The following is a 55,206-nucleotide window of genomic DNA, read 5'->3' on the forward strand; positions in this document are numbered from 1 at the left end:
GATCCGCAGCGGCGTCGTCAAGGTGCGGATAGGGGCGCGCTTCCCGCTGCGCGACGCCGCGGAGGCGCATCGGGCGATCGAGAGCCGGGCAACCACCGGCTCGACGGTGCTGATGCCGTGAAGAAAATCCTCCCCGAACTGGCTTCAGGGAGGATCAGAATATCGTGCAGCGTTTAATCGCGTGCCGGAATCGTTGCCCTTACGAGTTCATCGAGGCGAAGAAATCCTCGTTCGACTTGGCGTCCTTCATCTTGTCGAGGAGGAACTGCATCGCGTCGACGGTACCCATCTGCATGAGGATGCGGCGGAGGACCCACATCTTCGATAGCGTACCCTGGTCAACGAGCAATTCCTCCTTGCGCGTGCCCGAGCGGCCAACGTCCAGCGACGGGAAGATGCGCTTGTCCGAAACCTTGCGGTCCAAAACGATTTCCGAGTTGCCGGTGCCCTTGAACTCTTCGAAAATGACTTCGTCCATCTTGGAGCCGGTGTCGATCAGCGCGGTGGCGATGATCGAAAGCGAGCCGCCCTCCTCTATGTTGCGGGCCGCGCCGAAGAAGCGCTTGGGACGCTGCAGCGCGTTGGCGTCGACGCCGCCGGTCAGCACCTTGCCCGACGACGGCACCACCGTGTTGTAGGCGCGGCCGAGGCGGGTGATCGAATCGAGAAGAATGACAACGTCCTTCTTGTGCTCGACGAGCCGCTTGGCCTTTTCGATCACCATCTCGGCAACCTGGACGTGGCGTTGCGCCGGCTCGTCGAAGGTCGAGGAGACGACCTCGCCGCGCACCGAGCGCTGCATGTCGGTCACTTCCTCCGGACGCTCGTCGATCAGCAGGACGATCAGAAAGACTTCCGGATGGTTGTCGGTGATCGCCTTGGCGATGTTCTGGAGAAGCACGGTCTTGCCGGTGCGCGGTGGCGCGACGATCAGCGCGCGCTGACCCTTGCCCTGCGGCGAGATGATGTCGATCACCCGCGCCGACTTGTCCTTCACCGTCGGATCGAGCGTGTCGAGCGTCAGCTTCTGGTTGGGGTAAAGCGGCGTCAGATTGTCGAAATTGACCCGGTGACGCACGGCATCGGGATCGTCGTAATTGATCTGGCTGACACGAACCAGGCTGAAATAGCGTTCGCCTTCCTTGGGCCCGCGAATCTCGCCTTCGACCGTATCGCCGGTGCGCAGGCCGAATTTGCGGACCTGGTTCGGCGCCACATAGATGTCGTCGGGGCCGGCCAGGTAATTGGCTTCCGGCGAGCGCAGGAAACCGAAGCCGTCGGGGAGCACTTCGATCGTTCCCATGCCCATGATCTCCTGGCCGTTCTCGGCCTGGACCTTGAGGATGGAAAACATCAGCTCTTGCTTGCGGAGCGTCGATGCGCCCTCGATTCCGATCGCCTCGGCCATCGCGACGAGGTCGGCGGGGGATTTCAGTTTCAGGTCCTTGAGGTGCATCTGAGAACTCGGCGCAGGTGGATTGGGGGTGTCGTGCGGGTCGCGAGACAAGATCACGATGTGAGGTGATTGCCCACGCGGACGGCGGGCCAACGACTCTTGCGGAGTTAGGCGCGCCCCCGATTCAAGTCAAGCGACGGAGCATCCGCGATGGAGGAAAAGGAAAGCCCGTCTTTTCCGCGCGCCCATCACCCAGCCGAAGCTGCGCGCACCTTCGGCGCATGCGCCTCAGAACGGCTTCACGATTACCAGGATGACGATCAGCACGGTTGCGAGGCCGGGAATCTCGTTCATGATGCGCAGAGACTTGCCGCTGAGCGGCCGCTGGCCCGCGGCGAGCTTGCGGCCATAGCCGACCAGCCAGCCGTGATAGCCGGACAGAGCGACCACGATGGCGAACTTGGCGTGGAACCATCCCTCCTGCCAGGCGCCGGTCGTCCAAGCGAGCGACAGGCCGAGCACCCAGACGAGGATCATCGCCGGGGTGATGATGATCTTGCGAAGCTTGGTCTCGCGATCGATCCAGCGTTTCTCCTCGTCGGAGCCAGGCGCCGATTCCTGATGATAGACGTAGTAGCGCGGCAACATGAACATGCCCGCGATCCAGAAGATCACGAAAATGACATGGCCGGCCTTGAGCCAGGCGTACGTCAAGCTGAGGGCGCTCTCGATACCATCGATCACCGACGCACCAAGGCGATGAGCTGCTCGACGTGCTGGATCGGCGTGTCCGGCAAAATTCCGTGCCCCAGATTGAAGACGTGCGGTCGGTCCGCGAAGCTAGATAGGATGCGCTCCACCGCGCTGGCAAGCGTCTCGCCCCCGGCAATCAGCGCGAGCGGATCCAGATTGCCCTGTACGGGCAGATTTTCGGGCAGCGCGGCCGCAGCCCAGACCGGATCCACCGTTTCGTCGATGCCGATCGCATCGACCCCGGTCTCGCGTGCATAAGCCGGCAGCTTGCCGCCGGCGCCCTTGGGAAAGCCGATGATCGGCACGTCCGGATGCCGTGCCTTCAGACCCTGTACGATCTGGACGGTCGGGGCGATCACCCAACGCTCGAACTGGGCGGGGGACAACGACCCAGACCAACTGTCGAACAGCTGGACGGCTTCGACGCCTGCTTCGATCTGTGCGGAAAGATAATCGACGGTCATGGCCGCAATCGCAGCGATGATCTCGGCGAACGCGGCGTCGTCCGTATAGGCCTTGCGCCGGGTTTCGCCCTGATCCTTGCTCCCCCTGCCCGCCACCATATAGGTCGAAACGGTCCAGGGACTGCCCGCGAAGCCCAGGAAGGTGGTCTCCGGGGGCAACGACGCCGCCACTTTCTCCACAGTCTTGTAGACCGGCTCCAGACGCTCCCTGGCGGGTTCAAGCGATGCGAGCGCCGCATCGACCAGCGGCGGTGACAGACGTGGTCCCTCACCCGCTTCGAACCGCAGCTCCTGGCCGATCGCGTACGGGATCATCAGGATGTCGGAGAACAGGATCGCACCGTCGAAGCCGAACCGGCGGATCGGCTGCAGCGTCACTTCGGCGGCGGCATCCGGATCGGTCGCGAGATCCAGGAAGCCGCCCTTCTCGGCCCGCAGAGCACGATATTCGGGTAGGTAGCGTCCCGCTTGGCGCATCAGCCAAAGCGGTGTTTTTACAGGCTTTTCTCCCTGCAGGACGCTGAGTAGCAATTTGTTCGAAAGGGCCATGAGGACGGCTGGGCTCCGCTCTACTCTCTCTCAAAGAGTCTTTAATAAGAGAGTCTGATGAAGGTTGTTGGTCGGCGGATGGTGGGGTTTATTCCCTCCACCCGATTTTGCAAACAGCTTGACTCTCGCGCGGCCGCGGAAGCCTGCGGATTCGCGGGAACCATCCCCGTTATCCACATCGAGCCGCATGGAACTATCCAGGCTTTGCGACTCTGTGGATCGAATCCGGATTGCGGGCGCGAATCCTGTGCTTGCAACCGTCCCGAGGGTTCCGCTAGCGATTTCAACACGCTTATCCACAGGGGTGATTTTCACGTGACGCTTCACCTGCATCTCCTGTCGGATTCGACCGGCGAAACCCTCGAACTGATCGCCAAGGCGTGTCTCGCGCAGTTCGACGAGGTCGATGTGGTGCGCCACCTGTGGCCGATGGTGCGCTCCGAAGGGCATCTCGATCGCGTTCTCGACGACATCGAACGGCGCCCGGGCCTCGTCCTCTACACGCTGGTGAACAGCAATATCCGCCGCGAGCTCGAGCAGAAGACCCGGCGGCGCGGCATCCATACCGTCTCCGCTCTGGATCCGGTCGTCGACGCCTTGTCCGCGGTGCTCAACCAGCAGGCGAAAGCCCGCCCCGGACGTCAGCATGCGCTGGACGCCGCCTATTTCGCCCGCGTCGACGCGATCCAGTTCAGCATCGCGCACGACGACGGCATCGGGTGGGAGAATTGGGAGGAAGCGGACATCGTGCTCGCGGGCGTTTCGCGCACGTCCAAGACGCCGACGTCCATCTATCTTGCCAATCGCGGCTACAAGGTCGCGAACATTCCGCTGGTGCCGGAATCACCGCCCCCGCCGAAGCTGTTTTCCCTGAAGCATCCGCTGGTGGTGGGGCTCACCACCAATCCCGACCGCCTGATCCAGATCCGGCGCAACCGCCTGCTCTCGCTCAACCAGGCGCCGGAAACCGACTATGTGGACACCGATGCGGTCGCAGCCGAGCTTGCCTTTTCACGAAGGATCTTCGCCGACAACGGATGGCCGGTCATCGATGTCACCCGCCGCTCGATCGAGGAGACCGCCTACGCGATCGTGAAATTGTGCAACGAGCGGATCGATACGGCGGCCGAGGCCGGCGCGCAGTGAGACTTCTTCTGGCTTCCAAGAGCGAAGCGCGCCGCGCGATGCTGGACGCCGCCGGTATCGCCTTCGAGCCCGTCGAGGCCGAGATCGACGAGGCCGCCGCGAAAGCCGGGCTGGAGGGCGCAGGCTTCGATCCCCGTGGGATCGCCGAGGAGCTCGCCCAATTGAAGGCTTTGTCCGTCGCGCAGGCCGAAGGCGCCCTCGTCCTCGGTTCGGACCAGACGCTCGAGGCTGCCGACGGGACGATGCTGAGCAAACCCACGTCACGCGCCGAGGCCCTGGAGCAGTTGCGCTTCCTGGCCGGACGAACGCATCATCTTCATTCCGCCGCCGTGATCGCGGAGGCCGGTGAAGCCGCCTGGTGGCATTGCGAGACGGTCGAGATGACGATGCGGCCGCTGAGCGATGCCTTTCTCGAGACCTATCTCGATGCCGAGTATGAAGCGATACGATGGAGCGTCGGCGGCTATCGGATCGAGGGACCGGGCATTCAATTGTTCGACCGGATCCAGGGAAGCCACTTCGCCATTCTGGGGATGCCGCTTCTTCCCCTCCTCTCTTATCTGCGCGAGCGCGGACTGATCGCCCGCTGATGACCATCCCCTATGCCGAGGTGATCGGAGATCCGATCGCCCATTCGAAATCGCCGTTGATCCATGGCCTGTGGCTGAAACAACTGGGGCTTCCGTTCGACTATCGCCGGACGCGCGTCGTGGCAGAGGATCTCGGCGCCTATTTCGATCGGCGGCGAGCGGACCCGGACTGGCGCGGGTGCAACATCACCATCCCGCACAAGATTGCCGCGATCGCGCATGTCGATAGCTGCGATTCCGGCGAGGTCGGCGCGATCAATTGCGTCGTACCGGAGGGCGCCGGCTTGCGCGGCCTCAACAGCGATGTCCTCGGGCTGGTCGAGGCGCTCCAGGCGTGCGACGCGAACGGCCCCGCGGTGCTGCTCGGCACCGGCGGTGCCGCGCGCGCGGCACTGGCCTGGATGGCTGGCGCAGGCGTGTCGGAGATTCGCATCCTCGCCCGCGACCGCGCCAAGGCCGAGCAATTGCTGCAGGCGTTCGACGCTCCGGGACGCGTGTTCGGGCTGGATGCGGCCGACGACGCCCTGGCCGGCGCGGCGGGACTGCTCAACGCGACGCCGATGGGAATGGATGGCTTCGATCCGGTTCCGGAGGCGGTGCTCACCGCGCTCCAAGGTCTTCGCCCGAACGGGTTCGTTCTCGACATGGTCTATGTTCCCGTCGACACCCTCCTCCTCCAGCGCGCGCGCGCCGCGGGCCTCATCCCCGTGGATGGACTGGCGATGCTGATCGGGCAGGCGAAATCCGCCTTTCGGCTGTTTTTCGGAACCAACCCGCCCGCGGCCGGCGATGCGGAGCTTCGAGCGATCCTGACGTCATGATCGTACTCGGCCTCACCGGATCGATCGGCATGGGCAAATCCACCGTCGCCGCCATATTCGCCGAGGAAGGCGTCCCCGTTTTCGATGCGGACGCCGAAGTTCATCGTCTGCAGGGCCCCGACGGGGCGCTCCTCGCGGAGATCGAAGCCCACTTCCCGGGAACTACCGGCGCCGCCGGCGTCGATCGGACCGCGCTTGCCGAACGGGTGCTCGCGGCGCCGGACGCCCTTCGGCAGCTGGAGGCCCTGGTTCATCCCGCGGTCGCGCACGCGCGCGAAGCCTTCCTCGCGTCCAACGCCGCCGCGCCGCTCGTTCTCCTCGACATCCCGCTGCTGTTCGAAAAGGAGGGTTGGCGCGCGGTCGACAAGATCGCCGTCGTCTCCGCGCCCGAGGCCGTCCAGCGGACCCGAGTCCTGGCCCGCCCGGGGATGACCGCAGACAAGTTCGCGCGAATCCTCGGCCGGCAGATGCCCGATTCCGAGAAACGGGCTCGCGCCGATTTCGTCATCGATACAGGCGGTTCGCTCGAGCAGACTCGCGACTCCGTTCGGCGCATCGCGGCTTGTCTCCGGGAGTCGCCCAAAGCATAAGCCGGGACATGCGCGAGATCGTCTTCGACACGGAAACCACCGGCCTCAACCCGCTGACCGGAGACCGGATGGTCGAGATCGGTTGCGTCGAATTGTTCAATCGAGTTGAAACCGGGCGCACCTTCCACGCCTATTTCAACCCGCAGCGGTCGATGCCCGCCGGCGCCGAAGCGGTGCACGGCCTTTCGGAAGCCTTTCTGTCCGACAAGCCCTGCTTCCACGAACTCGTCGACGACCTCATCGACTTCCTCGGCGATTGCCCGCTGGTCGCCCACAATGCGAGCTTCGATTTCGGGTTCCTCAACCACGAGCTCAGCACCTGCGGCCGGCCGCTCATCTGCATGACGCGGATGGTCGACACGCTGGTTCTCGCGCGCACACGCCACCCGGGTGCCAAGCACAGTCTCGACGCATTGTGCACACGCTACGGCGTGGATCGCAGTCTGCGTATCAAGCACGGCGCGCTGATCGACGCCCAGCTTCTGGCGCAATGCTATGTCGAACTGACCGGGGGACGGCAGATCGGACTGTCGCTCGCCGACACGATCATCATCGAAGAGAAGGATTCGCGTCCGAGCGAGGCACTTGTCGGGGAACGGATCGTTGTTCAGGTGCGGCCACCCCGGCCTCATGCCCCCACAGAGGAAGAGCTTGCAGCACATTCCGCATTCCTGGCCACCATTTCCGATCCCATCTGGGCTCGACTGGATGGCCGCGGTTGACGCCAGCCGGGCACGAGGCCTAATCCGCCGCCAATTCCTCTGGTGGAGTGAAGAATGGACATTCGGGTCTCTGGCCATCAGGTCGACACGGGCGAGGCGCTTCGGAGCCGCGTCGAAGACCGGCTCAACGCGATCGCCGACAAATATTTCTCGCGCGCCATTTCGGCGCAGGTGACGTTCGGCAAGGGGCCGCACGACCACGGTTTCACCTGCGAGATCGTCTCCTACGTGCCGGCCGGCGTGGTGCTGAAAGCCAGCGACCGTGCTGCCGATGCGCACGCCGCCTTCGATGCGGCGGCGGACAAGGTGGAAAAGCAGCTTCGCCGCTATACGCGCCGGCTCAAGGATCGCCAGGCGCCGAGTCCGGCCCAGGCCCTGGAGGACCTCTCCAATGCCGAGTATCGCGTCTTCTCGGCCGCCGATGGCCAAGACGACGAGGATGTCGGCGAGCATCCGCTGATCGTAGCGGAAACGCGGGTCGATATTCCCGATGCAAGCGTGTCCGATGCGGTGATGATGCTCGATCTTCGCAACACCAATGCGCTGATGTTCCGCAACAGTGGCACGGGAAGCTTCAACATGGTCTATCGCCGCGAAGACGGGACGATCGGCTGGGTGGAGCCGAAGGCGCAATGAGCCGAAGGGCGTGCACGCGCATTACCGACTTTTCCTGACACGGGGGCTGGGGGCAGTCCCCCAGCAACCGGTGCCTCGATGAGCGATTTGTCTCACATGCTGACGGTGGACGGCATCGATGCCGGCCTCACCGCCTCGAACAAGAAAGCGCTTTTCCAGCAGCTCGGCACGGCGGCCAGCCGCCTCACCGGGATCTCGGCGCGCGACATCGTCAGCGCGCTGAGTGAGCGCGAGAAGCTCGGATCCACCGGCTTTGGCGGCGGGATCGCAATCCCGCACGGCAAGATCGAGGGCCTGGAGCGGGTCTTCGGCTATTTTGCTCGATTGACCGCGCCGATCGATTTCCAGTCCGTCGACACGCTTCCGGTCGACTTGGTCTTCCTGATCCTGTCGCCGCCGGATTCGGGTGCGGATCATCTCAAGGCGCTTGCCAGCGTCAGCCGCACCTTGCGCGACAAATCGACCCTGGCCAAGCTTCGGGGCGCGCGTTCCCGGGACGCGATCTTCGCCCTGCTCGCCGGCGTCGAGAGCCTCCATGCCGCCTGATGCCGTCGTCCGCCCGGCTGCGGTTGCCGGGGCGGACGCGCATTATCGAGCGCTGGAATCCCTCTACCGTCACGCGCCGATCAACCGCTTCTTCGAATCGGAGCTCGAGATCGTCGAGGAGGGCTTCGCCCGGATCCGCTTCGACGTCCGCGAAGAAGTGTTCCATGCGGCCGGTGCCGCCCACGGCACCACCTATTTCAAGATGCTCGACGACGCCGCTTTCTATGCCTGCAACAGCCTCGTGACCGATCGCTTTCTGCTGACCACCGCCTTCAACCTGCTATTCACCCGCCCCCTTCGCTCGGGCCCGATCGTGGCCGAGGGTCGCTGGGCGAGCGGCCGCCGCCGGGTGATGGTGGGTGAGGCGAGGTTGATCGATGCCGAGGGAGAGGAAGCCGCCCGCGGCACCGGCACCTTCATGCGTTCGCACATCCCCCTGTCGACCCTGCCCGGTTACGCGACCACAGGACGATGACTCCCCGGATCGCGTCCAGTGTGCTGGTCGGGGCGTTGATCCGCAAAGCGGAAGCATCGGGCGGCTTCGCCGCGGTGCTCAGCAAGGGCGACACCGTATCGGGTGCGATCCTGGTCCTTCTCACCGAACGGGGTGCGATCCCGCACCTGCTGGAGCGCATATTGCAGGCTGACGGCTGTTACGCATGGCACTCGCCCAAGGCCGAAGGTTTCCAGAATATTGCAGAGGTTGCTCAATTCGTCGAACGACGAAGGCGGTTCGACCCGGATTTGTGGGTTTTGGAACTGGATATCGCATCTGCCGAACGGTTCGCCGCCGATATGAACGCTTTCGATTGACCGCTCAGCGCCAAGCCGCCTAGGGCCGCCCGGTTCTATCGCGAGGAGCGGGGGCCGGCCACACCCGGGGTAAGGGAGGGAGCCGGTCACGCGAGACGGATGGTAGCCCCTGGGTGCAATCGTTCTTGCCGCACCCCGCGTTCGGGCGGAGCCAGCCGCATTGATCTGAGAGCAGATGAGTCGTTTCGTTCGTGCCGCGGGCTTTGCCGCGGCCATGGCTGTTGCCGCATTTGGTACCCTCTATGCCGGCCCCTCCCGCGCCTGGGAGTTCAATGCCCCGCCGGCGATCACCGCACAGATGATCATCCCGGCCGTTCCGGACCACGAGAACGGCCTGGACAAGCAGAACGGCGCGCCGGCCGAGCTGGTGCAAGATGCTTCTCCTCCTGTCACCCTCGGAACACCGAGCGCGGCGGAACCACAGCTCAGCCTTGCCGAGCTGGTCGGCGATTACGCCACCTCGCGCACGTCCGACAGCGAGCATGAATGCCTCGCCAACGCCGTCTATTTCGAAGCGAAGGGCGAGCCGCTCCAGGGTCAGCTCAGCGTCGCCGAGGTCGTCGTGAACCGCAGCCGCTCAGGGCGCTTCCCGGCGAGCGTGTGCGGCGTCGTCAAGCAACGCGGCCAATTCTCGTTCGTCCGCGGCGGTCGCCTTCCTTCTCCCCCGCGCGCGACAGCGGCTTGGCAGAAGGCGGTCGCGATCGCGCACATCGCCATGCGCGATCTTGCCGACGCGAGGACCCCTAAGGCGCTGTTCTTCCACGCCAAGCGCGTGAATCCCTCCTGGCGCGGCCTCCGCAAGGTCGGCGCGGTCGGCAACCACATCTTCTATCGCTGAACGCCTCCTCGTCGTCACGGACTCGCATTCGTTCTCGTTTCATTCTACTGTCGGGAGATGGCCGCGAGTCCCCGCCCCGATCCCTGTTTCCAGGATGCCCCGCTCGCCGCGCAGGACGTGGCGCGCGGGGTGACGCGCTTGTTCTTCAATCAGGACAGCTTCGCCTTGTGCGAGGTCCCTCTCCCCAATGGTCGTCGCGCCGACATGATGGCACTCGATTCAGGAGGATTGATCACGATCGTCGAGATCAAAGTCTCGCGCGCGGACCTGATGGGCGACGGCAAATGGCCGGATTATCTGGACTATTGCGACCGCTTCTTCTGGGCGGTGCCGGCCGGTTTCGATCTGTCGCCGTTCGAGACGGAGGGCTTTCGGCCGGAGCTATGCGGCCTCATCGTCGCCGATCGCTATGATGCTGCGGTGTTGCGGGGCGCTGCGCTGCGCAAGCTCGCACCGGCGCGGCGCAAGGCGGAAACGCTAAGGTTCGCGCGGCGGGCGGCACGCCGGCTGGTCGGGGATCTCGATCCTGCGCTGGCCGGCCTCACCGGCCCGCTGGACACGACGCCGCTCCTCCCGAGCCGGCATCGAGACTGATAGGAGCTGCTGCCGTTCACGGGTGCCGCACGGAGCAGCCTCACAGTTGGGCTGTGCGCCGCAGCCTCAGAGCTTGGGACCGGCGACAGCCTTCGGTTTCGCCACCGGCGTTTCGAGCAGCTTGAGCACCGGAGCGGCGCGGACGTCCTGCTTGGCGTAATCGAAGGCGGAGAGCCCGGCGACACTGTCGGTCTTCTTCGGGTCGGCACCCGCGGCGAGCAACAGCCGGACCATCTGGATGTCCCGGCGCTGGACAGCCAGGATGAGCGGAGTCTCGCCGCGCGAATTGGCAAGATCGACGCTGGCGCGGCGCGCGAGCAGCAGTTGCGCGCCTTCGGCCCAGCCGAGCTCTGCGGCAATCGCAAGCGCGGTATTGCCTTGCGCATTGACCAGATCCGGTCGAGCGCCCTTCTGAAGCAGGAAGTTCAGCCAGGGAAGATCGCGGCCGCGCGCGACGATGTGGACGGCACCGTCGCCGGATCCGCGTTCCTTGCTGTTGATGACGATGCTGCCGGGCTGCGAGATAACCCCGCTGACCTTGTCAATGTCGCGGTCCTTCACCGCCTTCAGAAAAGTGTAGCCGTCGGAATAATTCTGCGCCGCCAGCGGCGCCGCGAACAGGATCGCAATTGCCGCGATCGCCCGGCCGAAAGTCTTGCCCACTCTTCTTCCCCGTCACTCTCGACTTGATCGCGGGCCTATACCAAAGCAAGGCTGCCTGCGCCATGAACGAAACCGCCAAGCCCCGCATTTTCCTGCTGCTTTCGCTGTTCCTCGGCCTGCTCGCCGCAGGCTGCGGCCAGGCGCCGCCGCAGGATCCGCCGCTCAAGGGCGCAGCGATCGGAGGTGCGTTCACGCTCATCGATCAGACTGGGCGGCAAGTGCGCGACCAGGACTTCGCGGGCAAATATCGCATCGTCTATTTCGGCTTCGCCCAGTGTCCGGACGTCTGCCCGACCGATATGGCCCAGATCGGCCAAGCGCTGCGCGGCCTGGAAAAGAGCGATCCGGCCCTCGCGGCGAAGATCCAGCCGCTCTTCATCACCGTCGATCCCGAGCGCGATACGCCGGCGGTGCTCAAGGACTATGTCGCCGCGTTCCACCCGCGGCTCGTCGGACTGACCGGCACCCCGCAGCAGATTGCGGATGCAGCCAAACGCTACGCCGTTTATTATGCCAAGGAACCGACTCCCGACGGGAGCTACACGATGAACCACACGCGCATCCTGTTCCTGATGGGTCCCGACGGGACACCGATCGCCATGCTGCCGCACGAGGGCGGCGCCGATGCCATCGTGGCAGAGCTCAAACGCTGGGTGCGATGACGGACGAGCCCTTCTGGGAAAGGCCGCTCGACCGGCTCAACCGCTCCGAATGGGAACAACTGTGCGACGGCTGCGGCAAATGCTGCCTCCACAAGCTCGAGGACGAGGAAACCGGCGAAGTCTTCCCGACCAACGTCGCCTGCAAATTGCTCGACCGGCGCAGCGGTCAGTGCAGCAATTACCGCGGCCGCCGCGCCTTCGTTCCCGATTGCATCCGCCTCAGCGCCGACATGGTGGGCGGCCTCGACTGGCTGCCGTCGACCTGTGCGTATCGGCTGCGCGACGAAGGCAAGCCACTGCCGCAATGGCATTATCTGATCTGCGGCGACCGGGAAGCGGTGCACAGCGCGGGCGCCTCGGTGCGCGGCTGGACGATCAGCGAGGACGATGCCGGCGAGCTCGAATACCACATTGTCGAACGGGAAATCTGAGCCGTTGCCGCCCCGCTTTGTCTTCGGAGCGTCAGCCGCCGGCGATCCGCACAACGATCTTACCTTCCGCGGCGGCAACACCGAGGCCGCGCTGAAGGTCACCGTATCGCCGCGGGCGCGGGTGATGCGGCTGCGCGTCGATCCTCGCACCGCGCAGGTGCTGCTGACGATCCCCAAACGCGTTTCGCGCGCCAAGGCGCTGGCCTGGGCGAACGAGCATCGCCCGTGGATCGAAAAGCAGCTCGCCGCGATCGCTCCGGCGTCGCGGCTCGAACCGGGCGACAGCATCCCGCTTTACGATCGCCCCCATCCAATCGTCTGGGATAAGGAGCGGTCCAGGCTGGTGAGGCTCGAGGACGGCGCCATCGTCACGGGGGGGCCGCGTGACACGGTCGAGCCGCGGATCGTCCGCTGGCTGCACCGTCACGCGCTCGACATCCTCAGCGCCGAGACGGCTGAATATGCCGTGAAGGCGGGCGTGGTCGTCACCAGGGTGGCGATCGGCGATCCGCGCAGCCGATGGGGAAGCTGCTCATCGAGCGGAGCGATCCGCTACAGTTGGCGGCTCATCCTCGCGCCCGATTTCGTTCGCCGCGCCACCGTGGCGCACGAGGTCGCGCACCGCGTGCACATGAATCACGGTCCTCACTTCCACGCCTTGGTGGAGGACCTGCTCGGCTGCGACCCCACCCCCGCCCGTTCATGGCTGCGGAGTCGGGGAGCGTCGCTCCACCGGATCGCCGGCTGAACCGCGATCCCGCGGCGGCGGGGCGCGTTCGGCGGGCCGCGGCGGGACCTGCGGGCGTTCGCGCCGCTCCGGATCGATTGCCCGCTCGACGAGATCCTCGAGCGTTTCTTCCTGCTGCGGCCGGCGGGGATCTTCGGTCTGGGTCAGCGGCGCTTCGCCGGCCGGCGGCGGGGCGATCGGATTGCCGTCGGCATCGACCATCTGGCCCTGGTTGGAAGGCGAATCGTACCACACCTCCTCATCCGGTTCGGTCTCAGCCCAATCGGGCGGCGCCACCTGGGTCTCGAACTGCTCGACCGGACGGCTGGCGACGGCACGGCTCATGAAATCGTGGAAGGCCTGGGCCGGGGCGCGTCCGCCCTGCAGGCCGGGGATCGCCTTGTTGTCGTCACGTCCCATCCACACGCCGGTGGTGAGGCCGCTCGAGAAGCCGAGGAACCAGCCATCCTTGTTCGAGCTCGTGGTGCCGGTCTTGCCCGCGACCGGACGTCCGATCTGCGCTGCGCGGCCAGTGCCGGTGAGAACCGCGGCCTGCATCAGATCGGTCATCTGCGCCGCCACGTGCGGTGCGACCAGCACCCGGCTTTCATCGCTCTCATGCTGGTAAAGGAGCTCGCCCTCCGCGGTGGTCACTCTGCGAATGCCGTAGGGGACGACGGCGACGCCCTTCGCGGCGACCGCGGCAAAGGCGCGTGTCATGTCGATCAGGCGCACTTCCGAGCTGCCCAGAGCCATCGACGGATGGGTGCTGACCTTGGTGGTGACGCCGAAGCGCTGGGCCATGTCGGCAACCGTCCGAAAGCCGACTTCCTGGGCGAGGCGGACCGAAACGGTGTTGATCGACTGGGCGAACGCCTGGCGCAGCGGGACCGCGCCGGCGAATCCGCGATTGTTGTTGCGCGGGCTCCAGCTGCCGATGGTGATCGGCTTGTCCTCGACCATCGAATCCGGCTTGTAGCCGAACTCGAGTGCGGAGAGGTAGACGAACAGCTTGAACGAGGAGCCCGGCTGGCGGTTGGCCTGCGTGGCGCGATTGTAGATCGAGCGGACATAGTCGCGGCCGCCCACCATCGCGCGGATCGATCCGTCACGGTCGAGCGCGACGAGGGCGCCCTGCGCACCCGCCGGTGTGTTGGCGTTGATCACCTGATCGGCCAGGCGCTGCATGTTGGGATCAAGGGTGGTCCACACCTCGATCGGTTCGATATTCTCCTCGATCAGGGTGTCGAGCTGCGGAAGCACCCAATCGGTGAAATAGCGAACGCTGTTCTGCTTCGGAGTCGGCACGATGCGGACGTCGGCCGGCTCGGCGGCGAACGCCTCGGAGCCGGTGATCTCGCCATTCTTGCGCATCAGCTCGATGACCACGCTGGCGCGGCTGCGCGCTGCCTCGGCATCGGCGGTCGGGGAGTAATTGGACGGCGCCTTGACCAAGCCGGCGATGATCGCGGCTTCCGCCAGCGACAGGGTATCGGCGGAGTGGCCGAAGAAACGTCGCGACGCCGCATCGATGCCGTAGGCGCCGCCACCGAAATAGACGCGGTTGAGATAGAGCTCGAGGATCTGCTCCTTCGAGAATTTCCGCTCCAGCGCCAGCGCCAGGATACCCTCGCGCACCTTGCGCCCGTAGCTTCGGTCGCTGGTCAGGAAGATGTTGCGGGCAAGCTGCTGGCTGATCGTCGAGACGCCGCGGACCTTGTCGTCTTTCTGAAAGCTGACCTGGATGCCGCGGGCGATGCCGACCGGATCGACTCCGGGATGGTAGTAAAAGCGCCGGTCCTCGACCGCGACCATCGCCTTCTTCATGATTTCGGGGATCTGGTCGGAGGTCAGCCAGCGGCCGAAGCTCGGCCCGAGCGAGACCAGGGTCGATCCGTCGGCGGCGCGCACCCGGATCATCTGGCCGAGATTGTCGCGCCGGACGAGCTCCTGGTAGGTCGGCAGCTGGCTCATCGCGATGCCGACCGCGACGACCAGCGCGATCAGCCCCAACAGCGAGCCGTACAGGCCGACCTTGAACATGGTGATCAGCGTACGCTTGAACCGTGACCGCTTCGGAGCTTCAGTGGCCATTCTCGCCTTGAACCCTGGTTGAGGCGACCGCGTTTGCCACGGTGGCCGGTACGCAAATCAAGGCCTTTTCAATTGTTTGAGCCTTGATGCACACCCGGACCGCTGCCGGCCCGGGACGATCGAACGCTAGGGATAGGGCCTCGCGCCCCCGCTCACAAGCGCCCGCGCCGTACGAGGTTATACGGCCGCTGCCTCGCCGCGGTGGTTGCGCCGCATCAGCAGGTAGATCGGGAAGCCGCTCATCAGGAGGCCGGCGCCCCAAAGAGTCGGTTCGAGTCCGGCGCCGTAGATTGCCCACAGCGAGTAGAGCGTCCCGATCCCGGCCGCTGCGATCAGCAGAGGCGACCGATCCATTCGCCCGCTCCCTTGCAAACGTAGCGCGGCGAGCGCGCAGGCAAGATAGGCCACCAGCGAGGCCAGCGTCGAGACCAGGGCCATGAAGACGAACAGATCCCCCATTGATCGGCTCTGGTTGCTGAGGATCAGCAGCGTGACGAGGCCGCTCGACACGAGATGGGCACGCACCGGGACGCCGCCGCGGCTCGCCTTGCCGATCCAGGCCGGGAACACGCCGTCGCGGGCAAGCGCGGGCGGCATCTCGCCCTGGATCAGGACCCAGCCGTTTACCGCGCCGAGTGCGCTGATGGTCGCGAACAGGGCGACGAGCGAAGCGGGGCCCTCCCCCCAGTAGCGTCCGATGAAATCGGCGAAGGGCGCGTTCGATTGGGCCGCCTGCTCCGCGGGCAGCAGCAGGGCGACGCCCGAGCAGGCGACGAGATAGATGATCCCGGCCGTCAGGGTGCCGATGATGGTTGCGCGTGGGATGGTCCGCTCGGGGTTCTCGACATGCCCGGCGGGGATCGTCGCGGATTCGAACCCGACCATCGCCCACAGGGTCAGCGCGGCGGTCGCGGTCACCGACGCGAAGCTGATATCCTCGGCCCTGAACGGCACGCTCGGCGCCGGCGTGCTGCTGCCGCCTGCGCTGATCAGCAGGGTGAGGATGATGGCGGCGGCGAGCGGCAGGACCTTCAGCACCGTGGTCACCAGCTGGACGCCGCCAGCACCGCGCAGGCTGAGGCTGTTGATCAGGGTGAAGGTCCAGACGAAGCCGATCGCCGGCAGCACCGGCTGCGCCGCGAGCGCCGGAAGAAAATGGCTGAGGTAGCTGACCGCCGCCAGCGCGATCGTCGCGACTGCCGTCCACACGGAGATCCAGTAGCTCCAAGCCACCGCGAAGCCCGGCGCGGGCCCGAAGGCTTCGCGGCAGAAGGCATAGGGGCCGCCCGCCCGCGGGAACCGGCGCGCCAGCATCGCGAACACATAAGCCAGGCACAACGCCCCGCCGATCGTCACCATCCAGCCGAAGATCGCGTTCCACCCATAAGGTGCAAGCTCCCGCGGCATCAGGAACACGCCCGATCCGATCATGTTGCCGATGACTAGGGCAAGACAGATCCAGAATCCGAAGACTCGGCGGGGTGGAGAGGGTGATGGCATGCGTCGGGCGTATCGAGGGGGGAGGGGAAAAGCCAGCGGAGCGAACCGCAGCCAAAGAGGACGCGACATTGGGCGCCACGACCGCGTCGCGGTCACCATCACACGCAAGAAGGAGAGATTATCCGTCACCTGCAGGAGACCGCCCTGGGGCGCGTCTCGGCAAGTATATGGTGCGGTCGAGAAGACTCGAACTTCCACGTCCTTTCGGACACAGCGACCTCAACGCTGCGCGTCTACCAATTCCGCCACGACCGCACGTGATTACCGCCGGAGCAAGCTACCCCGGTGGCTGGTAGGAGCGCGCCTCTAGCAAAGGGTCTTGGGGCGCGCAATGCGCTTTTTGGCGGTTCGTATTTCCCCGGATCAGTAGAGGAACATCGGCATGCCTTCGATCCGCATCAGCTTGGCGCGATAGGCCGTGGGATCGTAGAGGCCGCCGACGTCGACGCTCTTCGTGCCCTCGAGCAGTGTGCCGGCGGGAACATGGCCGTAATTGCCGCCCTTCAGGGTAACCATCCGCCCCTTCTCGCCGCGCTGCAGGAGCTGGATGGCAAGCCCCCCGAAGGCAAGGCCGACCATCCGGTCCATCGCATCCGGATCTCCGGCGCGCATCAGATAGGCGAGCTCCTGGTGGACGATGCCGCAGCCGAGCTGTTTCTGGATCGCGCGGCCGAGCTTGTGGCCGACGCCGATATCGTCGCGCTCGCTTGCGGGCTTCGACAATTCGTGGCCATTCTCGCTCGCCACGCCCTGGATGCTTGCGCCTTCGGAAATGACGCACATCGCATAATGGGCCGGGTTGGACCCCTTGTCCTCGGCGAGCAGCGGCAGCAGGCGATCGAGGTCTGCCGGGACTTCCGAAATGACGGTGCGATCGACCTGGGCCAGAAATCCGGCGAGCAACGCGGTCTCGCCGCTGCGCCGCCCGAACAGCTCGATGACGCCGATCCGCTCGTGACTCTCCACCGTCGTGCGCAGCGCATTGATCGCTTCGACCGATCGGCTCACCGCCGTCGAGAAGCCGATGCAGTAATCGGTGCCGTAAACGTCATTGTCCATCGTCTTGGGGATCGAAATGACGGGGACGCCCTGCTCGCTGAGATGCGCGGAAAAGCGCAACGTGCCGTCGCCGCCCAAGGTGATCATCGCATCGATGCCGAGAGCATCGAGCACGTGCAACACCTTGGCGGTCTGATCGCCCGCCTTGAGAGTCCGAGGATCGAGCCGCGAAGTATGAAGGATGGTGCCGCCGGTGCGATCGATGCCGCGCACACCCTCGCGGGTCAGCGGCATGCTGCCGTGGGCGACGCTTTCGGGATCATCGGGATCGATGCCGAGCACGCCCTCCCAGCCACGGCGGAAGCCGATCACGTCCCAGCCGAGATCATCGGCGGAGAGAGTGATCGAGCGAATGCAGGGATTGAGGCCAGGTACGTCGCCGCCGCCGGTGAGGATCCCGATCCGCATCTCAGCGCATCCGGATCAGGCGGTTCGGCTGAACTGAAGGTTGATGCCCGTCGCGCTTCGCGGCACGCCCATGTCGCTGCCGTTGAAGGTGGCGCTGGCGCCAGCGGGAAGCTCTGCCACCGGGGGCGATATGAAGAATGTGTAGACGGTGTTGTTCTGCGCGTCCTTCAGCCGCACTTCGATCGGCGGCACCGGTTGCAGTACGCTCGTCGGATTGCTGATCGTGCCGGCAACCCAGAACATCGAATTGCCGCTCGCCAGCTCGTCCCGCCGAGCCTTGAAATCGATCTTGAGCGGGCTTTGGGCCGCGCGCTGGATGCCGAGCCGACCAGCCGTGCCGGGAACACCGTAATAGAGGATGGCTGCGGTCGCCGACAGCATCAGCGCGGCAGCGATCACGGCGAAGATGGTCAGCAGGCGCGCGCGATTGCGGCGTGGCCGGAATGGCGGCTCATGGGCGAAGGCATTGAAGGACTCGGCCTCAGCGTCCGGCTGTTCGGGGCCGAGGAGCGACGAAGGCGGCCGCGGCGCCGGCTGCGGCACTTCATGCTGCTGCGCAAAGACCGGCTCGGTCGGCGCCGGCTGCGGACGCGGGATCGGTTGCGGCTGGACCGCCACCGCCTCGGCGCGGCCGACCGGCGGACGCGGCGCGGCGGCATATTCGGGCTCGCGCGGTAGCGGCGTCGAGGCTGCGGGCGTTGCTGGGGGCGCGTGCCCGGAGGCGGCCCTCGGCGGCGGCGGATCCTGGAACCAGCTGTGACGGCAATTGGCACACCTGACCTGACGTCCTGACGTGCCGACGGCGCTGTCGGGCACGACATAACGGGTTTTGCAGGCAGGACAGCTCAGGATCATGTTTACAGAAGGGCCCGCTCTCAGGTGCTCGTACAGAATCCAAGCACATCTCTGGCCGCCGATGCAAGCGAATGCGCCTTTTTCGGAGGTTTACGGCCCGCCTTGCGGCGTGCCATTGACGTTGCAAGGGGCAGATGACGCGCAGCATGGCAAGATTTGGAGCGGAGGCGGGCCTGAATACCCCCGGAAGCATCGTTCAGTTCGACAATGTCGGCCTGCGCTACGGCACGGGTGCCGAAACGCTTTCGGACCTTACATTCTCGCTCCGCCAAGGCGGATTCTATTTTCTCACCGGGCCGTCCGGCGCCGGCAAGACGTCGCTGCTGCGCTTGCTCTATCTCGCCCAGCGGCCGAGCCGCGGCCTTATCCGCCTGTTCGGCGAGGATATCGTGACGATGCCGCGCAACCGCCTGCCGGGCTTTCGCCGGCGGATCGGGGTCGTATTCCAGGATTTTCGGCTGGTGTCGCATCTGTCCGCCTACGACAATGTCGCGCTGCCTTTGCGTGTCGCCGGTGTCGAGGAGCGGGATCTCGAGACTCCGGTCAAGGAGATGCTGGCCTGGGTCGGCCTTGGCCATCGTGCCTCGGCACGGCCGGCTACCCTCTCGGGCGGGGAGCAGCAGCGGGTGGCGATCGCACGCGCGGTGATCGCCCGGCCGGAGCTGCTGGTCGCCGACGAGCCGACCGGCAACGTCGATCCGGAAATGGCCAAGCGCCTGCTTCATCTGTTCGACAGCCTCAACAAGCTTGGAACGACCATCGTCGTCGCCACCCACGATCTCCATCTCCTCTCGAGCATCGCAAGGGCGGAGATGCTGCGGCTCGACCGCGGTCAGTTGCTCGATCCCACCGGCGCCTTGCGCCACCCGCCAAGGACCCATGCATGAAGGGCGGCGTCCGGAAATTTGGCGCCGCCGATCGCAGGTTGCTGCCCGAAGGCCGGCTGTCGGGGCCGATGCCGTGGGTGATTGCGATCATGATGTTCCTAACGGTGCTCGCCGCGGCCGCAGGTCTCGGCCTCGGCACCGCCGCCTCGAGCCTGGACGAGGACACCGGAACCCGCGCCACCGTGCAGATCGTCGAGCCCAATCCCGATCGGCGGGAGAGCCAGGCGCAGGCAGCGCTGGCCGCACTCGAGAAGCAGACTGGCGTCGAATCCGTACGCCGCCTGCCAGAGAGCGAGATGGAAGATCTGCTCGAGCCGTGGCTCGGTCCGGGAGGGCTGGAAGGCGACCTGCCGATCCCGGTCATGATCGAGATCGATCTTTCGCCCGAAGCCTATGCCCGGCTGGACAGTCTGCGCGCCGCGATCACCGAGGCCGCACCGTCGGCCCGCGTAGACGACAACGCCCAATGGCTGGCGCCGCTCGCGGCGTTGATCGGATCGCTCCGGCTCCTCGCCGCCGGGCTCGTCCTGCTGATGATCGGGGCCACCGCAGCGACGGTCGTGCTTGCCGCCCGCGCCTCGCTCGACACCCACCGGGGAACGATCGAAGTCCTCCATTTGATGGGTGCGACGGACGTTCAGGTCGCGCGCCTGTTCCAGCGCCGGATCGCCCTCGACGCCTTGTTCGGCGGAATCGTCGGTCTGGTGGCCGCCGCGGCGATCCTCCTCCTCATCGGCAATCGGGTTGGAGCGCTCGGCTCGGACCTCCTCGGCTCGGCGCATCTGCCGATCCTCAGCTGGGCGGTGCTGGTGGCGCTTCCGATCTTCGGCGTGCTGCTTGCAATGGTGGTGGCGCGGGCGACCATTCTTCGTGCATTGGGGCGGATGTTGTGATCGCCCGCATTCTCTCCTTCCTTCTGCTCGTCTACCTGCTCGGCTATGCGGTGTTCGCAGTGATGCTGCCGCGTCCTGCCGGTGACGAGAGAACCGATGCCGTCGTTGTGCTGACCGGCGGCGCCAACCGCATGGAACGCGGGCTGGATCTGCTGAAGCGCGGTCGTGCCAAAAGGATGCTGGTATCCGGCGTCGCGCGAACCGTGCGGCCCGCCGAGCTCGCGGTCCGCTATCCCGGTCACGACAGTCTGTTCGATTGCTGCATCGATCTCGGCCGGGAAGCCGTCGACACGCGCTCCAATGCCGAAGAGGTGTCGCGCTGGATGGCCAAGAACAAGCTGCTCAGCCTCAGGCTCGTCACCACCGACTGGCACATGCCGCGCGCACGCTTCGAGCTGTCGCGGCGGCTTGGCGGAGACGTGGACGTGATCGGCGACGCGGTGGAGAGCAACCCGAGCTTCCGCGCGCTGTTCACCGAATATAACAAATATCTGCTCCGCCGCGCGGCCGTGCTGGTGGGGGTGTGATGGCACTGCTGCGATCGGCCTTGTTCGCGATCCTCTTCTATCCCGCAACCGTGCTGATGGTCGTGCTGGCGATGCCGGTCGCCTTGCTCTGGGGTCGGCGCGGGGTGCGGACGACGGCTCATGGCTGGACATTGTTCCATCGCTGGTGCGCCGCCAATCTGCTCGGCGTGCGAACTCGGATCGAAGGCACCTTCCCGGCGGGGCCCGCTCTCGTCGCGGCCAAGCACGAGGCGATGTACGAGACGATGGAGTTCGTGGTCATCCTCGATACTCCGGCGATCGTAATGAAACGCGAATTGTCCGATCTTCCCCTGTGGGGTCGGCTCGCACGCGCTTATGGCCTGATACCGGTGGACCGCGAAGGCGGCGCGGCGGCGCTCCGCCGGATGCTGCGCGCGGCCCAGGAGGCGGTGCAGGACGGCCGCCCGATCGTCATCTTCCCGGAAGGAACGCGGGTCGCGCCGGGCGACCACCCGCCGCTCCAGCCAGGTTTCGCCGGCCTGTACCGGGCGCTTGGCCTTCCGGTGGTTCCTGTGGCGCTCGATAGCGGCCGGCTGCTTCCCCGAGGCCGGTTCGTGAAGCGGCCGGGCATCGTCACCATGCGGATCGGCGAGACCATTCCACCGGGATTGCCGCGTAAGGAGGCCGAAGCGGCCGTCCACGCCGCGATCAACGCTCTGGGCTAGCCCGCCGCGGGGGTAAGACGATCCCGCAGGCGCCATGCACCTCCCGATGGCGAGAGCCAGATGCTGCCGAGGCGAACCGTCACGACCGGCCGCGGTGGCGCAGCACACTGGACGACGATCCGCTCCGGGCCGGCGGCGTGCAGGACGCCGATCGCCATATCCTCCCCTTCCGAATCGGCAAGCGCGCAAAGCGGCCGATCGGCGATCGTGAACGGCAAGGGTGGGGCCGGATTGAACCGCAAGGCTTCGCGGGCAAGGGCAACCCTTGCGCTACCGAGATGCCGATCGAGGGCCTCTTGACGGATCCGTCGACGCTCCGCCGGTGACTTCCGGCGGGCGAGCGGCGATCGCGGCAGCAGGAGCAGGTTCGTCCGGCCGGCCTTGGGCATTGGAACAGCATCGATGCCGATGGCGATGACCAGATCCGGGTTCACCGCCGCGATGCTCGCCGTCTGCAGCCGGGCGCCGGGGCCGGAGACGAAGCCAGACGTGTTGACGACGATCGGTCCGGCACCCGCCAGCTGTTCGGCTGCCAGAGCGATCCGCGAGATGACGATCCCGCTGGTGCTCCCCACGAAAACGAACCGGTTGCAGATCGTTCCGCCGGAAACGGGCTCGATCCGCCCGCGGCTCACCGTTCCCGGCGGACCGACCATCTTCTGGCCGGGATCGAGATCGAGCAGGGCGAAGTCTCGCCGTGCCGCGAGCGCGCGAATGAAGCTGCTTTTGCCGACATCGGTGGGTCCGATCACGATGATCCGCTCCGCCGCGCCACGGGCGATCATATCGATGCGCTCCTGCCACGCTTCGGGGATGATCTGGATTGCCCGCACTCCACTGCCGACTGGGTCGCTTCCGGAACGCTTTGCACCCGGTTCCGTTGTTCAGGCAATCGGATCGGACAGACAGGAGCATCGGTGAGCAACAGACTGGAGAGTATGGACGCCTCGGTCTTCGAACCTCCCGCCGAGGCCGTCGACTTCTATGTCGAGAGCCTTCGCCTGCTCAACGAATCCGGCATTCCCTTCCTGCTCTCGGGCACCTACGCCCTCGCTTGCTATACGGGGATCACGCGGCCGACCAAGGATCTCGACATCTTCTGCAAGGTCAGCGACGCGCCGCGCATCCTCGCCTTCTTCAAGTCCAAGGGCTACGAGATCGAGGTCGAGGACGAGCGCTGGATCGGCAAGGTCTGGCGCGGAGAGCATTTCTTCGATGTGATCTTCAACATCTCCTCGGCCAGCCTGCCGGTCAACGACGACTGGTTCCGGGAGGCCTATGAGGTCGAGGTCTACGGCTCGACCGTGCGGATCACGCCGCCCACGGAGTTCATCCTCTCCAAGCTCTTCATTCAGGACCGATACCGCTACGACGGTGCCGACGTGGTCCACGTCATCCTGAAGAAACATGAGGAGATCGACTGGCACCGGCTGATGACGGCGATGGAGCTCTATTGGGAGCTGCTGTTCATCCATATCCTCAATTTCCGCTTCATCTACCCGACCAAGCGCGACCACATTCCGCGCTGGGTATTCGACGAACTGCTGGAGCGGATTCAGGCACAGGCCGAGCTTCCACCCGGCGGCATCGACATTTGCCGCGGCCGGCTGCTCAGCCCCCGCGACTACATCACCGACATCGGAGAATGGGGTTTTGCCGACGTCGTCGGCAAAGGCCTCGAGGAACGGCATGAGCGAAAACACTGATACGATCACCGTCGCCGCGATCGGCGATCTCCACGTCACCGACACCAACCACAACCGCTATCGCGATCTCTTCGCCGAGATGTCGGAGAAAGCGGATGTGGTTGCCCTTGCCGGCGATCTCACCAACTTCGGCAAAATCAGCGAGGCCGAGATTCTTGCCGAGGATCTGCGGGCGTGCACCGTTCCGATGGTCGGGGTGCTCGGCAATCATGATTACGAGGCGGGCGAAGCCGACGAGGTCATCAAGATCCTGAGCCAGGCCGGTCTCACCATCCTCGACGAGCAGGCCTGCGTGGTGAAGGGCGTCGGCTTTGCGGGCGTGAAGGGCTTTCTCGGCGGGTTCGGCCGTGGCGAATTGGGCGCGTTCGGAGAGGATGCGGTCAAGGTGTTCGTCGACGAATCCCGCAACGAGGCCCGCAAGCTCGAAAATGCGCTGCGCTCGCTTCGCACCGACCGCGCGGTGGCCGTGCTTCATTATGCGCCCATTCCCGAGACCGTCGAAGGCGAGCCGCTGGAGATCTTCCCCTTCCTCGGATCGTCGCGGCTCGCCAATGCCATCGACCGCTTCGACAACGTGAAGGCGGTGGTCCACGGTCACGCGCACCGCGGCGCCTATTCGGGCCGGACCCCCCGCGGTGTCCCGGTGTTCAACGTCGCTCAATTCGTCGTCGAACCCGCCTTCGGCAGACCGTACGCTCTTCTCGAAATCTGATGCCTAAGCCGGCTCGGCCGGCCGGGCCGGCGGCCTCGCAGGTGCGGGTTGCGGGCGCGGCTGGCGGATGACCTGCGGTGCCGGGCGGGTTTCCAGCAGCGCGGCAGTCTCGATCTCGTCGAGCGCGCGACGGGCACCGATATAGCGCCGCGCCTTGGTGACCCAGCTCGCGGCCCGATCGCGGCCGGGCAGACGGGTTACTTCTGCGAGCGCCACTTCCACCTGTCCGCCTTCCAGGCTCGAGATGGCGCGGCGCAGGCGTTCGGAGGCGAGCGTCGACTGCGTTCCCTCCTTACGGATCGAGACCAGGCTGCCGAGTTCGGTGCGAAATGCCGCCCACCAGCTCTGATCGGGCCCGCCACTGACCAGGAACGGCTGAACCTGCCGCAGCTCCTCCTGAAGCTTCTGGAGGGTGATCGGATCGCGTGAGGCGGTGATGATCGTGGCGACCGCCTGCGGCTGGGTGGCTGCGAACCTCTGTTGAAGGAGGCCTTCGATATAGCCGAGCGCAACTCCGCGATCGAGCGCGCGGCGGGCGGCGAAGGCGACGAGCAGCCCTTCCGCCCGGTCGGCATTGCCGACGGCTGCGCGGGACTGGACATCGAGCTGGGACACGCGCTGCTCCAGCTGCCCGACGCGCCGGGTCATCTCGGGATCGATTACCATTTGCCCCGGCTGCACCGGCGTCAGCACGGGCATGGCAGGTTGCGGTGCCGGCTGGACCGGCGCTGCGGCGACCGGCGCAGGCGGCGGGACGATGCCGAGCATTGCGGCGCCCGCGCTCCAGCGCGACAGCAGCCAGGCCATTGCGGCCACGCCCGCGAGGAAAGCGAGCAGCGGCACGATCAGGAGCGGAAGGATACGACGCTTCGGCCGCGGGGCGGTGAGGCTCTCGCCAGGGCTGTACTCCATGCTCACCGATCCCGTCCCGTCATCTGCGACGTTCCAGCCTTGCACAGCTGCGCCGCGAGTTCCAGCAATGCCTCGTCGCGCGGCATTGCTGGAACATCGATCGACGCCCAGCCGGAGCCTGCTGCATCCGCGGCGGCAGCGCTGATTGCCACGATGCGGATCACCGATCGATCCGGCACGAGCATGGATAACAAGCGTGCCGCGCGCGGCGAATGCAGCATAACCACCGCGCTACCGGCAAGTACCGCGCGTGCGTTGGCCGGCAATTCCGGCGCCGCCTCTGCGGCGTAGACGATGTGCCGCACGACGGTCACCCCGCTATGCTCCGCGGCGATATGCTCCCGCCCGCAGAGATGTAGAATCCGCTTATGTCCATGCGCGGCCGCCAGAGCGAGTGCGGCCTGCCCATCCGACGGACCGGCAATCACTTCGGCGAGGCCAGCGCCGCGCGCAGCGTCGGCGGTCGCTTCTCCGACGGCGTAGCACGGGAGATCAGGCATCTGCCCGGCGTTCCGCGCCGCATTGGCGCTGGTCAGCAGGAGCGCGTCGAAGTGGCCGTCCGGGACCTTCCAGGAACGTGGCCTTATTTCGAACAAGGGCGCGATCACGGGATCCATGCCCAGGCTGCGTGCGCGACGCGCGGTCTCGCTCGCCCCCGGCTCCGGCCGGAGGATCAGCAGCCGGGTCACCCCGCGAACAGCGCGCGGAGCGATGGTGAGGCGCGCGCAAGCAGCGCGCGCGCCAGCGCCAGCGGGGTCTCGGTGTCTTCGGCGGCGAAGCGCTCCTCGCAACGCACGATCTCGCTGCCGTCGGGGCTGATGATCTCCGCACGGAGGTGGATCTCGCCGCCGTCGAGCCGCGCCAGCGCCGCGATCGGCGAGCGGCAGGTACCGCCAAGTCCTTCCAACAGCCGCCGTTCGGCGCCGACGCAGAGGTGCGTCGCCCGGTCGTCGATCGCCGCGATCAGGCTGCGCGTGCGGCGATCCGAGGCGCGCACCTCGATACCGACGGCGCCCTGAGCGGGGGCCGGAAGGAAGTCGTCTAAGACGACTCCGGTGTCGGGATGGTTGAGGCGCTCGAGTCCCGCCGATGCGAGCAACGTGGCGTCCGCTTCGCCCTTTCCGAGCTTGCGCAGCCGGGTCTCGACGTTGCCGCGGATCGGAACGATCACGAGATCCGGGCGGCGGGCGAGAAGCTGAGCCGCCCGCCGCGGCGACGATGTGCCGACGCGGGCGCCCTGCGGCAGCGCCTCGAGGCTCTCGGCGCCGATCAGCCGATCGCAGACGCTCGCCCGCGGCAGCATCGCCGCAATCTGGAGGCTTTCCGGGCGGAACGTCTCGACGTCCTTCATCGAATGGACGGAGATGTCGGTGCGGCCGTCGCCAAGGCAGGCATCGAGTTCCTTGGTCCACAGCCCCTTGCCGCCGATTTCGGCGAGCGGCCGATCACGGACGATGTCGCCGGTGGTAGTGATCGGAACGATCTCGATCTGCTCCGGACCCCAATCGTGGGTGTCGCGGAGCGCGGTCGCGACCATGCGCGCCTGCGCGAGTGCGAGCGGCGATCCTCGCGTGCCTATGCGGATACTGCCCATCATGGGGCGCTTGTGCTAGCGGGTCGCGCAGTGGCAGGGAAGCGCTCATGAGCCTGATCTTGGGAATTGAATCCTCCTGCGACGAAACCGCGGCGGCGTTGGTGACGCGCGATCGGCGGGTGCTGGCACATCGTCTCGCCACGCAGGAAGCCGCGCACCGACCCTTCGGCGGCGTCGTACCGGAGATCGCCGCGCGCGCGCATGTCGAGATCCTGCCGACCTTGATCGAGGAGGCGCTCGCCGAAGCGAATGTGTCGCTGTCGGACGTCGACGCGATCGCCGCCACGGCCGGCCCCGGCCTCGTCGGTGGCGTCATGGTCGGTCTCGTCACCGGCAAGGGCCTGGCGCTTGCCTCCGGCAAGCCGCTGATCGCGATCAACCATCTGGAGGGCCATGCGCTCTCCCCGATGCTGAGCCAACCGGATCTCGCTTTTCCCTATCTGCTGCTGCTCGTGTCCGGCGGCCATTGCCAATTGCTGTTCGTGGAAGGTCTTGGCCGCTACCGGCGCCTGGCGACGACGATCGACGATGCTGCCGGCGAGGCCTTCGACAAGACCGCGAAATTGCTCGGGCTCGGCTTCCCGGGTGGCCCCGCCGTCGAACGCGCGGCTGCAGAGGGTGACAAGAGCGCGGTTCCGCTTCCCCGTCCGCTGGTCGGATCGGCCGAACCGCATTTCTCTTTTGCCGGTCTCAAGAGCGCGGTGCTTCGTGCCCGCGACAGCGGCCGCTACGGTGCCAACGACATTGCCGCCTCGTTCCAGCAAGCGGCGGTCGACTGCCTGGTCGATCGCACCCGGCGTGCGCTTGGGGATGCGCCGGGCGCCACCGCGCTCGTCGTCGCCGGCGGCGTCGCGGCGAACAAGGCGGTGCGGGCCGCATTGACCGAGCTCGCCGTCGGACATGGCCTCCCCTTCGTCGCGCCGCCTCTGTGGCTCTGCACGGACAATGCGGCGATGATCGCCTGGGCGGGCGCGCTGCGGCTGGAGGCGGGGGTCACCGACGGGCTCGATGCGCCGGCGCGGGCCCGCTGGCCGCTGGATCCCGATGCCGAGCGGGTCCGCGGTGCCGGCGTCAAGGCGTGAAGCTGCTTCCCTCGTCTCCGGATCCCCGCCAGAAGGGAGCGGGAGGACGCTCATGACGGCAGGCACGCAAGGCGCGATCGGAATCATCGGCGGTGGCGCCTGGGGAACCGCGCTGGCGCAGGTCGCCGCGGCGGGCGGCCCGGCCCTGCTCTGGGCACGCGAGCCCGACGTCGTGACGTCAATCAACTCGAGGCACGAAAACAGCCTGTTCCTTCCCCGGGTCGCGCTCGATCGCCAGGTCCGCGCAACCGCGGACCTGGGTGATCTCGTCGAATGCGATGCGCTGCTCGTGGTCACACCGGCCCAGCACATGCGCGCGGTGCTTGCCGGGATGCCGCGCCTCGCCTGCCCACTGATCCTGTGCGCGAAGGGCATGGAAGAAGCGACGCGCAAGCTGATGCACGACGTCGCCCGCGAGGAACAGCCGGACGCGCCGATCGCAGTCCTGTCCGGGCCGACCTTTGCACACGAGGTCGCGGCCAGGCAGCCGGCCGCCGTGACCCTTGCGGTGGAGGATGCGGAGGTCGGCGAGCGGCTGCTAGCGCGCCTCGCGCGGCCGTGGTTCCGGCCCTATCTTTCGGATGACGTCATCGGGGCAGAAATCGGCGGCGCGGTGAAGAACGTCCTCGCCATTGCCTGCGGGGTCGTCGACGGCCGCGGCCTCGGGCTCAACGCCCGCGCCGCCCTGATATCCCGCGGCTTCGCCGAGATGACCCGCTTCGGCCTGGCCCGGGGTGCGCGGGCGGAAACGCTGGCGGGCCTCTCGGGCCTCGGCGATCTCGTTCTCACCTGCTCATCGACCAACTCGCGCAATTTCAGCCTCGGCAAGGGCCTTGGCGAAGGCGGTTCCGCCGCCGACTTGCTCGCCGATCGCCGCACCGTGGCCGAAGGCGCGTTCACCGCGCCGGTGCTGCACCGCGCGGCAGCGGAAGTCGGCATCGACATGCCGATCGTCGCAGCGGTCTGCGCCTTGCTGACCGGAGAGGCGTCCGCAGCCGCTGTGGTGGAGCAATTGCTCGCGCGGCCCCTACGGGCCGAGGGGGGTTAGGCGCTTCCATCTTGTCGCACCGCTGAAGCGGAAAACCGCCGCCGACTTGTGGTGTGGTCCGTCAAAAATCCCAGGCGCGGCCATGATTCTCCCAATCGCCGTAGCGGGTGGGCTCGGCACCCTTCGGACCGCCATTCTCCTCCGCCTCGACCGGTGCCGTCGGCTCCGGAATCGGGGGGCTCTTAGACAGATATTCGGGCGGTTGGACGTGCGGTGGGCGCTTGCCGGTCACGAAAGCCTCCAATTGAACAATGGGTTGGATCACCCCACATTTCGGATGTGAGAGGACCCCTGACAAGATGAACAGCATGAAGACCCTGATGCTCCTGTCGGCGCTGACTGCGCTGTTCATGGGATTGGGCTACATGCTCGGCGGTGCGGGCGGCGCGCTGATCGCGCTCGTCGCGGCCGCGGCGATGAACGTCTTCACCTTCTGGAACGCCGACAAGATCGTGCTTCGCATGCACAATGCACGCGAGATGACGAAGTGGGATTGCCCGCAATTCGTCGGCATGATCGAGCAACTTTCGGGGCGCGCCGGGCTGCCGATGCCGCGCGTCTATCTGATCGACTCGCCGCACCCCAATGCGTTCGCCACCGGACGCGATCCGGCCAATGCCGCCGTGGCGGCGACGACCGGGCTGCTCGCGATTCTCGAGCGCGAGGAGATTGCGGCCGTGATGGCGCACGAGCTTGGCCACATTCGCAACCGCGATACTCTGATCATGACCATGACGGCGACGATCGCCGGCGCGATTTCGATGCTCGCCAATTTCGGCTTCTTCTTTCATTCCGGCGAACGCGGCAATCCGCTGGCGATGATCGGCGCGATCTTCCTTGCGCCGTTCGCCGCAATGATCCTGCAGCTCGCGCTCAGCCGTTCGCGCGAATATGGCGCCGATCGCGCAGGCGCGGAAATCTGCGGCAATCCGCGGGCCCTCGCCTCGGCGCTCGCCAAGCTCCACAAGGGCACGGCGCGGGTGCCGAGCCCGATCGCCGAGCGCAATCCGGCGGTCGCGGCTCTCTACATCGTCCCAAGCCGAAGCGGTCGCGACAGCCTGTTTTCGACCCATCCCGACACTGCCAACCGGATCGCCGCGCTCCAGCAACTCGCCGGCGAGATGGGTGTCCGCGCTCCCGAGCCGCACCGCGTCCGCGCAAGCGTGTCGCCCAGCCGCCCGCGCAAGACGCGGACGAGCGCGCTTGATCCGCTGAGGAAGCGCCCGTAGCGCTCGGTGCCCCGGGCGAGGGCCTGATTGCCGCGTGCGCCATATTCTGGAAATCTATCGTCTGACATGAACAGGAATCAGGATGAAGTCGCGGGCCTGCCCGCCCGCCGGGCTGCATTGCGCCTGCTCGATGCAGTGCTGCGCAAGGGCCTGCCGCTCGAGGCGGCGCTCGATGTTGCCGCACGCGATCTCGAGCGCGCGGATGATCGCGGCTTCGCCCATGCCATCGCTGCCGAGACGCTGCGGCGGCTGACCGATCTCGACGGCCTGATCGACAGCGCCACCAAGCGACCGCTGCCCGACGACGCCAAGGCGCGCTTCGCGCTCCGCATCGCCCTGGTCCAGGCGCTCGCTCTCGACACGCCGCCGCATGCGGCGATCGCCACCGTGCTGCCGCTCGTGGACGGTGGCCCGAGGAAGCTGGTCCACGGCGTGTTCGGCACCTTGATGCGCAGCGGCGCAACTTTGGCCAGCCCGCCCTCGCTGCCGCCGCCGGTCGCCGCACGTTGGGAACGGCATTGGGGTGCGGATGTCGTCGTAGAAGCGGAAAAGCTGCTTGCAGCGCCGCCTCCGCTCGACCTGATCTTCCGGCGCGGTGCGGAGCTTCCGGCCGACTTGGAGGGGACAAGCCTGCTTCCCGGCCATCTTCGGCTGCCCGGCCGCACCGCGGTCGTCGGGTTGACCGGTTATGGCGAGGGCGGATGGTGGGTCCAGGACGTGGCCGCATCGCTGCCAGCGCGTCTGCTCGGCGCCGGCGAAGGCCGCACCGCACTCGATCTGTGTGCGGCGCCCGGCGGAAAGACGATGCAGCTGGCCTCCGCCGGTTTCGCCGTCACCGCCGTCGATTCTTCGGAAAGTCGTCTCACGCGACTTTCGGAGAATCTGGCGCGAACCCACCTCGATGCCAAGATCGTTGTGGCCGATCTCCTGAAATGGAGCCCGCCCGAGAAGGCCGATGCGATCCTGCTCGACGCACCCTGCTCGGCCACCGGAATCTACCGGCGCCACCCCGATGTCCTCTATCGGGTTCGTCCCAAGGCAATTGCTGAGCTCGCCGAGGTGCAGGCGAAAATGCTCGAACGGATCGCCGGGTGGCTGAAACCCGGCGGCCTGCTCGTTTATTCGGTTTGCTCGCTTGAGCCCGAGGAAGGCGAGCAGGTAGTCGATAGCTTCTTGCAGGGGCGGCGCGACTATGAAGCGGCCCATCTCACCGCAGGTGAGCTGCCTGCTTCCGTTCCGGTCGAGGGCAATCGGATCCGCATCCTGCCAGGCCAGTTCGGCGACGCCGGCGGCGCCGACGGCTTCTTTGTTGCCCGATTCCGGCGCACCGCGGCGGATTGAGCGTCGGGTTCCTTGTGCGTCGGCGCGCCCCGGTCTATCGGATCGGGCGTGCAGCAGCCCGTCCGTATCTCGCCCTCGATCCTTTCCGCCGACTTCGCAAAGCTCGGAGAGGAGGTGCGCGCGATCGATGAAGCGGGCGCCGACTGGATCCATGTCGACGTGATGGACGGGCATTTCGTGCCCAACCTCACCATCGGCCCGGCCGTGGTCAAAGCGCTACGACCGCACACGGCCAAGCCGTTCGACGTTCATCTCATGATCTCGCCGGTGGACCATTTCCTGGATGCATTCGCGGAAGCCGGGGCCGACATCATCACCGTTCACCCCGAAGCAGGGCCGCACCTCCACCGGACGATCCAGCGGATCAAGGCGCTGGGCAAGCGCGCCGGCGTGTCGCTCAATCCTGCCACCCCTGCGAAGATGCTCGATTACGTGCTCGAGGAGATCGACCTCGTGCTGGTGATGAGCGTCAATCCGGGCTTCGGCGGCCAGAGTTTCATTTCCTCGCAGCTCCGCAAGATCGAGGCGATCCGCAAGCAGATCGACAAGCTCGGCAAGCCGATCGACCTGGAGGTCGACGGCGGCGTCGATGCCAATACGTGCCGCCAGGCGATCGATGCCGGTGCCGACGTCCTCGTCGCGGGGACGGCCACTTTCCGTGGGGGACCGGAACGCTATGCGGAGAATATCGGGATCCTGAGGGGATGATCGGGCGCGGCGACTCCGACCCGTCGGGGCGCGAAGACGGCATCAGCGAGGGCAAAAGGCTGATCCGAGCCGGCCATGATCGCGGCGTGTCGCTTGCCGAGCGACTGTCCTGGCGCTTTCACCGCCTGTCGTGGCGCACGCCCTTCCAGAGCTTTCGGCTGCGCGGACGCTATCCGCTCAAGCTGCTCGCCGTTCCGAAGGACCCCGTCGCCGGCGACAAGGCCGCCGGCGAGGCGATCCTGCAGGGCCATTTCGCGCATCGCGGCGGGACCATCGCGGTCGACACTGCCGAGTTCTCGGATCCGCGCCTGCCCGGCGATTTTTCCGATTATCTGCAAAGCTTCGAATGGCTGCGCGATCTCGCGGCGGCGGCGACCCGCGAGCGTGCCGCCAAGGTCGCGGAGAAGGGCCTCCAGAAGTGGCTTGCCACGTACGCCCACAGTCCGAGCGAACGCGCCTGGCGCGCCGACCTGTGGGGTCGGCGTATCCTGTTCTGGGCCGCTTATGCGCCCTATATCCTCTCCAGCCGCGATGCCGAATATCGCGCGGTGGTGCTGAAGACGCTGGTGCGCGGCGCGCAGCATCTCGATCGTATCGCGGACAAGGCGCCGCCGGGACTTGTCCGGATCACCGCCTGGGCGGGGATCATCACGGTCGCTCTCGTCGTCCAAGGCAGCTCGGCCGGCCTCAGCAAGGGCGAGGCGGGCTTGCTTCGGGCGCTCACCTCCGGCCTGCATGACGACGGCGGCCTGGTCAGCCGTTCACCCGCGGAGCAGCTCGCGCTCGTGGAGCTGCTCAGCCAGCTTCGCGCAGTTTATTACGCCGGCGATCACGACATGCCGGAGTTGCTCGCCGATGCGCTTGAAGCTGCCGTGAGCGCATTGCTCGGCGTCACACTCGGCGACGAGGCGCTATCAAGCTGGCAGAGCGGGAACCGGATGTCGCGGCGCCGGGTCGCGGCGGCAGTCGAAGGCTCGGGTGTGCGTGCGCGGCCGCTCGGTCAGTCGCGCGGCTGGGGCTATCAGCGGCTCGAGGCGAAGCAGACGATTGTCATTTTCGACGCCGCTCCGCCGCCGCCTGGCCGCAGCTTCAGTGGCGCCTGCGCCTCGACCCTTGCCTTCGAGCTTTGCGAGGGGCCGAACCGCCTCGTCGTCAACTGCGGCGGAGTCGGACCGGCCACCGGCGCGCTTCCGGCGGAGCTGCTTGCAGCGCTGCGCACCACTGCCGCGCATTCGACGCTTACCCTCGGCGATCGCAACTCCACCGCCATCCACGAGGACGGAACCCTCGGCAAGGGTGTCACCCAGGTCGAAATCTCGCGCGACGAGAGCAACGGCGTCATCGCTGTGGAGGCGAGCCATGACGGGTATGTCCGGCGCTTCGGCCTCGTTCACCAGCGCACCTTGATCCTCAGCCCGGACGGCAAGGAATTGAGCGGGGAGGACAATCTCCGCCAGGAAGGCCGCAAGCGCCGCGGCGAGGAGATTCCGTTCGCCGTCCGCTTCCACCTTGCCCCTGCGGTCGAGGCCGCGACGACGGCCGACGGCCAGGGCGCGCTCCTGCGCATCCGCGGTGCGACGGTGTGGCAATTCCGCTGCCGGGGCGGCCGGCTCGCCATCGAAGACAGTATCTGGATCGACGGGGATGCCAAGGCGCATGCCAGCCTTCAGCTCGTCATATCCGGCGACATGCGGCCCGAGGGAACGTCCATCGCCTGGACGCTCAAGCGGGCCTGATCCAAAAATCTGAGGAGTAGTTCGTGAAAGACCAGGTGAAAGTCACCCGCGCCTTGCTGTCCGTTTCGGACAAGACCGGCCTGACGGAGCTTGCCCATGTCCTTGCCCGTCACGGCGTCGAGCTGGTCTCGACCGGCGGGACCGCGAAGGCTATCCGGGAGGCGGGTCTGGCGGTGAAGGATGTGTCCGAGCTCACCGGCTTTCCCGAGATGATGGACGGCCGGGTCAAGACCCTGCACCCCAGGGTTCATGGCGGGCTGCTCGCCGTCCGGGACGATCTCGAACATGTTGCCGCCATGGACGCACACGAAATCGGCGCGATCGATCTCGTCATCGTCAATCTCTACCCGTTCGCACAGACGGTCGCCCGCGGTGCCGAGCGCGACGAGATCATCGAGAACATCGATATCGGCGGTCCGTCGATGGTGCGCTCGGCCGCCAAGAACCATGCCTATGTCGCGATCGTCACGGATCCCGGCGACTATGGAGAACTCACCCGCGCGCTCGACGAGAATGACGGCGCGACTGGCCTCGCCTTCCGCAAATATCTGGCTGCAAAGGCATTCGCCGCGACCGCTGCCTACGATTCGATGATTGCTCAATGGTTCGCCTTCGCCGACCAGGGCCAGGCTTTCCCCGATGTCCTGCCGGTCACGATGCGCCGCGGCGACACGCTGCGTTACGGCGAGAACCCGCATCAGCAGGCGGCGCTGTATCTGCCGGTCGGTCCGCACAGCCGCGGCATTGCCCAGGCCGAGCAGGTCCAGGGCAAGGAATTGAGCTACAACAATTTCAACGATGCCGATGCCGCACTGGAACTGGTCGGTGAATTCCGTGATCGGGGACCAGCCTGCGTGATCGTGAAGCATGCCAATCCCTGCGGCGTCGCCACCGGCGCTTCGCTGCTCGAAGCCTATCGGGCGGCGCTTGCCTGCGATTCGGTGTCGGCCTTCGGCGGTATCGTTGCGCTGAACGCCCCGCTCACCCGCGAGGCGGCGGAAGCGATCACCTCGATCTTCACCGAGGTGGTGATCGCTCCGGACGCGGACGAGGCCGCGCGCGAGGTGTTCGCCCGCAAGAAGAATCTGCGCCTGCTGCTCACCGGCGCGCTCTCGGATCCGCATCGACCGGGACTGATGCTGAAGTCGATCGCCGGCGGCTACCTGCTCCAGTCCCGTGACAACGGCCGGGTCGATCAGGATGCGCTCAAGGTCGTGACCAGGCGCGCACCCACCGAGCGCGAGCTTGCCGATTGCCTGTTCGCCTGGACGGTTGCCAAGCACGTCAAGTCGAACGCGATCGTTTACGCGAAGGACGGCGCCACCGCCGGGATCGGTGCCGGCCAGATGAACCGCCTCGAATCGGCGCGGATCGCTGCCTGGAAGGCAAAGGATGCGGCCGAGCGCGCGAACTGGGCGGAGCCGAAGACGATCGGATCGGCAGTGGCGTCCGACGCCTTCTTTCCCTTCGCCGACGGACTGCTCGCAGCCGTCGAGGCCGGCGCGACCGCGGTGATTCAGCCCGGCGGCTCGATCCGCGACGAGGAAGTCATTGCCGCCGCTGACGAAGCGGGACTGGCGATGGTGTTTACCGGCATGCGCCACTTCCGCCATTGAGACCTGCTCCTCCTCGAGCCCCGCTCGGGGAGGATGCTCACCGCATGGGCGGCTCGGCGCCCGGGGGTGTGACGCCGAGCGGTGTCGGCAGCTCGGGCTCTTCGCCTTTCTTCATCCGGAACAGCACCCGATCCTCGTGGGTGAAGCCGCGTTTCCAGACGATGGCGCCGAAGGTGACGAGGATCGCCGGCACGCCCAAGGCGAGTTCCACCCATTCGAGCGACGGCGGCAGCCAGGTGAAGAATGCGCCGACCACGATCGCGCCGGCGGCGGCCCAGATCAGCGGCCAGCGCCAGCCCTGAACCGGCGCTTCGAGCAGACGGCCGAGCAAGCGCGATTTCAGGATCGATGACAGTCCAAGCGCGAGGCAGAGCGACAAGGCCGCACCGGCGGCCTGCCAGGTTTGCGGCCAGCCGAGCGACCGCATGGCCGTGATCACGGCGATGGTCAGCACCGCCTGCGTGACGATCATCAGCAGCGAAATCATCAGGTTGCGGTGGCGCGCGACATAGACCAGGGCCGCTTCGGAGACGGCCGCAGTGGCAGCGATCACTTCAGCCGCAAGCAGAAAGGCGAGCGCTCCCGTGCCGCCGACGAATTCCCTGCCGACCAGTCCCATCACTGCTTCGCCGGGGAGCGCAAGTGCCAGTGCCACGCCGGCTTGAGCGGCGATTACCCAGAAGCCGACCTGTCGCACCTGCTTGGCGACCGCCTTGTGGTCGCCCTCGGCAAGGCGCTGGGTGATCACCGGAGCGAGGATCGGATCGAAGCTGGTCTTCAGTTTCTGCGGCAGCGAGGCGACCTGCTGAGCGACATAATAGACCCCGACGAAATAGGGCGCGACGAACAGACCGAGAATGGCGATGTCGAGGCGGCGCGAGCCCCATTCGATCGCGTCGGCGGCAGCGAGCGGGACGTTCTTGCGGGCGACCAGTAGCAGCTGCGCCGGGTTCGGCTTCCAGCCGCGCGGCAATCCGTAGCTCTTGTAGAGCGGGATCAGCGCCGCAATCAGGGCGCCGGTGACCGAGCACACATAAGCGAAGATGAGGCCGTCGCGGGACGACACGAAATAGAGCAGGCCGGCGCCGATGCTGATCGTCCACGGCTCTACGATCGCACGCGCCGTGACGGTCGCGCGGATGTTGCGGCGATAGGCGAGCGCGGCCAGCGCGATATCGGTGCCGGCGATCGCGAAGATGACCAGCGGCAGCAGCCATTCCGCGCCGTACATCTCCCCGGTCGGGAACATCGCCTTGGGGAAGAACATGAGGATGATCGTGGCGACACCGGATGCGATTAGCCCCGCCAGGATCGCGTCCATGACGATGCACGAATGGGGCTGATCGGTCGTCGACAATTGCTGGGCCAAGCCGCGCTTCAGCCCCAAAGTGGCGAGCTGCGCTGCGAATTCGATGACGATCACCGCATAAGCGAAACGGCCGAGCAGTTCCGGGCCGTAGAGGCGGCCCGCGATGAACAGGAACGGGAGCCGCGCCGCGAGGCGCAGCAGGAAACCGAAGAAATTGGTTCGCCCACCCCGGGCGAGAGCAGCGATGTCCTCGCCGTCACCGGGCGGGTTCGTCAATGCGCGGCGCCCCAATTCGGCCCGGTGCCGATCTCCACGCCAAGCGGAACGCTGAGCGTCACCGCCGGCTCGGCCGCGCGCTCCATGACGTCGCGGATGACCATGCTGGCGCGCTCGACATCCGCTTCCGGCACTTCGAAGACCAGTTCGTCGTGCACCTGCATCAGCATCCTCACCGCGCCCAGGCCTTCCGCTTCCAGCCGCGGGCACATGCGCACCATCGCACGCTTGATGATGTCGGCGCTGGTGCCCTGGATCGGCGCGTTGATCGCGGCGCGCTCGGCGCCCTGGCGCTCGCCCTGATTCTTGGCGCGGATCGACGGAAAGTGGGTCTTGCGGCCGAACAGGGTGGTGGTGAAGCCGGTCTCGCGCACCTTGCCAAGCGTGTCGGCGATGTAATTCTGGATCCCGGGGAAACGTTCGAAATAGCGGTCAATCATCGCTTGCGCTTCCTCGGCGGTGATCGACAGCCGGCCCGCCAAACCCCAGCGGGAGATCCCGTAGAGTATAGCGAAATTGATCGTCTTCGCGCTGGCGCGGGTGTCCCGGGTAACTTCGCCGAACAGCTCCTGCGCGGTCAGGCTGTGAATGTCGTCGCCGCGCGCGAACGCGTCGCGAAGCTGCGGCACGTCCGCCATGTGGGCAGCAAGCCGCAGCTCGATCTGGCTGTAATCGGCGGCAAGGATGACGTGGCCCGGCTCGGCCACGAACGCATCGCGGATGCGCCGGCCGATCTCGCTGCGGATCGGAATATTCTGCAGATTGGGATCGGTCGACGAAAGACGGCCGGTCTGCGCGCCCGACAGCGAGTAAGAGGTGTGAACCCGTCCGGTCTCGCTGTTGATCTGCTGCTGGAGCGCGTCGGTGTAGGTGGACTTGAGCTTGCTGAGCTGCCGCCACTCGAGGATCATCGCGGCGATCGGAACGCCCTCGCGCGACAGACGCTCGAGCTCGTTGACGTCGGTCGACCATGTGCCGGACTTGCCCTTGCGTCCGCCCTTGAGGCCCATGCGGTTGAACAGAACGTCGCCCAATTGCTGCGGGCTGCCGATGGTGAAGGTGCAGCCGGCCTCGGAACAGATTTGCTGCTCCAGCTCGGCGATCTGATTGGAAAATTCGTGGCTGAGCCGGATGAGCTCCTCCCGGTTGACCTTGACTCCTTCCCGCTCCATCCGCGCGACAACCGGCACCAGCGGCCGATCGACCATTTCGTAGACCTTGGTCACCCGCTCATGCGGCATGCGCGCCTTGAAGCGGCGCCACAGCCGGAGGGTGACGTCGGCATCCTCGGCGGCATATTCGGTAGCCCGGTCGAGCGGCACCTCGTTGAACTTGATCTGCTTCTGCCCCGATCCGCACACGTCCTTGTAGGCGATGCAATCGTGATCGAGATGCTTCTTGGCGAGATCGTCCATCGCATGGCTGTTGAGGCCGCCGGCATCGAGATTGAAGCTCATGACGAGGCTGTCGTCGATCGGCGCGACCTTGATCCCGCGGCGATCGAACACGATCCAGTCGAACTTGAAATTGTGGCCGATCTTCAGTGTCGCCGGATCCTCCAGCAATGGCTTCAGCCGAGCGAGAACGAGGTCGGCGGCAAGCTGCGGCGGGCGCTCGGAGAGCAGATCGTGACCGCCATGTTCGAGAGGGATGTAACAGGCCTTGTTGCACTCGGTCGCGAGACTGATTCCGACCAGTTTGGCAGTGACGCAGTCATAGCCGTTGGTTTCGGTGTCGAGCGCGATGAAGCCGTTGGCGAAGCCTTCCGCGATCCAGCGGTCGAGCGCCTCTTCGGTGGTCACCGTCTCGTAGAGGGATCGGTCGATCTTGGGTTCCGGGCGAACCTCTCTTTGGGTCGGGGTGGCGCCGGGTGCGGTCGCGGCTGCCGAGGAGACGCCGCCGGAGCGGGTCGATCCGGTGCCGTCGAGCCGCGCGATCAGCGCGCGGAAGCCGTGTTCCTCCAGGAACGCACGCAACGGCTCGGGCGGAATCCCCTTCATCTCGAGCGACTCGAGCGGCTCCGGGAGCGGTGAGTCGCAGACCAGGGTGACGAGGTGGCGGGACAGCCGGGCGCTGTCCGCATGCTCGATCAGGTTCTGCTTCAGCTTCGGCTTCTTGATCGCCTCGGCATTGGCGAGAACGGATTCAAGATCGCCATAATCCTGGATCAGCTGGGCGGCGGTCTTCGGCCCGATCCCGGGCACGCCCGGCACATTGTCGACGCTGTCGCCCATCAGCGCCAGCACGTCGCCCAATTTCTCCGGCGGCACGCCGAACTTCTCGATCACGTAGTCGCGGCCGAGCTTGCGGTCGTTCATCGTGTCGTAGAGGTCGAGGCGGCCGTCCTCGATCAGCTGCATCAAATCCTTGTCGGACGAGACGATCGTCACTTTCCAGTCGGCCGCGAGCGCGGCTTTGGCGTAGCAGGCGATGATGTCGTCGGCCTCCAGCCCGTCTTCCTCGATGCACGGCAGCGAGAAGGCGCGGGTGGCGTCACGGATCAGCGGGAATTGCGGGACGAGGTCGGGCGGCGGCGGCGGCCTGTGCGCCTTGTACTGATCGTAGACGTCGTTGCGGAACGTCTTCGATCCGGCATCGAAGATCACTGCGAGATGGGTCGGCCCTTCCTCCTTGTGGAGGCTCTCGGCGAGCTTCCACAGCATCGTCGTGTAGCCGTAGACGGCGCCGACATTGAGGCCGTGCCGATTGGTGAGCGGCGGCAGCCGGTGATAGGCGCGGAAGATGTAGCTCGAGCCGTCGACGAGATAGAGATGAGGCATCGGACGGCTCTAAAGCCTGATCCCCCGAGGTGGAAGCGCTTTGCGCTTGCGCGGCTCCGAGGCTCTGTCCGGACGTGGCGGTGTTCGCCGCGGATATGCCGCGCAACCGGACCGATCCTGAGCCTGATTGTGATCTTCCGTTAATCGTGCCAGCGCTAATCCGACTTCATGAATCGTCGCGCCTTTCTTGGATCCTGCCTTGCGCTTGCGGCTGCGGCAATGCTTTCTGTGCCGGCGTCCGCCGTGACGTTTGAGCCCAGCAGGATCTCGGTCAGCGTGCGCGGCACCGGACCGGATGTCGTGTTGATTCACGGGCTGGCCGCGAGCCGGGGGGTTTGGGGCGGGACGGTCGCCGCCGTGCCCGGCTATCGCTATCATCTCGTGCAGATCGCCGGTTTCGCGGGCGCCCCGGTCGGCGGCAATGCCCGTGGCAGCGTGGCGTCGGGCGTTGCCGACGAGATTGCGCGCTACATCCACGCGAACGGCCTCAAGCGGCCGGCGGTAATCGGCCATTCGATGGGCGGCACGATCGCCCTGATGCTGGCAGCACGCTATCCGGATCTTGCCGGCAGAGTGATGGTCGTCGATATGGTGCCAGCCCCGGCCCGGGCCGCCGGCCTGTCGCGCTGGATCGCGCAGCCGATCGCCCGCTTCGTCGGCCGTGAAGTTGTTGGTGCCGATCGTCTCCGCGGCGCGCTCCAGTCGGTGGTCGGCCGTTTCGGGAGCGCAAACTGGCTTGCCACCAACAGCGACGGCGGTGTCGTCGGCCGCTCGGTCGAGGAATTGATGGCGACCGATCTCACCCCGGATCTGCCGCGGATCCGCGCGCCGCTGACCGTGGTCTACGCCTGCCCCGATCCGCTCAAATTCACCCGGCCGCGGCTCGACCGTTTCTATGCGGCTGCCTACGCCCGCCGGCCGGGAACCCGGCTCGTCCCGATCGCCCGCAGCGGACATATGATCATGTTCGACCAGCCGGCGGCATTCCGCGCCGAGGTGAAGCGCTTCCTCGCCTGACAAGTCAGCCACGGTTCAACCGCTCCGCGTTAGGTCCATCCTATGCGCTTCACTCCGATCCTCGCCGCCGCACTGGCCGCATTGCTGGCCGTCCCGCAGGTTGCCGTCGCCCAGAACGCCGTCACACGCCCTGCGGCGAGGCCGTTTACGAGCGATCGGATCACGGTCGAAGTGATCGGCTCAGGACCCGACGTGGTCCTGATCCCCGGCCTCACGGCAGGCAGCGACATCTGGCGCGGCACGGTCGCGGCGGTGCCCGGCTATCGCTACCACCTCGTCCAGGTCTCCGGCTTCGCCGGGACGCCGGTGCGCGGCAACGCGCGCGGGCCGGTGGTTGCGCCGCTCGCCGCCGAGATTGCGCGCTACGTCGAGACCAAAGGGCTTAGTCGCCCCGCGATCGTCGGCCACTCGATGGGTGGCACGCTCGCGATGACGATCGCCTCCATTTACCCGACCCGGATCGGCAAGGCGATGGTCGTCGACATGCTGCCGCAGCCAGCCGGGATCGTCGGCTCGTCCGCCTCCGGCGTGCGCGGCCTTGCCGATGCGCTACGCGGGCTGAGCGGCTCGGAAGATGGGCGACGGCTGATCGCCTCGGCGATCCGGATGTTCGGCAATGCCGACAGCGACGAGCGGCCGAGCGATCCCGATCTCGTCGCACGCGCGACCCACGAACTCGCGGTGGCCGATCTCGGCCCGGCCCTACCGAAGATCCACGCGCCCCTCACCGTCGTCTATGCCTCACCGGACGCCGCCCAGGGCGCCGGAATCGACCGGACCTATGGTGTCGCCTATGCCCGGAAGAAAGGCGTACGGCTGGTGCGGATCAACGGCAGCGGCCACATGATCATGTACGATCAGCCGGCCAAGTTCCGGGCAACCCTGAAGGGCTTCCTGGCGCAATAGGCTGCGCCGCAAGAGGAAGCGGGGCTCAGCCCTTCGGCACGAGCACCGTATCCACCGCTTCCGGCAGCAGGTCCGGATAGTCGAGCGTGTAGTGCAGTCCCCGGCTCTCCTGGCGGGTGAGGGCGGAGCGCACGATCAGGCCGGCAACCTCGACGAGATTGCGCAGTTCGATGAGATCCGGAGTCACGCGGAAATTGCCGTAATATTCCTGGGTCTCGTCGCGGAGCAGGTTGACGCGATTGAGCGCACGCTCGAGCCGCTTGGTGGTGCGGACGATTCCGACATAGTCCCACATGAACTTGCGGATTTCCTGCCAATTGTGGTGGACCACCACTTCCTCGTCGGAATCCGTGACCCGGCTTTCGTCCCAGGGACGGATCGCCGGCGGCGGCCTCAGCGTCGACCAGTTGCGATTGATGTGCTGCGCGGCGGCGACTCCGAACACGAGGCATTCGAGCACCGAATTGGAGGCAAGGCGATTGGCCCCGTGCAGGCCCGACATGGTCACCTCGCCGGCGGCGTAGAGGCCCTCGAGATCGGTGCGGCCGTCGAGATCCACGATCACCCCGCCGCACGTATAATGGGCGGCCGGGACGACCGGGATCGGTTCGCGGGTGATGTCGATGCCGATGTCCGCCTCAGCGAGGCGGGCAGCGATCGTCGGGAAGTGGTTGACGATGAACTCGGGATCGCGCTGGCTGATGTCGAGATGGACGTAGTCGAGGCCGAGGCGCTTGAGCTCGTGATCGATCGCGCGGGCGACGATGTCGCGCGGCGCAAGCTCGGCGCGGGCGTCGAATTCCGGCATGAAGCGATGGCCCGTGCCGGGAATCTTGAGGTGACCGCCCTCGCCCCGCATCGCCTCGGTGATCAGGAAATTCTTGATCTCGGGATGGTACAGGCAGGTCGGGTGAAATTGGTTGAATTCCATGTTCGCGACGCGGCAGCCGGCACGCCAGGCCATCGCGATGCCGTCGCCGGTCGAGCCCTTCGGATTGGTCGAATAGAGCCAGGCGCGGCTGGCCCCGCCTGAGGCGAGAATCGTCGCGCGTGCGGTGAACAGCGACACGCCGCCGCGCTTGCGATCGAGGGCGTAGACGCCCCACACCCGCTTTTCGCCGGTCTCGTCCACCGCATGGCGATTGGTGACGAGGTCGATCGCCGCCATGTCGGGGATGAGGGTGACGTTGGGATGGTTCGCCGCGGCTTTCTCCAAGGCCTGCTGAACGGCAGCCCCGGTGGCGTCGGCGACGTGGACGATGCGGCGGTGGCTGTGGCCGCCTTCGCGGGTCAGATGCCAGCGCGGCTCGTCTCCGCCATTGCCGCTGCCCGTGTTGCCTTCGCCGGTATTGAACGGCACGCCGAGGGCGGCGAGCCGCTCGATCGCGGCCGGCGCATTCTCGACGACATATTCGACGGCGTCGCGGCGGTTGAGCCCGGCACCGGCGACGATCGTATCCTCGATATGGCTTTCGAACGTGTCGCCGGGCTCCAGCACGGCGGCGATCCCGCCCTGCGCCCATGCGGTGGAGCCTGCCGAGATCGCCGCCTTGGCGAGGACCGCCACGCGCAGGTGCGGCGCCAGCGAGAGCGCCGCCGAGAGCCCCGCCGCCCCGGATCCGATCACCAGGACGTCGTAATCGTGCGCTTCAACGGCCACGGGCAATCTCCTTCGTGCCCTGCGGATTAGGCCGCATGGGAGGCCCGGGTGAGGTTCAGGAATACGTCTTCGAGATCGGCCTCGCGGGTCGAGACGTCGACGATGCCGAGGCCGTCGCGTTGCAGGGCGGCGAGCACTTCGCCGGCATTCACCTTGTCCTTGCGATAGGTGATCGCCAACGTGCGCTCGCCCTTGAGCTCGATCTTGTCGAAGCAGGCGGCATCGGGAAGCGCGGCGATGTCGCGGTCGACCGTCACCTCCACCGCTTTCTCCTGCGCCATGCCCACCAGGGTACGGGTGGTCTCGTTGGCGATCAGCCGGCCATGGTTGATGATCGCGATGCGATCGCAAAGCTGCTCGGCTTCTTCGAGGTAATGGGTGGTGAGGACGATGGTCACGCCCTGCCGGTTGAGTTCCCGCACATAATCCCAGAGCTGCTGGCGCAGCTCGATATCGACGCCGGCCGTGGGTTCATCGAGGACGAGGATCGGCGGCGAGTGGGTCATTGCCTTGGCCACCAGGAGCCGTCGCTTCATGCCGCCCGACAGGGTGCGCGAATAGGCATGGGCCTTGTCCTCGAGCCGCACCGCGCGCAGCAGCTCCGCAGTCTTTCGCGCCGATTTCGGCACTCCGTAGAGACCGGCCTGGATCTCCAGGGTTTCGAACGGAGTGAAGAAGGGATCGAACACGATTTCCTGCGGCACGATTCCGATCGAGCCCTTGGCATTGCGGGGGTGCTTGTCGATGTCGAAGCCCCAGATCTCGGCGGTGCCGCGGGTCTTGTTCACCAGCCCGGCAAGGATGTTGATCGTCGTCGACTTGCCGGCGCCGTTCGGGCCGAGCAGGCCGAAGATCTGGCCGCGCGGCACGTCGAGGGTCACGCCCTCGAGCGCGCGCTTGCCGCCCTGATAGGTTTTTTCCAGGTCACGGATTGCGATTGCGGCATCGGTCATGGCGAGCGCTCTAACGCCTGGGTGCGCGCAAGGATAGCATTGGCCTCAGCAGCAGCGCCCGATCCGGTCCGGCCCGCCGCCGTAACGCCGCTCGGTCCGCTCGCGATGGAATTCTCGGCGGCTCATGACCGGCTCTCCGGGATGATGCGCGCGCCGGTGGGCGGCATAGACGTCGTAGTCGGGCATCCCGACCATCAGTCGGGCGGCGCGACCGATCGCGGAGAGCGGATCAGGCCACCGCATCGGCCACCTCGCGGGCGCTTGGCGCGTCGTTCCGGCGTGCCGAGAGGATCGAGCTGATGCCGTACGCGACGATTGCGATCACAACGGCCACGAACAGTGCGCACAAGCCGGCATCGACGTAGTCGTTGAAGATCACCTGCCGCATTTGCGCGGCGCCCTTTGCCGGGGCGAGGGTCTCGCCGCCGGCAAGCGCGTCGGAATATCGGCGCGCATGGGCGAGGAAGCCGATCTTCGGGTCGGAATGGAAGATCTTCTGCCAGCCTGCTGTCAAGGTGCAGATCAGCAGCCACGCCGCGGGGACCATGGTTACCCAGGCGTAACGCTCCCGCTTCATCCTGAAGAGGATGACGGTGGACAAAGTGAGCGCCATCGCCGCCAGCATCTGGTTGGAGATTCCGAACAGGGGCCACAGCGTATTGATCCCGCCGAGCGGATCGGTAACCCCCTGGTACAGGAACCAGCCCCAGGCACCGACCGCAAGCGCGGTGGCCAGGAGGTTCGCCGGCCAGCTCCGCGTGTCCTTGAACCGCGGCGCGAACGTGCCGAGGAGATCCTGGATCATGAACCGGGCAACGCGGGTACCAGCGTCGACCGTGGTCAGGATGAACAAAGCTTCGAACAAGATCGCGAAATGGTACCAGAAGGCCATCATCCCCGGTCCGCCGATCACGTTGGACAGGATATGGGCCATGCCGACCGCCAGGGTCGGGGCGCCGCCGGTACGGGAGAGGATGGTTGCTTCGCCGACCTGGACGGCGACTTGGTCGAGGGCCTCAGGCGAGATCGTGAAGCCCCAGCCGGACAGAGCGGCTGCCGCTTCGCCGGCGGTGGTGCCGATCAGCGCGGCGGGGCTGTTCAGCGCAAAGTAGACGGCAGGGTCGAGCACGCACGCGGCGATCAGCGCCATGATCGCGACGAAGCTTTCCATCAGCATCGCACCATAGCCGATCAGCGGCAGATCCGCCTCGCTGCCGATCATCTTGGGCGTGGTGCCGGACGCGATCAGCGCGTGGAAGCCGGACACGGCGCCGCACGCGATGGTGATGAACAAGAAGGGGAACAGGCTGCCGGCGAAGACGGGGCCGCTGCCGTCGACGAAGCGCGTGATCGCAGGCATCTGCAGCTCCGGGCGGACGATCAGGATTCCGATCGCAAGCCCCAGGATCGTGCCGATCTTGAGAAAGGTCGAAAGATAGTCCCGGGGCGCGAGCAGCAGCCATACCGGGATCACCGACGCGATGAAGCCGTACGCGATCAGCATCAGCGCGAGCGCTTCTCCGGAGAAGGTGAAGGCAGGTCCCCAGGTCGGATCCGCCGCGACCCGCCCGCCGAGGACGATGGCGAGCATCAGGCCGGCGAAGCCGATCAGCGATACTTCAAGGATCCGGCCGGGGCGGAGATAGCGTCCGTACAGGCCCATGATCAGCGCGACCGGCATCGTCGCGAACACGGTGAACGTGCCCCAGGGGCTCTCGGCCAGCGCCTTCACCACCACCAGCGCCAGCACGGCGAGCAGGATGATCATGATCGCCAGGATGCCGAACATCGCGATTACGCCGGGCACATTGCCCATCTCCGACCGGATGATCTCGCCGAGCGAGCGACCGTCGCGCCGCGTAGAGATGAACAGGATCAGGAAATCCTGGACGGCACCCGCGAAGACGACTCCGACGAGGATCCAGAGCGTGCCGGGCAGGTAGCCCATTTGCGCGGCGAGCACCGGCCCTACCAAGGGGCCCGCCCCTGCGATCGCGGCGAAATGGTGCCCGAACAATGTGTAGCGGTCGGTCGGAACGTAATCGAGGCCGTCGTTGCGCCGGACGGCCGGTGTCCGGCGGCCCGGATCGATTTGGACGACGCGGCGGGCGATGAACAGGCCGTAGAAGCGATAGGCGGACAGATAGACGCAGATCGCCGCGACGACGATCCACAAGGCATTGATCGTCTCCCCGCGATGAAGGGCGACGACGCCGAGCGCCGCAGCCCCGACGATGGCGATGATCGCGGCCAGCAACCGATTCGCCGTGCGGCCGTCCGCGGCGATGCTCGCCATAGTCTCTCCCGACGCAGGGCTCCTCTTCGCAGGAGCTGGTGGCGCAGGCTAGCGCCGGGATCCTGCCTCGAAAAGAGCCGAGTGGCGTTTGTCATTCCGATCGTTCCGGATCTGAAAAGATGGTCGTGCCGCGCCACGCTGCCGATCCAGATCAAGGGTCGATCTTCGAAATCGAGCGAAGACGATGTCGTGTAAACGCGACAGTCCGTATTCTTGCTGGCAGATGAACAAAGATCAACGTGCAATTAAGCCGGGAAACATATTGAAACTCGTGGCGGCTTTTGTGCGTTCTTGGCTGCATAGATGGTGGGCGTTATTGGAGACAGGCAATGAACAGACTTCTCACCGCAATGGCGGCGGTATCGACCCTCGCGATCGCTGCGCCGGTTGCAGCACAGATATCGACGGGCGTGAACGCCAATGCCGGAGGCCAGATGGGCATCGGCAATCGCATCGCGCGGCTCGAGACACGGATCCAGGCCGGCGTCGACGCAGGCACGATCGACCGCACCGAAGCGCGCACGCTTCGCCAGCAGCTGCGCGACATCACGCGTATGGAGCGGCAATATAGCCGCGGCGGCTATTCGCAGCAGGAGCGGAGCGACCTTCAGCAACGGCTTCGCGGCTTCCGCGATCAGCTTGCGCAGGCGGACGGACGTGGCGGCCAATATGGCTATGGCAACGGATATCCGAATGGCAATGCCAATGACGATTACGGTCAGGGCGGGCCGTATGAGGAAGCCGCCTGCGAGACCCGCAGCAGCGGCGGCATCGGCGGTATTTTCGACAATATCTTCGGCGGAGGCGGCAATGATGACGAGTGTTCCGGCCTTCGCGTCGGCGAGCGCGCCAGCGGCAATCTGAGCGCCTTGCCCTCCGAATATCGGCGTCAGTTCCGAGACGGAAATGGTATCGCTTACCGCACTGACGGGAACCAGATCTATCAGGTCGATACGCGCAACAACACAGTGCTCCGCGTCTACGGCATGAACCGCTGATCGAGGCTCCGGTTGAAAGACGATGGCGGGAGTGCGCTGCACTTCCGCCATCGTCGCGTCGGATGTCCATCCGGCAGATCCGCGACGAGCTGCGTTCGTGGCGCGGCGACCGGAACAGTATCGGCCTCTCGAATGTTGCTATTGAGAAGCGTTCTCAATAGAGTATTGCTCCAGGACGAAAGGAGCATATCGATGGAGAGTCTGACCCGCACCCCCGAGCTGCAGAGCTTGCCCGCCGATCGGCTGCGTGTCGTTCGGGCCATGCGCTGCTGGGTTGCGGCGCACCGGCTCGGCGGCTGCCCGATCGGGGCATTGCGCGCGCAACTCGGATGCCCCCGGGCGGCGGCACATCTTCATCTTCTGCTCGAGGAAGTCGGGGCCGCCTGGCCCGATCCGTTCGCCGTCAGCCCGCCGTGCTGCGGGATGCTCAGTCACGACGAGGCGACCCTCGCGGACATGGTGGGGCTCGCCTCCAACGGCGATCAGCCCGGCTTCGATCGCCTGCTCCGCGAAATGGTCGCGCCCGACGAACGGGAGCGGCTGTTCCACTCGACGCGGGTTCTCGCCGACCTTCTGCCGGCACAGTAGCACGACAGGCCAACGCCGGCTCAGGCCAGGCGGACGTTACCATGCGCGGAGACCGGTGCTTCGGCCTCTCGTGCGTAGGTGCCGGTGAGCAGGCCTGCGGCAAGAACATTGCCGGCCATCGCCCGCACGAGTGCGCCGCGGCCGGGCGTATCGCCGGGATCGGCAACCTCCCCAAGTGCGAATAGCTGGAAGGCATAAGCATGCTCGCCATGGCCGGTCGGCGGATCGGGCGGCAGCCAGCCCTCTAAAAGATAGGAATTGCGGCCGACGTCGCGTCCACCCGCCAGGCCGCGACCATCGGCGCGGATTGCGCCTTCGGCCAAACGCGCGTCGGAAGGCGGAATGTTCCAGACGATCGCGTGGACGAGCGGCTGCGGTGACGGCGCATCGGGATCCTCGACGATCAGCGCAAGGCTTCGCGTCCCTTCCGGCAACGCACTCCAGATGAGAGGCGGCGAGACACCCTCGCCATCCGCGGTGAAACGCGGCGGAAGGCGCGCTCCATCAGCAAAGGCCGGACTCGAAAGTTCGAGCGGCGCAAACTCTCCGCCAAGCTCGGGCTGCACGATGCACAATTTCTCCGCGCCTGCCCGGATATTGCGCATCGCGTTGCCCAGCCAGTTGGGAACATGTTCGAGCATTCAGAGCCTCCTGCCGTGCCCATTCAACCGGTGAGCTCCGGGAAGGCTCCTCAGATCCAGGATTTCTCCAGCCGCCGGCACGCTGCCGACCTACGGGTCGCCTTCAGCGCTGCCCCGCCCTGCTTAGTTCCTCGATCGGCCCTTTTGCCTGAGCGCGGGATCGTGCGTTCACGCTTTCCTGTTCGGCGACATAGCTGCGAATCCGCCCCTGGCGCGCATTCACGTCCTGGAGATCCCGATCCTGCTCGAACATGACCCGGCCATTCGACATCGACCACTGCCGGCGGGCGAGGGTCCGGCAGATGCCAGCCCCTTCGACCATGATCTCCGCATTCACCTGCCATTGGCGTTCGTACGTCGGCTTGGCGGACATCGCTCCTTCCATGAAAGAATCAATCGCCCTGGCAGGCACCTCCCCCTTCCGCGATGCCTCGTCGCCAATCGCCCGCGCTGCCGCGAAGTGCTGGGAAACGCGCCTGCCATTGGCGCGGGCAGTCTCCGCCAGTGAGTCCAAACCCGCGCAACGATCGAGCACCGGGCTGGTGCGGGTCAACCCCTCGAAGCTGAGCACCTGGGCAGCCCCGGCGCGCTCCGCGTCGCGTTCGAATGCATGCCGCTCCGCAAGGACCGAGTTCAGCACCGCAGCGGACATCCGAGACATCGGCCCTTCGCCGGATCGCACTTCCTTCGGCACCGCGTCACCGGCTTCGGTGACCTGCTTCAGGATTGCTGCGGTGTCCCGCATGTCACCGCGAGCACGGTCAGCGTACGCGCCGCGCTCGCCGGCACGGCCAATGAGACTCACCAGCAAGCCTACAACGAATATGATGAGCAACGAGGCGATCTTCCAGCGCGGCGAGGCCCTGCGGATGGTTATCGCATATGCAATGCCCCAGATCACCAGCGTGAGCATCACCGCGCCGCCGACCACTTGGCCGGCGAAATAAGCGAGCGACCCTGAGCCCGCAGCGTCGATCGTGCGGGGCTCGGCATCCTGCGACAACGTCAGCATCGCAACGACGCAGCCAATCACCGTTGCGGCAATCGGATGCCCCCCCGCCTGCGGCGAGTCATCGTCCTCGTCGATGATCGAAGTCTCTCCGTGCATGCGCTCTTGTCCCCCGACCATCGCCAATCCCTCGGCCATGCTGCCGAGGTCCGACGGCGTCGGCAAGACCCATAGACGTCAGACAAGCGCGCTGAGAGCGATCATCGATTGCCGGAGATGAGGTCGCCCAACGGACCGAGTACCGAACCCTCGCCGCGGTTCTGGCCTCCGCCGGGCATCGCCGCTGCGAGCATCCGTCCGGCCAGTCGCGAGAAGGGCAGCGACTGGATCCAGACCTTGCCTGGGCCGGTGAGCCGCGCGAAGAACAGGCCTTCGCCGCCGAACAGCGAACTCTTGACGCCTCCGGCGCCGATCAGATCGAAATCGACGGTCGATGTGAAGGCGGCAATGCAGCCGGTGTCGACATGGATCTGCTCGCCGGGCCGAAGCTCCCGCTCGATCACTGCGCCGCCCATCTGAACGAAGGCCCAGCCGTCGCCGTCGAGCCGCTGCATTATGAAGCCCTCGCCGCCGAACAGCCCGGTGAGGATCCGCTTTTGGAAATGGATGCCGATGCTGACGCCCTTGGCCGCGGCAAGGAAGCTGTCCTTCTGACAGATCAGGGTGCCGCCGACGTCGGACAGGCGGATCGGCAGGATCGCGCCCGGCACCGGCGCGCCGAAGGCCACCCGCGCCTTGCCGGTGCCAGTGTGGGTGAACACTGTGGTGAACAGGCTTTCGCCGGTCACCAGACGTTTGCCGGCCGAGAGCAGCTTGCCCATGAAGCCACCCTCCTGGCCGGCGCCATTGCCGAACACGGTCGCCATCTCGACGCTGGCGTCCTTCCACACCATCGCGCCGGCTTCGGCGACGGCGCTTTCGCCGGGATCGAGCTCGACCTCGACGAACTGCAGCTCCTGCCCCTTGATCTCGAAATCGATGTCGTCGGAAACGCCCGACTTGCGGCTGTGATGATAAGGCGCGCCCCAGGGAGAGTTCGGCATGTCGGGATCCTTTCTCGTGAATTCCGGCGCTTCTAACCGGAGCCGGCCGCGTCGATCCAGCAGGACCATGAGGAAAAAAACCAAGCGCGTCCGGGCCGCTTGCCTTGTCGATCGCGCCGCGCGAGAGAGGCGTGCATGACCGATCCACTCGCCCTCATCGTCTCGCTCGATCTCCAGCCGCATCCCGAAGGCGGCTGGTATCGCGAGACCTGGCGCGCCGAGGCTGCGGAGGGTGCGCGCGCCTCGGCGACGGCGATCCTGTTCCTGCTCGAGGACGGACAGAGATCGCATTGGCACAAGGTCGACGCGACGGAGCTGTGGCTGTTCCATGCCGGCAGCCCTCTGCGGCTCCGTACTGCCTCGTCCGACGCCGGGCCTGTCCAGGAGATCCGGCTCGGTCCGGACGTGCTTTCGGGAGAGCAGCCGCAGGTCCGGATCGCGCCGGGCGAGTGGCAGGCCGCGGAGGCGGATCGAGGCTGGGCGCTGGTGTCCTGCATCGTCTCGCCGGGCTTCGAATTCACCGGCTTCACACTGGCGGAGCCTGACTGGTCGCCCGGCAGCCCGGATCAGGAAGCGTCCGGCTCCGGTGCGACATAGACGAAGGCGCGCGTCCCCGAGGCGAGGGTAAGTTCTGCCCGCACATAGGCGCTCGTCTCGTAATCGTCCGCACCGTCGAGCTCCGCCCTCGTAACCTCGAAGACGATCCCATTGATCCGGTCTGCGGGATCACCGGTCCTGCGGGCGATGCTGTGCACCGCAAGCCCGCTGGTCGCGACCACGTCGGGATCGTCGATGACGACGCTCGACAGGACGTAGCCGTCGAGGCTGTCCGATGTCCCCGCCAGCAGACGCCCGAACGTTGCGCGCTGCACCTCTGCCTGCTGCAGAGTGCCGTAGGAGAACAGGCGAACGCTCGGCTCCGCTCCAGGGGGATCAATCGTCATTCGATCCTCAGAACGCCGATGATCACGCGAAGCAAGTCTGCGCCTTTCATTGTCTTCCCCTTCGGATGGCGGCGATCATGGCGTTGTGGGCGTCACCGGTACCGGCAAGGCCGGCCGGCCCGAAGCGCAACGACCCGATCATCCGGCGGCGATAGCCTGGGCCTGCGGCGTGCCGAAGGTCAGCGAGAGTTCAAGGCCGCCGCCGGTGAGCGCGACAGCGGGCGCGGAGTCCTGGTTCGCATCTGCCGCAGCTTCGCCAGCCGCCGATTCGAACTCGTTGACCATGCCGGACCCGCTACCGTCGCAGCTGCACAGCCGGCCGACATAAGGACAGGAATCCAGGTGCGGCGGACCATCGCCAACCGGCGAAGCAGGATTGGCATTCGCGCATGCTGGTCGAACGGCGATCGAGGCGCAAGACTGGGCACCTGCATCCTGAAGCCCAGAGGAACTGCAGCCGTTTCGATCGGGTCCAAGTGGCGGCCGGCCAAGGCGGCCGCCTCTTCCGACTGCAGGCCTGAGCCCGCTATTCTGCGGCCGGCAGATAGATCTCCCCGCCTTTCTCGCGAAACTTCTCGCTCATCTCGGCCATACCTGATTCGGCGGCCAGGAACGTGTCCGCAGAGGCATTCTGCTTCGCCGCGAAATCACGCACTTCCTGGGTAATCTTCATCGAGCAGAATTTCGGCCCGCACATCGAACAGAAATGCGCGGTCTTGGCACCCTCGGCGGGCAGTGTCTGGTCGTGATATTTCTCGGCCGTGTCCGGATCGAGCGAGAGGTGGAACTGGTCGCGCCAGCGGAATTCGAAACGTGCCCGGCTGAGCGCGTCGTCGCGCATCTTCGCGGCCGGGTGCCCCTTGGCGAGATCGGCGGCATGGGCAGCCAGTTTGTAGGTGACGACTCCAACCTTGACGTCGTCACGGTCGGGAAGACCGAGATGCTCCTTGGGCGTCACGTAGCAGAGCATCGCCGTGCCGAACCAGCCGATCATCGCCGCGCCGATTGCCGATGTGATGTGGTCATAGCCCGGTGCGATGTCGGTGGTGAGCGGCCCGAGCGTGTAGAAGGGGGCTTCGCCGCACGCTTCCAGCTGCTTGTCCATGTTCGCCTTGATCTTGTGCATCGGCACATGGCCGGGGCCTTCGATCATTACCTGGATGTCGTGCTTCCAGGCGATCTGGGTCAGCTCTCCCAAGGTTGCGAGCTCGGCGAACTGGGCCTCGTCATTGGCGTCCGCGATCGATCCGGGCCGCAGACCGTCTCCGAGCGAGAAGGCGATGTCGTAAGCCTTCATGATCTCGCAGATGTCCTCGAAGCGCGTGTAGAGGAAGCTCTCCTTGTGATGGGCCAGGCACCATTTCGCCATGATCGATCCGCCACGGCTGACGATCCCTGTGACTCGCTTGGCGGTCATCGGGATATAGGGCAGGCGGACTCCCGCGTGGATGGTGAAATAGTCGACGCCCTGCTCCGCCTGCTCGATCAGCGTATCGCGGTAGATTTCCCAGGTAAGATCCTCGGCGATGCCGCCGACCTTTTCCAACGCCTGGTAGATCGGCACGGTACCGATCGGCACCGGCGAATTGCGCAGGATCCATTCGCGGGTGTCGTGAATGTTGCGGCCGGTCGACAGATCCATGACGGTGTCGGCGCCCCAACGGATCGACCAGACCATCTTGTCGACTTCGGCGGCGACATCGGAGGCCACCGCAGAATTTCCGATATTGGCGTTGATCTTGACCAGGAAGTTGCGGCCGATCGCCATCGGCTCCGATTCCGGATGGTTGACGTTGTTGGGGATGATCGCGCGGCCGCGGGCGACTTCGTCGCGAACGAATTCCGGCGTGACGAAATCGGGGATCGCCGCGCCGAAATCCTGGCCGTCACGTGCCGCCGCTTCGGCGCGCCGGGCGCGGCCGAGATTCTCGCGGATGGCGACATATTCCATCTCGGGCGTGATGATGCCGCGGCGGGCATAATGCATCTGGCTGACGTTGGCGCCGGGCTTGGCGCGGAGAACGGTCCGGCGCACGTTCGGAAACGGCTGGACGCCGCCCGAGCGATCGGGGCCGAGCTGGCCATTATCCTCCGGCTTCACTTGGCGCTGTGCCACTTCCTCGACATCGCCGCGCGCCCGGATCCAGTCGCGTCGTAGCTCCGGCAGGCCGGCCATGATGTCGATCGTCGCCGTGGGATCGGTGTACGGGCCGGAGCAATCGTAGACGCGCAGCGGCGGCTCGCCGCTCGATGGCTCGAGATCGATCTCGCGCATCGCGACGCGGATGCCGCCGGGCCCTTCGACATGGATCTTGCGGCTGCCTCGGATCGGTCCGGTGGTCACCTTGAGTTCGGTGCGGGCGGGAATGTCGGCCATGTCTTCGCTCTCCTCAAATGGATGGAGAACGGGCGGGCCCGCGCTCCCTCCCTACGCCGGTGTCAGCCGGATCAGGTTCAGCGGGTCGCGGGCCAGGAAGCCCGCCTCTCAACCGCGTCTCGCGCGGTCCCCCGGGGATGCGCCGGCTTGTAGGCCGACCGGCCGGGCAACGGAAGCGCCAATCAGCGGTGATAGAGATAGTCGTCCGGAAGGCCGAGGCGTCTGCACGATTGTACCGCGGGCGATCTGCCGAGGCGGACGCGCTCCGCAAGCCCGGCAGCCGCGAAGACGAGCGGGCGCTGCCAGGACTTCAGCCGCCATTCGGGGCCAAGGCCGAGCCGTGCCCGAACCCACTCGGGCACGATCTCGACGGCGGCGTTGATCAACAGCTTCTGGAACCGGCGTGCAGGCACGGGCAGAGCGGGCAATGACGTCATGATCCCAAGGAATTCGATCACGATCGGCGAGGCTTCAAGGCCGGGGCCGAGCCGGCCCGCAAGCTCATCGAAATCCGCACGGGAGCGCGGAGCGCCAACGGCGCCGTAGAGGGCAGCCGCCGCTTCACCTTCGGCAAAAGCGCGATCGAGCTCGTCGGGCAAAAGCTGCCGGGCGTAATCCGAATAGGCGGTGGCAAAGCCGAAGGTGGCGGTCGCCTGGACCCAGTCGAGTAGCTCGGGGTCGTTCGCAGAATAGGCGACCCCGCCAGAAGTCGTGCCGGCGACCCGGTCATGCGCGCGCACCACACCCGCGATCATCGCCTCCGCTTTCGATCTTGGTCCGTAAACCGTCAGCATTGCGGCCATTCCGGTCCGCTGAAGGCGGGTCATCGCGTCGGTTCGGAAGGTGGAATGCCGCCACACGCCCTCGCGCACGCG

Annotated in this window: 59 protein-coding genes, 1 tRNA gene and 1 riboswitch (2 of these 61 running past the window's edge); of the genes, 33 read left to right on the plus strand and 27 right to left on the minus strand. The window is 66.2% G+C overall.

Annotated features, from left to right (window positions below):
- Positions 1-121, plus strand: the 3' portion of a protein-coding gene (locus C7I55_RS04515; RefSeq protein WP_106511735.1) for a quinone oxidoreductase family protein. 860 nt of this gene lie to the left of the window's left edge; only the last 121 of its 981 coding nucleotides appear in the window; its start codon lies off the left edge, out of view; it ends in the stop codon at positions 119-121.
- 78 nt (positions 122-199) lie between these two features.
- Here C7I55_RS04515 and rho read toward each other — a convergent pair whose 3' ends face one another.
- From rho to hemE, 3 genes are all read right to left on the minus strand, one after another.
- Entirely contained in the window at positions 200-1,456 is a 1,257-nt protein-coding gene (gene rho, locus C7I55_RS04520) for a transcription termination factor Rho (RefSeq protein ID WP_106511736.1), read from the minus strand.
- A 228-nt stretch (positions 1,457-1,684) separates the two neighbouring features.
- A complete protein-coding gene (locus tag C7I55_RS04525) occupies positions 1,685-2,140 on the minus strand; it encodes a CopD family protein (RefSeq protein ID WP_408640582.1) in 456 nt (151 codons plus the stop codon).
- Positions 2,137-3,162, minus strand: a complete 1,026-nt coding sequence (gene hemE, locus C7I55_RS04530; protein ID WP_106511737.1) for a uroporphyrinogen decarboxylase — start codon at positions 3,160-3,162, stop codon at positions 2,137-2,139. The genes C7I55_RS04525 and hemE overlap by 4 nt, the downstream gene beginning before the upstream one ends.
- A 315-nt stretch (positions 3,163-3,477) precedes the next feature.
- On the opposite strand from hemE, the gene C7I55_RS04535 reads away from it, so the two are divergent.
- The 11 genes from C7I55_RS04535 (at position 3,478) to C7I55_RS04585 (ending at position 10,458) form a co-directional block, all read left to right on the plus strand.
- Positions 3,478-4,308 carry a pyruvate, water dikinase regulatory protein gene (locus C7I55_RS04535; RefSeq protein WP_233222052.1) on the plus strand — a complete coding sequence of 277 codons (831 nt, stop codon included), beginning with the start codon at positions 3,478-3,480 and terminating at the stop codon, positions 4,306-4,308.
- Positions 4,305-4,898: a Maf family protein gene (locus C7I55_RS04540; RefSeq protein WP_269845193.1), complete on the plus strand. Its 594-nt coding sequence runs from the start codon at positions 4,305-4,307 to the stop codon at positions 4,896-4,898. Before C7I55_RS04535 ends, C7I55_RS04540 begins: the two co-directional genes overlap by 4 nt.
- Positions 4,898-5,719 (plus strand): shikimate dehydrogenase family protein, encoded by an 822-nt coding sequence (locus C7I55_RS04545; RefSeq protein WP_106511739.1) that lies wholly within the window; start codon positions 4,898-4,900, stop codon positions 5,717-5,719. Before C7I55_RS04540 ends, C7I55_RS04545 begins: the two co-directional genes overlap by 1 nt.
- Positions 5,716-6,309 (plus strand): dephospho-CoA kinase, encoded by a 594-nt coding sequence (coaE, locus tag C7I55_RS04550; protein ID WP_106511740.1) that lies wholly within the window; start codon positions 5,716-5,718, stop codon positions 6,307-6,309. The genes C7I55_RS04545 and coaE overlap by 4 nt, the downstream gene beginning before the upstream one ends.
- Positions 6,310-6,317: 8 nt before the next feature.
- Complete coding sequence (gene dnaQ / locus C7I55_RS04555) at positions 6,318-7,031, plus strand: DNA polymerase III subunit epsilon (RefSeq protein WP_106511741.1); 714 nt, start codon at positions 6,318-6,320, stop codon at positions 7,029-7,031.
- Between the two features lie 54 nt (positions 7,032-7,085).
- The gene (gene hpf, locus C7I55_RS04560; RefSeq protein WP_106511742.1) at positions 7,086-7,667 is read left to right on the plus strand and encodes a ribosome hibernation-promoting factor, HPF/YfiA family; all 582 of its coding nucleotides are present in this window, start codon (positions 7,086-7,088) and stop codon (positions 7,665-7,667) included.
- A gap of 78 nt (positions 7,668-7,745) precedes the next feature.
- Entirely contained in the window at positions 7,746-8,213 is a 468-nt protein-coding gene (locus C7I55_RS04565; protein ID WP_106511743.1) for a PTS sugar transporter subunit IIA, read from the plus strand.
- Entirely contained in the window at positions 8,203-8,688 is a 486-nt protein-coding gene (locus C7I55_RS04570) for a PaaI family thioesterase (protein ID WP_106511744.1), read from the plus strand. Before C7I55_RS04565 ends, C7I55_RS04570 begins: the two co-directional genes overlap by 11 nt.
- Positions 8,685-9,026: a DUF1491 family protein gene (locus C7I55_RS04575; protein WP_106511745.1), complete on the plus strand. Its 342-nt coding sequence runs from the start codon at positions 8,685-8,687 to the stop codon at positions 9,024-9,026. Before C7I55_RS04570 ends, C7I55_RS04575 begins: the two co-directional genes overlap by 4 nt.
- A gap of 175 nt (positions 9,027-9,201) precedes the next feature.
- The gene (locus C7I55_RS04580; protein WP_106511746.1) at positions 9,202-9,864 is read left to right on the plus strand and encodes a cell wall hydrolase; all 663 of its coding nucleotides are present in this window, start codon (positions 9,202-9,204) and stop codon (positions 9,862-9,864) included.
- A gap of 57 nt (positions 9,865-9,921) precedes the next feature.
- On the plus strand, positions 9,922-10,458 hold the full coding sequence (locus C7I55_RS04585; protein ID WP_106511747.1) for an MmcB family DNA repair protein: 537 nt from the start codon (positions 9,922-9,924) through the stop codon (positions 10,456-10,458).
- Positions 10,459-10,524: 66 nt separating this feature from the next.
- Here the strand turns inward: C7I55_RS04585 and C7I55_RS04590 are convergent, their stop codons facing one another.
- Positions 10,525-11,121 (minus strand): ankyrin repeat domain-containing protein, encoded by a 597-nt coding sequence (locus C7I55_RS04590; protein ID WP_106511748.1) that lies wholly within the window; start codon positions 11,119-11,121, stop codon positions 10,525-10,527.
- Positions 11,122-11,183: 62 nt separating this feature from the next.
- On the opposite strand from C7I55_RS04590, the gene C7I55_RS04595 reads away from it, so the two are divergent.
- Genes C7I55_RS04595 through C7I55_RS04605 form a run of 3 tightly spaced genes read left to right on the plus strand, consistent with a single transcriptional unit; the run spans position 11,184 to position 12,962 of the window.
- Complete coding sequence (locus C7I55_RS04595) at positions 11,184-11,783, plus strand: SCO family protein (RefSeq protein WP_106511749.1); 600 nt, start codon at positions 11,184-11,186, stop codon at positions 11,781-11,783.
- The gene (locus tag C7I55_RS04600) at positions 11,780-12,214 is read left to right on the plus strand and encodes a YcgN family cysteine cluster protein (protein ID WP_106511750.1); all 435 of its coding nucleotides are present in this window, start codon (positions 11,780-11,782) and stop codon (positions 12,212-12,214) included. Before C7I55_RS04595 ends, C7I55_RS04600 begins: the two co-directional genes overlap by 4 nt.
- 4 nt (positions 12,215-12,218) lie before the next feature.
- Positions 12,219-12,962 carry a M48 family metallopeptidase gene (locus C7I55_RS04605; protein WP_233222053.1) on the plus strand — a complete coding sequence of 248 codons (744 nt, stop codon included), beginning with the start codon at positions 12,219-12,221 and terminating at the stop codon, positions 12,960-12,962.
- Here C7I55_RS04605 and C7I55_RS04610 read toward each other — a convergent pair.
- From C7I55_RS04610 to C7I55_RS04630, 5 genes are all read right to left on the minus strand, one after another.
- Positions 12,915-15,035, minus strand: a complete 2,121-nt coding sequence (locus C7I55_RS04610; RefSeq protein WP_106511751.1) for a transglycosylase domain-containing protein — start codon at positions 15,033-15,035, stop codon at positions 12,915-12,917. The two genes, C7I55_RS04605 and C7I55_RS04610, sit on opposite strands and share 48 nt — an antisense overlap.
- A gap of 177 nt (positions 15,036-15,212) precedes the next feature.
- Positions 15,213-16,535 carry an amino acid permease gene (locus tag C7I55_RS04615; RefSeq protein WP_106511752.1) on the minus strand — a complete coding sequence of 441 codons (1,323 nt, stop codon included), beginning with the start codon at positions 16,533-16,535 and terminating at the stop codon, positions 15,213-15,215.
- A 168-nt stretch (positions 16,536-16,703) separates the two neighbouring features.
- Positions 16,704-16,790 (minus strand) — tRNA-Leu (locus C7I55_RS04620).
- A gap of 108 nt (positions 16,791-16,898) precedes the next feature.
- Positions 16,899-18,002, minus strand: a complete 1,104-nt coding sequence (locus tag C7I55_RS04625; RefSeq protein ID WP_106511753.1) for a 6-phosphofructokinase — start codon at positions 18,000-18,002, stop codon at positions 16,899-16,901.
- Between the two features lie 15 nt (positions 18,003-18,017).
- Positions 18,018-18,857 carry a zinc-ribbon domain-containing protein gene (locus C7I55_RS04630; protein WP_106511754.1) on the minus strand — a complete coding sequence of 280 codons (840 nt, stop codon included), beginning with the start codon at positions 18,855-18,857 and terminating at the stop codon, positions 18,018-18,020.
- 146 nt (positions 18,858-19,003) lie between these two features.
- On the opposite strand from C7I55_RS04630, the gene ftsE reads away from it, so the two are divergent.
- The 4 genes from ftsE to C7I55_RS04650 are packed head-to-tail and all read left to right on the plus strand — an operon-like array spanning position 19,004 to position 21,850.
- Entirely contained in the window at positions 19,004-19,744 is a 741-nt protein-coding gene (ftsE, locus tag C7I55_RS04635) for a cell division ATP-binding protein FtsE (protein WP_106512414.1), read from the plus strand.
- Positions 19,741-20,637: a cell division protein FtsX gene (locus C7I55_RS04640; protein ID WP_106511755.1), complete on the plus strand. Its 897-nt coding sequence runs from the start codon at positions 19,741-19,743 to the stop codon at positions 20,635-20,637. Before ftsE ends, C7I55_RS04640 begins: the two co-directional genes overlap by 4 nt.
- Positions 20,634-21,164, plus strand: coding sequence for a YdcF family protein (locus C7I55_RS04645; protein ID WP_106511756.1), 531 nt, complete (start codon positions 20,634-20,636; stop codon positions 21,162-21,164). Before C7I55_RS04640 ends, C7I55_RS04645 begins: the two co-directional genes overlap by 4 nt.
- Positions 21,164-21,850, plus strand: a complete 687-nt coding sequence (locus tag C7I55_RS04650; protein ID WP_106511757.1) for a lysophospholipid acyltransferase family protein — start codon at positions 21,164-21,166, stop codon at positions 21,848-21,850. Before C7I55_RS04645 ends, C7I55_RS04650 begins: the two co-directional genes overlap by 1 nt.
- Here C7I55_RS04650 and C7I55_RS04655 read toward each other — a convergent pair.
- Complete coding sequence (locus C7I55_RS04655) at positions 21,847-22,635, minus strand: Clp1/GlmU family protein (RefSeq protein WP_146150923.1); 789 nt, start codon at positions 22,633-22,635, stop codon at positions 21,847-21,849. The genes C7I55_RS04650 and C7I55_RS04655 overlap by 4 nt on opposite strands.
- A gap of 132 nt (positions 22,636-22,767) precedes the next feature.
- Here C7I55_RS04655 and C7I55_RS04660 point away from each other — a divergent pair, with 132 nt between their 5' ends.
- Together C7I55_RS04660 and C7I55_RS04665 are read left to right on the plus strand one after the other, a co-directional pair.
- Positions 22,768-23,556, plus strand: a complete 789-nt coding sequence (locus tag C7I55_RS04660) for a nucleotidyltransferase domain-containing protein (RefSeq protein WP_233222055.1) — start codon at positions 22,768-22,770, stop codon at positions 23,554-23,556.
- The gene (locus tag C7I55_RS04665) at positions 23,540-24,268 is read left to right on the plus strand and encodes a metallophosphoesterase family protein (RefSeq protein ID WP_106511760.1); all 729 of its coding nucleotides are present in this window, start codon (positions 23,540-23,542) and stop codon (positions 24,266-24,268) included. Before C7I55_RS04660 ends, C7I55_RS04665 begins: the two co-directional genes overlap by 17 nt.
- A gap of 3 nt (positions 24,269-24,271) precedes the next feature.
- Here C7I55_RS04665 and C7I55_RS04670 read toward each other — a convergent pair whose 3' ends face one another.
- The 3 genes from C7I55_RS04670 to hemC are packed head-to-tail and all read right to left on the minus strand — an operon-like array spanning position 24,272 to position 26,777.
- Positions 24,272-25,180 carry a hypothetical protein gene (locus C7I55_RS04670; RefSeq protein WP_106511761.1) on the minus strand — a complete coding sequence of 303 codons (909 nt, stop codon included), beginning with the start codon at positions 25,178-25,180 and terminating at the stop codon, positions 24,272-24,274.
- A 2-nt stretch (positions 25,181-25,182) separates the two neighbouring features.
- Entirely contained in the window at positions 25,183-25,869 is a 687-nt protein-coding gene (locus C7I55_RS04675) for a uroporphyrinogen-III synthase (protein ID WP_106511762.1), read from the minus strand.
- Entirely contained in the window at positions 25,866-26,777 is a 912-nt protein-coding gene (gene hemC / locus C7I55_RS04680) for a hydroxymethylbilane synthase (RefSeq protein ID WP_106511763.1), read from the minus strand. The genes C7I55_RS04675 and hemC overlap by 4 nt, the downstream gene beginning before the upstream one ends.
- 44 nt (positions 26,778-26,821) lie before the next feature.
- Here hemC and tsaD point away from each other — a divergent pair, with 44 nt between their 5' ends.
- The gene (gene tsaD / locus C7I55_RS04685; protein WP_106511764.1) at positions 26,822-27,856 is read left to right on the plus strand and encodes a tRNA (adenosine(37)-N6)-threonylcarbamoyltransferase complex transferase subunit TsaD; all 1,035 of its coding nucleotides are present in this window, start codon (positions 26,822-26,824) and stop codon (positions 27,854-27,856) included.
- 52 nt (positions 27,857-27,908) lie between these two features.
- Positions 27,909-28,904, plus strand: coding sequence for an NAD(P)H-dependent glycerol-3-phosphate dehydrogenase (locus C7I55_RS04690; protein WP_106511765.1), 996 nt, complete (start codon positions 27,909-27,911; stop codon positions 28,902-28,904).
- A gap of 61 nt (positions 28,905-28,965) precedes the next feature.
- Here C7I55_RS04690 and C7I55_RS04695 read toward each other — a convergent pair whose 3' ends face one another.
- Complete coding sequence (locus C7I55_RS04695) at positions 28,966-29,136, minus strand: DUF1674 domain-containing protein (RefSeq protein ID WP_233222057.1); 171 nt, start codon at positions 29,134-29,136, stop codon at positions 28,966-28,968.
- 67 nt (positions 29,137-29,203) lie between these two features.
- Between C7I55_RS04695 and htpX the strand changes: the two genes are divergently transcribed.
- The 5 genes from htpX to purH all read left to right on the plus strand — a co-directional run bounded on the left by htpX (position 29,204) and on the right by purH (position 35,534).
- A complete protein-coding gene (gene htpX, locus C7I55_RS04700; protein WP_106511767.1) occupies positions 29,204-30,133 on the plus strand; it encodes a zinc metalloprotease HtpX in 930 nt (309 codons plus the stop codon).
- A gap of 66 nt (positions 30,134-30,199) precedes the next feature.
- Positions 30,200-31,474, plus strand: coding sequence for an RsmB/NOP family class I SAM-dependent RNA methyltransferase (locus C7I55_RS04705; RefSeq protein WP_106511768.1), 1,275 nt, complete (start codon positions 30,200-30,202; stop codon positions 31,472-31,474).
- Between the two features lie 48 nt (positions 31,475-31,522).
- On the plus strand, positions 31,523-32,182 hold the full coding sequence (gene rpe, locus C7I55_RS04710; RefSeq protein WP_106511769.1) for a ribulose-phosphate 3-epimerase: 660 nt from the start codon (positions 31,523-31,525) through the stop codon (positions 32,180-32,182).
- Positions 32,179-33,918, plus strand: a complete 1,740-nt coding sequence (locus tag C7I55_RS04715) for a heparinase II/III family protein (protein WP_106511770.1) — start codon at positions 32,179-32,181, stop codon at positions 33,916-33,918. Before rpe ends, C7I55_RS04715 begins: the two co-directional genes overlap by 4 nt.
- A 23-nt stretch (positions 33,919-33,941) precedes the next feature.
- Entirely contained in the window at positions 33,942-35,534 is a 1,593-nt protein-coding gene (gene purH, locus C7I55_RS04720) for a bifunctional phosphoribosylaminoimidazolecarboxamide formyltransferase/IMP cyclohydrolase (protein ID WP_106511771.1), read from the plus strand.
- A 37-nt stretch (positions 35,535-35,571) separates the two neighbouring features.
- On the opposite strand, the gene C7I55_RS04725 is transcribed toward purH, so the two are convergent.
- Both C7I55_RS04725 and polA read right to left on the minus strand, forming a co-directional pair.
- Positions 35,572-37,119, minus strand: coding sequence for a lipopolysaccharide biosynthesis protein (locus C7I55_RS04725; RefSeq protein ID WP_106512415.1), 1,548 nt, complete (start codon positions 37,117-37,119; stop codon positions 35,572-35,574).
- Complete coding sequence (gene polA / locus C7I55_RS04730; protein ID WP_106511772.1) at positions 37,116-39,899, minus strand: DNA polymerase I; 2,784 nt, start codon at positions 39,897-39,899, stop codon at positions 37,116-37,118. Before polA ends, C7I55_RS04725 begins: the two co-directional genes overlap by 4 nt.
- 243 nt (positions 39,900-40,142) lie before the next feature.
- Between polA and C7I55_RS04735 the strand changes: the two genes are divergently transcribed.
- Together C7I55_RS04735 and C7I55_RS04740 are read left to right on the plus strand one after the other, a co-directional pair.
- Positions 40,143-40,916, plus strand: coding sequence for an alpha/beta fold hydrolase (locus C7I55_RS04735; protein WP_199192728.1), 774 nt, complete (start codon positions 40,143-40,145; stop codon positions 40,914-40,916).
- Between the two features lie 42 nt (positions 40,917-40,958).
- Positions 40,959-41,822, plus strand: a complete 864-nt coding sequence (locus tag C7I55_RS04740) for an alpha/beta fold hydrolase (RefSeq protein ID WP_106511774.1) — start codon at positions 40,959-40,961, stop codon at positions 41,820-41,822.
- A 25-nt stretch (positions 41,823-41,847) separates the two neighbouring features.
- Here C7I55_RS04740 and nadB read toward each other — a convergent pair whose 3' ends face one another.
- Genes nadB through C7I55_RS04760 form a run of 4 tightly spaced genes read right to left on the minus strand, consistent with a single transcriptional unit; the run spans position 41,848 to position 46,731 of the window.
- Positions 41,848-43,482: an L-aspartate oxidase gene (gene nadB / locus C7I55_RS04745; RefSeq protein WP_106511775.1), complete on the minus strand. Its 1,635-nt coding sequence runs from the start codon at positions 43,480-43,482 to the stop codon at positions 41,848-41,850.
- A 26-nt stretch (positions 43,483-43,508) separates the two neighbouring features.
- A complete protein-coding gene (locus tag C7I55_RS04750; protein WP_106511776.1) occupies positions 43,509-44,435 on the minus strand; it encodes an ABC transporter ATP-binding protein in 927 nt (308 codons plus the stop codon).
- A gap of 45 nt (positions 44,436-44,480) precedes the next feature.
- On the minus strand, positions 44,481-44,678 hold the full coding sequence (locus C7I55_RS04755) for a YbdD/YjiX family protein (RefSeq protein ID WP_106511777.1): 198 nt from the start codon (positions 44,676-44,678) through the stop codon (positions 44,481-44,483).
- On the minus strand, positions 44,665-46,731 hold the full coding sequence (locus C7I55_RS04760) for a carbon starvation CstA family protein (protein ID WP_106511778.1): 2,067 nt from the start codon (positions 46,729-46,731) through the stop codon (positions 44,665-44,667). Before C7I55_RS04760 ends, C7I55_RS04755 begins: the two co-directional genes overlap by 14 nt.
- 329 nt (positions 46,732-47,060) lie before the next feature.
- Between C7I55_RS04760 and C7I55_RS04765 the strand changes: the two genes are divergently transcribed.
- Positions 47,061-47,729, plus strand: a complete 669-nt coding sequence (locus C7I55_RS04765) for a hypothetical protein (RefSeq protein WP_106511779.1) — start codon at positions 47,061-47,063, stop codon at positions 47,727-47,729.
- A gap of 192 nt (positions 47,730-47,921) precedes the next feature.
- Entirely contained in the window at positions 47,922-48,317 is a 396-nt protein-coding gene (locus tag C7I55_RS04770; RefSeq protein ID WP_106511780.1) for an addiction module antidote protein, read from the plus strand.
- A gap of 20 nt (positions 48,318-48,337) precedes the next feature.
- Here the strand turns inward: C7I55_RS04770 and C7I55_RS04775 are convergent, their stop codons facing one another.
- From C7I55_RS04775 to C7I55_RS04785, 3 genes are all read right to left on the minus strand, one after another.
- On the minus strand, positions 48,338-48,958 hold the full coding sequence (locus tag C7I55_RS04775; RefSeq protein WP_106511781.1) for a YbhB/YbcL family Raf kinase inhibitor-like protein: 621 nt from the start codon (positions 48,956-48,958) through the stop codon (positions 48,338-48,340).
- A gap of 103 nt (positions 48,959-49,061) precedes the next feature.
- On the minus strand, positions 49,062-49,871 hold the full coding sequence (locus C7I55_RS04780; RefSeq protein WP_146150924.1) for a hypothetical protein: 810 nt from the start codon (positions 49,869-49,871) through the stop codon (positions 49,062-49,064).
- Positions 49,872-50,167: 296 nt separating this feature from the next.
- On the minus strand, positions 50,168-51,010 hold the full coding sequence (locus C7I55_RS04785) for a TIGR00266 family protein (RefSeq protein ID WP_106511783.1): 843 nt from the start codon (positions 51,008-51,010) through the stop codon (positions 50,168-50,170).
- A gap of 135 nt (positions 51,011-51,145) precedes the next feature.
- Here C7I55_RS04785 and C7I55_RS04790 point away from each other — a divergent pair, with 135 nt between their 5' ends.
- The gene (locus C7I55_RS04790) at positions 51,146-51,607 is read left to right on the plus strand and encodes a cupin domain-containing protein (protein WP_106511784.1); all 462 of its coding nucleotides are present in this window, start codon (positions 51,146-51,148) and stop codon (positions 51,605-51,607) included.
- Here C7I55_RS04790 and C7I55_RS04795 read toward each other — a convergent pair.
- The 4 genes from C7I55_RS04795 to C7I55_RS04805 all read right to left on the minus strand — a co-directional run.
- A complete protein-coding gene (locus tag C7I55_RS04795) occupies positions 51,577-51,954 on the minus strand; it encodes a gamma-glutamylcyclotransferase family protein (protein WP_106511785.1) in 378 nt (125 codons plus the stop codon). The genes C7I55_RS04790 and C7I55_RS04795 overlap by 31 nt on opposite strands.
- Before the next feature lie 138 nt (positions 51,955-52,092).
- Positions 52,093-52,239 (minus strand): hypothetical protein, encoded by a 147-nt coding sequence (locus C7I55_RS28015; RefSeq protein WP_158266286.1) that lies wholly within the window; start codon positions 52,237-52,239, stop codon positions 52,093-52,095.
- A 241-nt stretch (positions 52,240-52,480) separates the two neighbouring features.
- Positions 52,481-54,331 (minus strand): phosphomethylpyrimidine synthase ThiC, encoded by a 1,851-nt coding sequence (gene thiC, locus C7I55_RS04800; protein WP_106511786.1) that lies wholly within the window; start codon positions 54,329-54,331, stop codon positions 52,481-52,483.
- Between the two features lie 44 nt (positions 54,332-54,375).
- A riboswitch (TPP riboswitch) is annotated at positions 54,376-54,469 on the minus strand.
- A gap of 44 nt (positions 54,470-54,513) precedes the next feature.
- Positions 54,514-55,206, minus strand: partial view of an oxygenase MpaB family protein gene (locus C7I55_RS04805; RefSeq protein ID WP_106511787.1) — the 3' portion only. The gene runs 246 nt beyond the window's last position; the window shows 693 of its 939 coding nt (coding positions 247-939); its start codon lies beyond the right edge, outside the window — the gene reads right to left on this strand; the stop codon is at positions 54,514-54,516.

Source organism: Allosphingosinicella deserti, from assembly GCF_003012735.1.
GTDB lineage: Bacteria > Pseudomonadota > Alphaproteobacteria > Sphingomonadales > Sphingomonadaceae > Allosphingosinicella > Allosphingosinicella deserti.

Bases quoted from the DNA above. Each gene is read 5' to 3' on its own strand.
- rho (WP_106511736.1), bottom strand. From the start codon at position 1,456: ATGCACCTCAAGGACCTGAAACTGAAATCCCCCGCCGACCTCGTCGCG.
- hemE (WP_106511737.1), bottom strand. From the start codon at position 3,162: ATGGCCCTTTCGAACAAATTGCTACTCAGCGTCCTGCAGGGAGAAAAG.
- C7I55_RS04545 (WP_106511739.1), top strand. From the start codon at position 4,898: ATGACCATCCCCTATGCCGAGGTGATCGGAGATCCGATCGCCCATTCG.
- coaE (WP_106511740.1), top strand. From the start codon at position 5,716: ATGATCGTACTCGGCCTCACCGGATCGATCGGCATGGGCAAATCCACC.
- dnaQ (WP_106511741.1), top strand. From the start codon at position 6,318: ATGCGCGAGATCGTCTTCGACACGGAAACCACCGGCCTCAACCCGCTG.
- hpf (WP_106511742.1), top strand. From the start codon at position 7,086: ATGGACATTCGGGTCTCTGGCCATCAGGTCGACACGGGCGAGGCGCTT.
- C7I55_RS04565 (WP_106511743.1), top strand. From the start codon at position 7,746: ATGAGCGATTTGTCTCACATGCTGACGGTGGACGGCATCGATGCCGGC.
- C7I55_RS04570 (WP_106511744.1), top strand. From the start codon at position 8,203: ATGCCGCCTGATGCCGTCGTCCGCCCGGCTGCGGTTGCCGGGGCGGAC.
- C7I55_RS04575 (WP_106511745.1), top strand. From the start codon at position 8,685: ATGACTCCCCGGATCGCGTCCAGTGTGCTGGTCGGGGCGTTGATCCGC.
- C7I55_RS04580 (WP_106511746.1), top strand. From the start codon at position 9,202: ATGAGTCGTTTCGTTCGTGCCGCGGGCTTTGCCGCGGCCATGGCTGTT.
- C7I55_RS04585 (WP_106511747.1), top strand. From the start codon at position 9,922: ATGGCCGCGAGTCCCCGCCCCGATCCCTGTTTCCAGGATGCCCCGCTC.
- C7I55_RS04595 (WP_106511749.1), top strand. From the start codon at position 11,184: ATGAACGAAACCGCCAAGCCCCGCATTTTCCTGCTGCTTTCGCTGTTC.
- C7I55_RS04600 (WP_106511750.1), top strand. From the start codon at position 11,780: ATGACGGACGAGCCCTTCTGGGAAAGGCCGCTCGACCGGCTCAACCGC.
- C7I55_RS04610 (WP_106511751.1), bottom strand. From the start codon at position 15,035: ATGGCCACTGAAGCTCCGAAGCGGTCACGGTTCAAGCGTACGCTGATC.
- C7I55_RS04615 (WP_106511752.1), bottom strand. From the start codon at position 16,535: ATGCCATCACCCTCTCCACCCCGCCGAGTCTTCGGATTCTGGATCTGT.
- C7I55_RS04625 (WP_106511753.1), bottom strand. From the start codon at position 18,002: ATGCGGATCGGGATCCTCACCGGCGGCGGCGACGTACCTGGCCTCAAT.
- C7I55_RS04630 (WP_106511754.1), bottom strand. From the start codon at position 18,857: ATGATCCTGAGCTGTCCTGCCTGCAAAACCCGTTATGTCGTGCCCGAC.
- ftsE (WP_106512414.1), top strand. From the start codon at position 19,004: ATGGCAAGATTTGGAGCGGAGGCGGGCCTGAATACCCCCGGAAGCATC.
- C7I55_RS04640 (WP_106511755.1), top strand. From the start codon at position 19,741: ATGAAGGGCGGCGTCCGGAAATTTGGCGCCGCCGATCGCAGGTTGCTG.
- C7I55_RS04650 (WP_106511757.1), top strand. From the start codon at position 21,164: ATGGCACTGCTGCGATCGGCCTTGTTCGCGATCCTCTTCTATCCCGCA.
- C7I55_RS04655 (WP_146150923.1), bottom strand. From the start codon at position 22,635: ATGATCGCCCGTGGCGCGGCGGAGCGGATCATCGTGATCGGACCCACC.
- C7I55_RS04665 (WP_106511760.1), top strand. From the start codon at position 23,540: ATGAGCGAAAACACTGATACGATCACCGTCGCCGCGATCGGCGATCTC.
- C7I55_RS04670 (WP_106511761.1), bottom strand. From the start codon at position 25,180: ATGGAGTACAGCCCTGGCGAGAGCCTCACCGCCCCGCGGCCGAAGCGT.
- hemC (WP_106511763.1), bottom strand. From the start codon at position 26,777: ATGATGGGCAGTATCCGCATAGGCACGCGAGGATCGCCGCTCGCACTC.
- tsaD (WP_106511764.1), top strand. From the start codon at position 26,822: ATGAGCCTGATCTTGGGAATTGAATCCTCCTGCGACGAAACCGCGGCG.
- C7I55_RS04690 (WP_106511765.1), top strand. From the start codon at position 27,909: ATGACGGCAGGCACGCAAGGCGCGATCGGAATCATCGGCGGTGGCGCC.
- htpX (WP_106511767.1), top strand. From the start codon at position 29,204: ATGAACAGCATGAAGACCCTGATGCTCCTGTCGGCGCTGACTGCGCTG.
- C7I55_RS04705 (WP_106511768.1), top strand. From the start codon at position 30,200: ATGAACAGGAATCAGGATGAAGTCGCGGGCCTGCCCGCCCGCCGGGCT.
- C7I55_RS04715 (WP_106511770.1), top strand. From the start codon at position 32,179: ATGATCGGGCGCGGCGACTCCGACCCGTCGGGGCGCGAAGACGGCATC.
- polA (WP_106511772.1), bottom strand. From the start codon at position 39,899: ATGCCTCATCTCTATCTCGTCGACGGCTCGAGCTACATCTTCCGCGCC.
- C7I55_RS04740 (WP_106511774.1), top strand. From the start codon at position 40,959: ATGCGCTTCACTCCGATCCTCGCCGCCGCACTGGCCGCATTGCTGGCC.
- C7I55_RS04750 (WP_106511776.1), bottom strand. From the start codon at position 44,435: ATGACCGATGCCGCAATCGCAATCCGTGACCTGGAAAAAACCTATCAG.
- C7I55_RS04755 (WP_106511777.1), bottom strand. From the start codon at position 44,678: ATGCGGTGGCCTGATCCGCTCTCCGCGATCGGTCGCGCCGCCCGACTG.
- C7I55_RS04760 (WP_106511778.1), bottom strand. From the start codon at position 46,731: ATGGCGAGCATCGCCGCGGACGGCCGCACGGCGAATCGGTTGCTGGCC.
- C7I55_RS04765 (WP_106511779.1), top strand. From the start codon at position 47,061: ATGAACAGACTTCTCACCGCAATGGCGGCGGTATCGACCCTCGCGATC.
- C7I55_RS04770 (WP_106511780.1), top strand. From the start codon at position 47,922: ATGGAGAGTCTGACCCGCACCCCCGAGCTGCAGAGCTTGCCCGCCGAT.
- C7I55_RS04775 (WP_106511781.1), bottom strand. From the start codon at position 48,958: ATGCTCGAACATGTTCCCAACTGGCTGGGCAACGCGATGCGCAATATC.
- C7I55_RS04780 (WP_146150924.1), bottom strand. From the start codon at position 49,871: ATGCTCACGCTGGTGATCTGGGGCATTGCATATGCGATAACCATCCGC.
- C7I55_RS04785 (WP_106511783.1), bottom strand. From the start codon at position 51,010: ATGCCGAACTCTCCCTGGGGCGCGCCTTATCATCACAGCCGCAAGTCG.
- C7I55_RS04790 (WP_106511784.1), top strand. From the start codon at position 51,146: ATGACCGATCCACTCGCCCTCATCGTCTCGCTCGATCTCCAGCCGCAT.
- C7I55_RS04795 (WP_106511785.1), bottom strand. From the start codon at position 51,954: ATGACGATTGATCCCCCTGGAGCGGAGCCGAGCGTTCGCCTGTTCTCC.
- C7I55_RS28015 (WP_158266286.1), bottom strand. From the start codon at position 52,239: ATGGTCAACGAGTTCGAATCGGCGGCTGGCGAAGCTGCGGCAGATGCG.
- thiC (WP_106511786.1), bottom strand. From the start codon at position 54,331: ATGGCCGACATTCCCGCCCGCACCGAACTCAAGGTGACCACCGGACCG.